Source organism: Roseivivax sediminis (assembly GCF_900112685.1).
GTDB lineage: Bacteria > Pseudomonadota > Alphaproteobacteria > Rhodobacterales > Rhodobacteraceae > Roseivivax > Roseivivax sediminis.
Genome location: NZ_FOMS01000001.1, coordinates 1 through 56017 on the forward strand (window position 1 = coordinate 1; position 56017 = coordinate 56017).

57 protein-coding genes, 1 tRNA gene and 3 pseudogenes (1 of these 61 cut by a window edge) are annotated in these 56017 nt (G+C 62.7%); 25 read left to right on the forward strand and 36 right to left on the reverse strand.

Features of this window, described 5'->3' with window-relative positions; translation table 11 throughout:
- Together F3H57_RS00005 and F3H57_RS00010 are read left to right on the forward strand one after the other, a co-directional pair.
- A pseudogene (locus F3H57_RS00005) lies at window positions 1-307 on the forward strand (hypothetical protein); the annotation flags it as partial.
- Window positions 308-751: a protein NO VEIN domain-containing protein gene (locus F3H57_RS00010; protein ID WP_149753776.1), complete on the forward strand. Its 444-nt coding sequence runs from the start codon at window positions 308-310 to the stop codon at window positions 749-751.
- A gap of 759 nt (window positions 752-1510) precedes the next feature.
- Here the strand turns inward: F3H57_RS00010 and F3H57_RS00015 are convergent.
- Entirely contained in the window at window positions 1511-3457 is a 1947-nt protein-coding gene (locus tag F3H57_RS00015; RefSeq protein ID WP_149753777.1) for a TonB-dependent receptor plug domain-containing protein, read from the reverse strand.
- A 203-nt stretch (window positions 3458-3660) separates the two neighbouring features.
- Between F3H57_RS00015 and F3H57_RS00020 the strand changes: the two are divergent.
- A pseudogene (locus F3H57_RS00020) lies at window positions 3661-3960 on the forward strand (transposase); the annotation flags it as partial.
- Between the two features lie 788 nt (window positions 3961-4748).
- Here the strand turns inward: F3H57_RS00020 and F3H57_RS00025 are convergent.
- Window positions 4749-5711 (reverse strand): ATP-binding protein, encoded by a 963-nt coding sequence (locus F3H57_RS00025; protein WP_149753778.1) that lies wholly within the window; start codon window positions 5709-5711, stop codon window positions 4749-4751.
- Window positions 5708-6514, reverse strand: a complete 807-nt coding sequence (locus F3H57_RS00030; RefSeq protein WP_149753779.1) for a hypothetical protein — start codon at window positions 6512-6514, stop codon at window positions 5708-5710. Before F3H57_RS00030 ends, F3H57_RS00025 begins: the two co-directional genes overlap by 4 nt.
- Window positions 6515-6545: 31 nt before the next feature.
- On the opposite strand from F3H57_RS00030, the gene F3H57_RS00035 reads away from it, so the two are divergent.
- The 5 genes from F3H57_RS00035 to F3H57_RS00050 are packed head-to-tail and all read left to right on the forward strand — an operon-like array spanning window position 6546 to window position 8962.
- Window positions 6546-6764, forward strand: a complete 219-nt coding sequence (locus tag F3H57_RS00035) for a hypothetical protein (RefSeq protein ID WP_149753781.1) — start codon at window positions 6546-6548, stop codon at window positions 6762-6764.
- Window positions 6761-7258: a DUF2924 domain-containing protein gene (locus tag F3H57_RS00040; protein WP_149753782.1), complete on the forward strand. Its 498-nt coding sequence runs from the start codon at window positions 6761-6763 to the stop codon at window positions 7256-7258. The genes F3H57_RS00035 and F3H57_RS00040 overlap by 4 nt, the downstream gene beginning before the upstream one ends.
- On the forward strand, window positions 7255-8136 hold the full coding sequence (locus F3H57_RS00045) for a recombinase family protein (RefSeq protein WP_316632233.1): 882 nt from the start codon (window positions 7255-7257) through the stop codon (window positions 8134-8136). The genes F3H57_RS00040 and F3H57_RS00045 overlap by 4 nt, the downstream gene beginning before the upstream one ends.
- Before the next feature lie 23 nt (window positions 8137-8159).
- The gene (locus tag F3H57_RS22870) at window positions 8160-8579 is read left to right on the forward strand and encodes a site-specific recombinase (protein ID WP_316632234.1); all 420 of its coding nucleotides are present in this window, start codon (window positions 8160-8162) and stop codon (window positions 8577-8579) included.
- Window positions 8579-8962 carry a hypothetical protein gene (locus F3H57_RS00050; protein ID WP_149753783.1) on the forward strand — a complete coding sequence of 128 codons (384 nt, stop codon included), beginning with the start codon at window positions 8579-8581 and terminating at the stop codon, window positions 8960-8962. The genes F3H57_RS22870 and F3H57_RS00050 overlap by 1 nt, the downstream gene beginning before the upstream one ends.
- Before the next feature lie 3 nt (window positions 8963-8965).
- Here F3H57_RS00050 and F3H57_RS00055 read toward each other — a convergent pair whose 3' ends face one another.
- The 9 genes from F3H57_RS00055 to F3H57_RS00095 all read right to left on the reverse strand — a co-directional run bounded on the left by F3H57_RS00055 (window position 8966) and on the right by F3H57_RS00095 (window position 15347).
- Entirely contained in the window at window positions 8966-9802 is an 837-nt protein-coding gene (locus F3H57_RS00055) for a DUF3883 domain-containing protein (protein ID WP_149753784.1), read from the reverse strand.
- A 492-nt stretch (window positions 9803-10294) separates the two neighbouring features.
- On the reverse strand, window positions 10295-11218 hold the full coding sequence (locus F3H57_RS00060) for a transglutaminase family protein (RefSeq protein WP_149753786.1): 924 nt from the start codon (window positions 11216-11218) through the stop codon (window positions 10295-10297).
- A 257-nt stretch (window positions 11219-11475) separates the two neighbouring features.
- Complete coding sequence (locus tag F3H57_RS00065; RefSeq protein WP_223162866.1) at window positions 11476-11850, reverse strand: hypothetical protein; 375 nt, start codon at window positions 11848-11850, stop codon at window positions 11476-11478.
- A gap of 235 nt (window positions 11851-12085) precedes the next feature.
- A complete protein-coding gene (locus tag F3H57_RS00070; protein ID WP_149753787.1) occupies window positions 12086-12265 on the reverse strand; it encodes a hypothetical protein in 180 nt (59 codons plus the stop codon).
- Window positions 12266-12355: 90 nt separating this feature from the next.
- On the reverse strand, window positions 12356-13162 hold the full coding sequence (locus tag F3H57_RS00075) for a transglutaminase-like domain-containing protein (RefSeq protein ID WP_149754388.1): 807 nt from the start codon (window positions 13160-13162) through the stop codon (window positions 12356-12358).
- A gap of 34 nt (window positions 13163-13196) precedes the next feature.
- Window positions 13197-13877, reverse strand: a complete 681-nt coding sequence (locus tag F3H57_RS00080; RefSeq protein ID WP_149753788.1) for a hypothetical protein — start codon at window positions 13875-13877, stop codon at window positions 13197-13199.
- A 302-nt stretch (window positions 13878-14179) separates the two neighbouring features.
- A complete protein-coding gene (locus F3H57_RS00085) occupies window positions 14180-14653 on the reverse strand; it encodes a hypothetical protein (RefSeq protein ID WP_223162868.1) in 474 nt (157 codons plus the stop codon).
- The gene (locus F3H57_RS00090) at window positions 14650-15036 is read right to left on the reverse strand and encodes a hypothetical protein (RefSeq protein WP_149753790.1); all 387 of its coding nucleotides are present in this window, start codon (window positions 15034-15036) and stop codon (window positions 14650-14652) included. The genes F3H57_RS00085 and F3H57_RS00090 overlap by 4 nt, the downstream gene beginning before the upstream one ends.
- A complete protein-coding gene (locus tag F3H57_RS00095) occupies window positions 15033-15347 on the reverse strand; it encodes a hypothetical protein (RefSeq protein ID WP_223162871.1) in 315 nt (104 codons plus the stop codon). Before F3H57_RS00095 ends, F3H57_RS00090 begins: the two co-directional genes overlap by 4 nt.
- Before the next feature lie 272 nt (window positions 15348-15619).
- Between F3H57_RS00095 and F3H57_RS00100 the strand changes: the two genes are divergently transcribed.
- From F3H57_RS00100 to F3H57_RS00110, 3 genes are all read left to right on the forward strand, one after another.
- A complete protein-coding gene (locus tag F3H57_RS00100; protein ID WP_149753792.1) occupies window positions 15620-16045 on the forward strand; it encodes a hypothetical protein in 426 nt (141 codons plus the stop codon).
- Complete coding sequence (locus tag F3H57_RS00105; protein ID WP_223162873.1) at window positions 16042-16455, forward strand: hypothetical protein; 414 nt, start codon at window positions 16042-16044, stop codon at window positions 16453-16455. Before F3H57_RS00100 ends, F3H57_RS00105 begins: the two co-directional genes overlap by 4 nt.
- 212 nt (window positions 16456-16667) lie before the next feature.
- Window positions 16668-16856, forward strand: a complete 189-nt coding sequence (locus tag F3H57_RS00110; RefSeq protein ID WP_149753793.1) for a hypothetical protein — start codon at window positions 16668-16670, stop codon at window positions 16854-16856.
- 57 nt (window positions 16857-16913) lie between these two features.
- On the opposite strand, the gene F3H57_RS00115 is transcribed toward F3H57_RS00110, so the two are convergent.
- On the reverse strand, window positions 16914-17648 hold the full coding sequence (locus F3H57_RS00115; RefSeq protein WP_149754392.1) for a Crp/Fnr family transcriptional regulator: 735 nt from the start codon (window positions 17646-17648) through the stop codon (window positions 16914-16916).
- A 149-nt stretch (window positions 17649-17797) separates the two neighbouring features.
- Between F3H57_RS00115 and F3H57_RS00120 the strand changes: the two genes are divergently transcribed.
- The 4 genes from F3H57_RS00120 (at window position 17798) to F3H57_RS22720 (ending at window position 20427) form a co-directional block, all read left to right on the forward strand.
- Window positions 17798-18034 (forward strand): hypothetical protein, encoded by a 237-nt coding sequence (locus F3H57_RS00120; protein WP_149753795.1) that lies wholly within the window; start codon window positions 17798-17800, stop codon window positions 18032-18034.
- A 192-nt stretch (window positions 18035-18226) separates the two neighbouring features.
- Complete coding sequence (locus tag F3H57_RS00125) at window positions 18227-18514, forward strand: co-chaperone GroES (protein ID WP_149753797.1); 288 nt, start codon at window positions 18227-18229, stop codon at window positions 18512-18514.
- Window positions 18515-18558: 44 nt separating this feature from the next.
- Window positions 18559-20187, forward strand: coding sequence for a chaperonin GroEL (gene groL, locus F3H57_RS00130; protein WP_149753798.1), 1629 nt, complete (start codon window positions 18559-18561; stop codon window positions 20185-20187).
- A 105-nt stretch (window positions 20188-20292) separates the two neighbouring features.
- A complete protein-coding gene (locus F3H57_RS22720; protein ID WP_262504478.1) occupies window positions 20293-20427 on the forward strand; it encodes a hypothetical protein in 135 nt (44 codons plus the stop codon).
- Window positions 20428-20751: 324 nt separating this feature from the next.
- On the opposite strand, the gene F3H57_RS00135 is transcribed toward F3H57_RS22720, so the two are convergent.
- From F3H57_RS00135 to F3H57_RS00175, 8 genes are all read right to left on the reverse strand, one after another.
- Entirely contained in the window at window positions 20752-20994 is a 243-nt protein-coding gene (locus tag F3H57_RS00135; RefSeq protein WP_223162875.1) for a hypothetical protein, read from the reverse strand.
- Between the two features lie 194 nt (window positions 20995-21188).
- Complete coding sequence (locus tag F3H57_RS00145) at window positions 21189-21887, reverse strand: recombinase family protein (RefSeq protein WP_149753800.1); 699 nt, start codon at window positions 21885-21887, stop codon at window positions 21189-21191.
- Window positions 21888-21982: 95 nt separating this feature from the next.
- Window positions 21983-22462 (reverse strand): phage terminase small subunit P27 family, encoded by a 480-nt coding sequence (locus F3H57_RS00150; RefSeq protein ID WP_149753802.1) that lies wholly within the window; start codon window positions 22460-22462, stop codon window positions 21983-21985.
- Window positions 22462-22953 carry a phage terminase small subunit P27 family gene (locus tag F3H57_RS00155; protein ID WP_223162877.1) on the reverse strand — a complete coding sequence of 164 codons (492 nt, stop codon included), beginning with the start codon at window positions 22951-22953 and terminating at the stop codon, window positions 22462-22464. Before F3H57_RS00155 ends, F3H57_RS00150 begins: the two co-directional genes overlap by 1 nt.
- 3 nt (window positions 22954-22956) lie before the next feature.
- Window positions 22957-23292: a DUF7220 family protein gene (locus F3H57_RS22045; RefSeq protein WP_188129563.1), complete on the reverse strand. Its 336-nt coding sequence runs from the start codon at window positions 23290-23292 to the stop codon at window positions 22957-22959.
- Window positions 23289-24572 (reverse strand): site-specific DNA-methyltransferase, encoded by a 1284-nt coding sequence (locus tag F3H57_RS00165; RefSeq protein WP_149753803.1) that lies wholly within the window; start codon window positions 24570-24572, stop codon window positions 23289-23291. Before F3H57_RS00165 ends, F3H57_RS22045 begins: the two co-directional genes overlap by 4 nt.
- Before the next feature lie 733 nt (window positions 24573-25305).
- Window positions 25306-26319, reverse strand: coding sequence for a hypothetical protein (locus F3H57_RS00170; protein ID WP_149753805.1), 1014 nt, complete (start codon window positions 26317-26319; stop codon window positions 25306-25308).
- Window positions 26319-26948 carry a hypothetical protein gene (locus tag F3H57_RS00175; protein WP_149753806.1) on the reverse strand — a complete coding sequence of 210 codons (630 nt, stop codon included), beginning with the start codon at window positions 26946-26948 and terminating at the stop codon, window positions 26319-26321. The genes F3H57_RS00170 and F3H57_RS00175 overlap by 1 nt, the downstream gene beginning before the upstream one ends.
- 114 nt (window positions 26949-27062) lie before the next feature.
- Between F3H57_RS00175 and F3H57_RS00180 the strand changes: the two genes are divergently transcribed.
- Window positions 27063-27374 (forward strand): hypothetical protein, encoded by a 312-nt coding sequence (locus F3H57_RS00180; RefSeq protein WP_149753807.1) that lies wholly within the window; start codon window positions 27063-27065, stop codon window positions 27372-27374.
- A gap of 71 nt (window positions 27375-27445) precedes the next feature.
- Here the strand turns inward: F3H57_RS00180 and F3H57_RS00185 are convergent, their stop codons facing one another.
- The 7 genes from F3H57_RS00185 to F3H57_RS00210 form a co-directional block, all read right to left on the reverse strand.
- Window positions 27446-28168 (reverse strand): hypothetical protein, encoded by a 723-nt coding sequence (locus F3H57_RS00185; protein WP_149754395.1) that lies wholly within the window; start codon window positions 28166-28168, stop codon window positions 27446-27448.
- Between the two features lie 38 nt (window positions 28169-28206).
- A complete protein-coding gene (locus F3H57_RS00190) occupies window positions 28207-31128 on the reverse strand; it encodes a bifunctional DNA primase/polymerase (protein WP_188129564.1) in 2922 nt (973 codons plus the stop codon).
- A 117-nt stretch (window positions 31129-31245) separates the two neighbouring features.
- Window positions 31246-31431 (reverse strand): helix-turn-helix transcriptional regulator, encoded by a 186-nt coding sequence (locus F3H57_RS00195; RefSeq protein WP_149753811.1) that lies wholly within the window; start codon window positions 31429-31431, stop codon window positions 31246-31248.
- The gene (locus tag F3H57_RS22050; protein ID WP_188129565.1) at window positions 31428-31601 is read right to left on the reverse strand and encodes a hypothetical protein; all 174 of its coding nucleotides are present in this window, start codon (window positions 31599-31601) and stop codon (window positions 31428-31430) included. Before F3H57_RS22050 ends, F3H57_RS00195 begins: the two co-directional genes overlap by 4 nt.
- A gap of 76 nt (window positions 31602-31677) precedes the next feature.
- Entirely contained in the window at window positions 31678-32316 is a 639-nt protein-coding gene (locus F3H57_RS00200; RefSeq protein WP_149753813.1) for a sigma-70 family RNA polymerase sigma factor, read from the reverse strand.
- A gap of 157 nt (window positions 32317-32473) precedes the next feature.
- Entirely contained in the window at window positions 32474-32713 is a 240-nt protein-coding gene (locus tag F3H57_RS00205; protein WP_149753815.1) for a hypothetical protein, read from the reverse strand.
- Between the two features lie 86 nt (window positions 32714-32799).
- The gene (locus F3H57_RS00210) at window positions 32800-34944 is read right to left on the reverse strand and encodes a hypothetical protein (RefSeq protein ID WP_149753817.1); all 2145 of its coding nucleotides are present in this window, start codon (window positions 34942-34944) and stop codon (window positions 32800-32802) included.
- Between the two features lie 285 nt (window positions 34945-35229).
- Here F3H57_RS00210 and F3H57_RS00215 point away from each other — a divergent pair.
- The 8 genes and pseudogenes from F3H57_RS00215 to F3H57_RS00250 form a co-directional block, all read left to right on the forward strand.
- Window positions 35230-35670, forward strand: a pseudogene (locus tag F3H57_RS00215) (DUF2924 domain-containing protein); the annotation flags it as partial.
- Between the two features lie 86 nt (window positions 35671-35756).
- Window positions 35757-37067 carry a recombinase family protein gene (locus F3H57_RS00220; protein WP_149753821.1) on the forward strand — a complete coding sequence of 437 codons (1311 nt, stop codon included), beginning with the start codon at window positions 35757-35759 and terminating at the stop codon, window positions 37065-37067.
- The gene (locus tag F3H57_RS00225; protein ID WP_149753822.1) at window positions 37064-37450 is read left to right on the forward strand and encodes a hypothetical protein; all 387 of its coding nucleotides are present in this window, start codon (window positions 37064-37066) and stop codon (window positions 37448-37450) included. The genes F3H57_RS00220 and F3H57_RS00225 overlap by 4 nt, the downstream gene beginning before the upstream one ends.
- A gap of 186 nt (window positions 37451-37636) precedes the next feature.
- Window positions 37637-38497, forward strand: coding sequence for a WYL domain-containing protein (locus F3H57_RS00230; RefSeq protein WP_149753824.1), 861 nt, complete (start codon window positions 37637-37639; stop codon window positions 38495-38497).
- 79 nt (window positions 38498-38576) lie between these two features.
- On the forward strand, window positions 38577-40058 hold the full coding sequence (locus tag F3H57_RS00235; protein ID WP_223162881.1) for an ATP-binding protein: 1482 nt from the start codon (window positions 38577-38579) through the stop codon (window positions 40056-40058).
- The gene (locus F3H57_RS00240) at window positions 40055-42817 is read left to right on the forward strand and encodes a Z1 domain-containing protein (RefSeq protein ID WP_149753828.1); all 2763 of its coding nucleotides are present in this window, start codon (window positions 40055-40057) and stop codon (window positions 42815-42817) included. The genes F3H57_RS00235 and F3H57_RS00240 overlap by 4 nt, the downstream gene beginning before the upstream one ends.
- Window positions 42810-43784: a PD-(D/E)XK motif protein gene (locus F3H57_RS00245; protein ID WP_149753830.1), complete on the forward strand. Its 975-nt coding sequence runs from the start codon at window positions 42810-42812 to the stop codon at window positions 43782-43784. The genes F3H57_RS00240 and F3H57_RS00245 overlap by 8 nt, the downstream gene beginning before the upstream one ends.
- Before the next feature lie 12 nt (window positions 43785-43796).
- Entirely contained in the window at window positions 43797-45899 is a 2103-nt protein-coding gene (locus F3H57_RS00250) for an AIPR family protein (protein WP_149753831.1), read from the forward strand.
- Here F3H57_RS00250 and F3H57_RS00255 read toward each other — a convergent pair whose 3' ends face one another.
- Complete coding sequence (locus tag F3H57_RS00255) at window positions 45900-47399, reverse strand: DNA cytosine methyltransferase (RefSeq protein WP_149753833.1); 1500 nt, start codon at window positions 47397-47399, stop codon at window positions 45900-45902.
- A gap of 67 nt (window positions 47400-47466) precedes the next feature.
- On the opposite strand from F3H57_RS00255, the gene F3H57_RS00260 reads away from it, so the two are divergent.
- On the forward strand, window positions 47467-47964 hold the full coding sequence (locus F3H57_RS00260) for a very short patch repair endonuclease (protein WP_149754396.1): 498 nt from the start codon (window positions 47467-47469) through the stop codon (window positions 47962-47964).
- Between the two features lie 299 nt (window positions 47965-48263).
- On the opposite strand, the gene F3H57_RS00265 is transcribed toward F3H57_RS00260, so the two are convergent.
- From F3H57_RS00265 to F3H57_RS00295, 7 genes are all read right to left on the reverse strand, one after another.
- A tRNA-Ser gene (locus tag F3H57_RS00265) sits at window positions 48264-48353 on the reverse strand.
- Between the two features lie 149 nt (window positions 48354-48502).
- A complete protein-coding gene (locus F3H57_RS00270; protein WP_149753835.1) occupies window positions 48503-50899 on the reverse strand; it encodes a DUF3772 domain-containing protein in 2397 nt (798 codons plus the stop codon).
- Window positions 50900-50908: 9 nt separating this feature from the next.
- On the reverse strand, window positions 50909-51937 hold the full coding sequence (locus F3H57_RS00275) for a cysteine synthase A (protein WP_149753837.1): 1029 nt from the start codon (window positions 51935-51937) through the stop codon (window positions 50909-50911).
- 54 nt (window positions 51938-51991) lie between these two features.
- Window positions 51992-53104 (reverse strand): gamma-glutamylcyclotransferase, encoded by a 1113-nt coding sequence (locus tag F3H57_RS00280; protein WP_149753839.1) that lies wholly within the window; start codon window positions 53102-53104, stop codon window positions 51992-51994.
- A 7-nt stretch (window positions 53105-53111) separates the two neighbouring features.
- Window positions 53112-53552, reverse strand: coding sequence for a TrgA family protein (locus F3H57_RS00285; protein ID WP_149753840.1), 441 nt, complete (start codon window positions 53550-53552; stop codon window positions 53112-53114).
- A gap of 10 nt (window positions 53553-53562) precedes the next feature.
- Window positions 53563-54771, reverse strand: coding sequence for an SAM-dependent methyltransferase (locus F3H57_RS00290; protein ID WP_149753842.1), 1209 nt, complete (start codon window positions 54769-54771; stop codon window positions 53563-53565).
- 137 nt (window positions 54772-54908) lie between these two features.
- Window positions 54909-56017, reverse strand: the 3' portion of a protein-coding gene (locus F3H57_RS00295; protein WP_149753844.1) for a cryptochrome/photolyase family protein. Its footprint extends 310 nt past the window's final position; 1109 of the gene's 1419 nt are visible here — the last part of the coding sequence; the start codon falls outside the window, past its right edge — the gene reads right to left on this strand; the stop codon is at window positions 54909-54911.

Here is a 56017-nt window from a genome sequence, read left to right on the forward strand (position 1 = left end):
AACCATGGAAGCCTACGACAGCTGGTGCGATCGCCAGGAACGAGGCGCTGCGCGCAACGAAATACCTCGGCCGCGCCATCTGGCGAAAGTGGAGCGGGTACCACCGCCGAAGCCGCGCCGAGACGAAACCTCTCGTGACATTGCTGCGCAATGCACTGCCGGTCAATGGATGCATTGCGTAAAGCTGCTGGGTCAGAGCCTGATGGCACGCGATTTCGATCGTCAGGTTGCAGAACTCCAGGTCCGCGCCGCCGTACTCAACGGCTACACCGCGCTCGGCATACCTGTCACAGAGCCCATGGGATAAGTGCGTCTGGGGAAAGGGGAGGTCCGCACTTCACGTTCTTTGCGCAACAAAGCCTATCAGTACCTCAAGCGACGCTTTCCCGAAGCTGTCGGCGAGAGTTCGTGGATATCGGAGAATAGAACGAAGTTCTTTGGCGGTAGCGAAGGTGACGATTCAGCTGGCTACGACTTTCTTGTGCAGACACCAACGGTCGACTGGATGTTTGAAGTCAAGTCTACCCTTGAGGATGGATGCGAATTCGAACTGACCTCGAACGAACTTCGCATCGCCAGTTCTGCCTCGCGCACCGGCCGCAGACGGTATCGCATTCTCTATGTTCCGCATGTCTTTTCACCTGAGAAGTGGTGTGTTTTTGAACTTCCCAACCCAATGGACAAAGAAACACAGGCGCAGTTCTCCGTCGTTGGACGCGGCTCGCTCAGGCTGCGCTTTGAGCGCCGGTAGACCCGATAGACCTGGAGAACGTTCGACCCCGGTCCCGTCCCCTCCGCCACTTGCCCCGGCTAAAGCGGTCTCCCGATCCGGCTATGGCCGGATTTTTCCGTTGTTTTCGAGGGTTATGCGGGAGGGGCTGAGCACCGGCCCCTACGCCGAAAGGCCTGGAAGCGGTCTCTCGGGGCCTATGTTCTCCAGACCTCATGCCTGCGCTGATTTGATGAATATCATCCAAGCTACTGGCTTTGTTATGTGTGCCGGTGTCTCTCTGAACGCTTTGACACCGTTGGCGCTCGGCGTGATTGAACCGATGAGGGCAGGAAAGCCAGGTGATCGCGCCGCCGTTCCTGACGATTAGGTCGTCGACGTCCGGCACTCGGGCTTTCTCCTTGCGCGTTTTCAGGTTGGCTCGATCAGGTCCTGTTTCGCCAACTCGCAAACCTGTTCCTTGATCTCTGTCGGAGACACCTGATGCTTTCGTGATGGTCGCAGCAAATCTCTTAACAGGGTGCTGAAGAAGTCGGCCGATTTGGACGCCGTCGCCGCGGCCGGTTGTTGAAGGCCCGTCGTTCGTAGGCGTGAGGTGAAGCTCTGAGTCCATCCATCTCCCGACAGGTTGCCAGGAGCTTCGGCAACCGTTCGAGGTTGCCGGCCGCCATGGTCGTCGTGAACTGCGCGGCGACCCTGTCCCGGCTGCTGATCGGACTCTATCCGTGACGGACGCCACCGGCATCTCGGGCCGGCGGCGTCCTCTGGTCCATCGCCGTGTCAGAACCGTGCCACGGCGGTGAGGGAAATCGTCCGCCCGGGTTCGTTCAGCGTGGTCAGGCCGGGAAACTCGCCGCCATAAGTCGCGCGGTCGGCATAGTCCGTGTCGAAAAGGTTATCGACTTCGGCGCGCAGCGTCAGGTTGTCGAATTGCGGCGGCACATATTCCGCGAAGACGTTGACCACGCCGTACCCGTCGAGATCGTTCGTCGGCTCGGACGGCTCGCTGGGCATCTCGTAGTCGAGGGCCGCGTCGATCCCGCCACCGACGCGCAGCCCGGCCAGGCCGGTATCCTGCTCGACCTCGAGCGCGATGACCGTGCCGAGCGGCGCGCCGAAGTCCTGGGTCTGGTAGCTGTTGCTGCGGTCGCCGTCGATCTCCACGTCGCTCTTGGACAGGGTCGCGCGCGCGAAGCCGGAGGCCCAGCCGTAGGTCGCGCCGAGGTTGAAGCCGCGGCTCTCGAAATCGAAGTTCTCGCCCGAGTCGCGCGCATTCTCGATCCGTGTCAGGAAGAGCTCACCGCCGAGCGAGACCGCGCCCACGTCGTAGTCGAACCCGAGTGTCGCGTTGCGCGCGCGGCTCGGTTCGATCTCGTCGTAGTCGAAGGGTGTGACGAAGCGTTCGTAGAGGTAATTGTCCTCGATATCGATGCCGCCGAAGACCGACGACACCCCGCCGCGCAGGGTGAGCGCGTCGGTCACTGCGTAGCTGGCCGAGATGTTGCCCGAGGCGCCGGAATGGGACACGTCCCGGCCGGTCACGCCCTCGAAATCCTGCCAGTCGTAGCGCGCGCCGAAGGACAGTTTCAGCCGCTCGGTGGGCGAGATTCGCGCCTGCGCGAAGATGCCGGTGTTGCGGCTTTCCTCGGTGAAATACTGCGAATAGAGCGGGCTTTCGTACTCGCCGAACCGCTTCTGGTAGTCGAAGCCCGCGACCACGTTGTCGTCTCCGCCAAGGTTGAAGGTGTTCTGCACCGTGGCGGATTTCGTCCAGGAGAGCCCGTTGCTGTCGTAGGGCTCCGACACGATCACGTCGCTTTCCGAATAGCCGAACTTGACCATCGGATCCACCAGGCCGGTAGCCTCCGTGTTCTCGTAGCTCAGCGAATACGTCGTGCGCGTGGTGTCGTAGACGCGCAGCCGATCCCTCGGGCCCGCCGGACCACCGAAGTTGGCGCGGAACTGGCGCAGCGACTCGTCGCGCAGCTGCAGGCCAGAGAACTCGATCCGGTGGCCGGCGTCGCTTTCGTAGGCGACCTTGCCGAGCACGCTGTCGAGGTCGGCCGCGGTGCCGCCGATCACGTCGCCGTCGCCGGTCTCGTAATCCTCGCCCGTGGCGCGCTTGGCGTAGCCGAGCCACGAGAAGCCGCCCGACCGTCCGGTCAGTGTCAGCGCCCGCTGGAACGTCTCGCCATTGTCGCCGTAGCTGAGCCGCACGTTGCCGCCGAAATTGTCGCCCTCGGCCAGAATGTCGGAGGGATCGAGCGTCTCGAAGACCACCGACCCGGCGAGCGCGTAGGGCCCCGCATCGGCCGGAGACACGGTGGCGTCGGCGCGAACCTCTTTCAGCAGGCCGGGATCGATGGCGTTGGCCGAGACGTGGTGGAAGGCGCGGTTGTTCTGCGGCGCGCCGTCGATCGTCACGCCGAGGTTCAGCATGTCGACGCCGTTGACGAAGATCTTCTGCGCCAGCGGGATGCCGCCCCCCACCGACACCGAGGCGATGCCCGCGAAGGCATCCTTCAGGTCGCCAGTCCGCGCCCGTTCGAGTTCAAGGTCCGACACGTACATCGAGGTGGCCCGGTCGGCGGCGCCGAAGAAACCGTCGCGGCTTTCCACGATGAGCGGATCGAGTTCGAATGTGAGGTCCTGAGCCTGGACTGCTCCGGCCGATAGAAGCGCGGCCAGGCTGACCGACGAAAGCCGGACGGCACGGGTGGTGGTCATGGACTTGTCCCCTGTTGCGTTGTCTGGCTGGGGGATGGCCCTGGCTCACCGACCTTGGTGTTACGGCTTCGCCTGTGAACATGCAACCGCATCAAAGGAATTTTGAGGTTCGGCGAACGGAATCCTGCCTGAATAGCGGAGTTGTCGCAGATCCTTGCGCATTGAGGATTCACGCCACGAATCCGTGAGGTTAGGAAGGGGCCATGCCTGAGCTTTCATGTGCCAGCTACCGCACGAAGCGAACTGGTCGGACTACGACGCCGCGCTGCGCAAGCTTGGCTCGATGCTGATCTGGCCGGATATGGACATGGTCTGGCTAGCGCCGCGTGAGGGGCGACCTGGTCGGCCACGCGTCCTCTGACTTGGCGATCCAGCTCTGCCTGTCGATCAAGGTGCTCTTCCGGCTCCCTCTACGGCAGACAGCGGGGATGGTGGCGAGCCTTCCGCGGCAGACCGGGCTCGACTGGCCCGTGCCGGATGCTTGCACGCTCTGTCGCCGGCAGTGTCGAAAGATCGATCCATCCTCGTGGACCGGGAAGAAATCGAGCGACACATCGTCCCGGGACGAGGCTCCCGGAATGACGATGGACGCGTTTGCCAAGGCGGGTTGGGACTGAAGCCGCCGGGAGCGCGACGGCTCATCCTTAAGGAGCAGATACCATCTACCATCGCGCAAATTTCTTAGCACAAGGCGAGATAGCGTTACATATCCGCGGAGGATCACGCCGAATTCGACGAGCGCTTCATCACGTTGAGGGGGCTGGAGTTGGTCCTCGGCGACAGCTGGCAATCGAGACTCTCACGGCTCGGCGCCGCCGAGGTCCGCCGCTTCACGCGCGATGCAAGGAATTATGGGCCAGTCTTTCTTTGGAAAGACCTTTAGAAGAAGCTGATATGCGTGTGGCCGTCGGAGCAACGTGTCCGCGAAATCCGCGCATCAATGCACAGGCGCCGACCCTACCACTGCCAAAGGTTCGTGGGCTTACAGTATTGACAGCCATTTCGCATGCTTTTGGTCAGATCTCGCACTCTCTTGGTTTGCTGAGTGCAAGCCAGACAAATCAAAACAATGCGCAAGAATGCCCGCTCGTGATTCGACGGCATAATTTCATATTTACTATCAATGCCTTACAGCACACCGCACCCCAGGCGACGCCAATAGCGTGCGCAAACAGTAAAAGCATGCGCAGGCCTAGTGCTGAACTTCTCCCCTGCCCTGCGCCATACGCAGACACGAAAAAACCCGCGCCAAAGCGCGGGTTCATACAGGGGTTTGAAACCGAAGGTGCAGTTAGCCGATCGCTGCCTGGAACGGCTTGTCCGGCCGGAACATCGTCTCGTAGCCGTCATGGGTGAACGGCGTGGCGATCTGGTTCATTTGCGTCTTTGCCACCCAGTTATCCGTGAAGTGCTGCCAACTCAGGGTTTCGCACCCAGCTTCGACGGCCCTCGCGGTCGTCTCGATGACCATGTTGATGAGCAGCCCCCACCGGAAGGCAGCGGCGGTGGCGAGCCGGTGATAGAACTCATGGCTGACGATCTCGTCATCAATGGCCAGTCCGTTCTTCAAGGCATAGCTTCCGACGATCTCGTGGACGACTTCGTAATCGTCCGGCAGGTCGATGTTTTCGAAATGCAGGTAGGTCACCTTGGAATAGACTTGGTCGAGCGACCTGACGTGGGGGCCGAGTTCAGGAACGCCCGACATGATGAGCATCAGAGGCCAATCATGCGACTTCAGCAGGGTCTTGAAGCTGTCTAGGATGGTCTCGCGGTCGTTGTCCGACTTACCCGCGAAGATGTGCTGCGCCTCGTCGTAGTAGATCCCGATGATGCCCTGGGCCCGGGCCTGGAACGCGACGCGCTCCCAGATCTCGCTCTGTGTCAGCCGCGCTCTCTCGGAGAGGGAGTAACCCATCGCCTTCAAGGTCTTGCGTCCGAGGTCCTTCCAGCCGCCCTTCCGGTCAAGAAGACAATGGACGACGCGTGCCGGCTTTCCGTCGGGCAGCGGAAGCGCGTTCCCATTGAACTCGTCGAGCATCTTGGTGATTTCCCGGGTTTTGCCGGTCCCGCTCAGCCCCGTGACGACGAGGATTTCGGCCTCGAACCGGGCGGAACCCCGCAGCCTACCGACGTGCCGACTGAGGAGATCACTGAACGATTTGCGGAGCGTGCTCCCGCGGTCGAACGGATAATGAAGGCCGTTGTTGGCGTTCGCGGCCTGCGCGACGGTTTCGTTAAGGAACGAACTCACAGCTTGCTCTCCTTGATTGGCTTGAAACTTGCATGCCCCGACTTGGAGGGCTTCTTGTCCCTGATGCCCTGATCAGGCGCACCAGATTTCTTAACCTTGAAGACATGATTTCCCGAGGACCGATCCGTCACCCGGCCGGGCGGCGCGGTCGGCCCCGTGATACCGGTCGGACGCATCTCCACCTGCGCGAGCCGGTCAGCCCGCCACCTCAGCTGATCAATGGTTTGGTAGTTCGAGGGATCGCGCGAGTCCGGGAAGAAACCCGACTCCTCTGCGAAGCGCTTGCGCGCTTCATGCAGGTGCCGATCATGGAGTTCCTGGGCCTTCGGATCACGCCGACAGGCTGCTTCCATGACTTCGATGGCTTTCTCGAGTGTCAGATCCTGCAGAGCGGTCATCCTGAGGTCGACCTCGATGACCTCGTCATGCCCTTCGGCGGTGACGTAGGCCTTCCGAAGATCGTCCGGATCCATGTGGATCGTGACACGCTTTGAGGTGCCGTCGGCATAGAGTTGGAGATCGCGGGAGCTGAACGGAAGATTGAACGCCAGCACGCCTTCGGACGTTGTGCTGGCCTGCGTCTTCACGCCAAGGTGCAGACAGCGTTGCTTCTGCGAAGGCGCTTTGATTCCCCTATAGGTGGACACGACTTCTTCGAGCTTTTCCCAGGGCGTGGCATTGAACATGCCTGTGCCACGGTGCTCGCTATGCGAGTAGTCGTCGACGAGAAAGCGGGTGATGATCCCGTAGAGCGCCTTTGCGCAACAAAGCCCTTGATATCTATCGTCACGCGCGGCGAACACGGAGCAAACCGCCTCAGGAGGTTCGCTCTACGTGCCATACGACATCACCTTCGCACCGCCCGCCGACACGCTCACGACTGATGATCGGCTGGTGGAACTGTCCGCAATCCTCGCCGGCGCCATCGCGCGCACCAACCCACCGGAAACGAACGAGAATTCTCCGTTCGACGGAGAAAGTTCGCTGGACATTCTCGTCCTCAGACGCCGTCGTCGGAGACAGGTTCAAAACCGAGTTGGAGACGACGCATGAGGAAAAACACAAGGAAATCAGGCGCTAAGGCATGGCCCACACGCCAGGCGGAGGGGCTCGACGTCCTTGCCGAACTGGCGGCGTTGAAGGCTATGACGGTGCCTGAGCTGCAGGAGAAGTGGCAGGCCATCTTCGGGGAGCGCGCACCCAACGCCAGCCGCGGCAACCTCGAGCTTCGGCTCGGCTACCGCATGCAGGAGCTGGCCCATGTCGGGCTACGCCGGGAGACGCGCCGAACGCTCGATGCACTTGCCGACGAGGTCATGAACGGCAAGCTGGGCGGGATGGTGGCGGACCCGCGCAAGCCAGCGTCTGGTACGAAGCTGGTCCGCGAGTGGGGTGAGGAAGAACACATGGTCACCGTTCTGGCCGACGGCTTCGAATGGCAAGGCCGGCGCTTCAAGTCGCTCTCCGCCGCGGTCCGCGCGATCACCGGGGCGCATTGGAATGGCTGGTGGTTCTTCGGGCTCGACCAGACCGGAGGCGCGCGATGACCAGAAAGACCCAGACCGAACCGGGGCGTCGCCTTCGCTGCGCTATCTACACCCGCAAGTCGAGCGAGGAAGGGCTCGACATGGAGTTCAACAGCCTCGATGCGCAGCGCGAAGCCTGCGAGGCGTACATCGCCAGCCAGCGTGCCGAGGGCTGGGCCTGTCTGCGCGAGCGTTACGACGACGGCGGCGTCTCGGGCGGCACACTGGACCGCCCTGCGCTCAAGCAGCTGATCGCCGATGTCGAGGACGGGCTGATCGACGTGGTCGTGGTCTACAAGATCGACCGCCTCAGCCGCGCGCTCATGGACTTCTCGAAGCTGGTCGAGATCTTCGACCGCCACGGCGTCACCTTCGTGTCCGTCACTCAGTCCTTCAACACGACCACATCGATGGGGCGGCTGACGCTGAACATCCTGCTCAGCTTCGCCCAGTTCGAGCGGGAGGTCATCGGCGAGCGGATCCGCGACAAGGTCGCCGCCTCGAAGAAGAAAGGAATGTGGATGGGCGGCTACGTCCCGCTCGGCTACGACGTGGTCGACCGCAAGCTGATCGTGAACGAAGCCGAGGCGGCGCAGGTCCGCACCATGTTCGAGCTCTTCGCGCGGTCCGATTCCACAGCCGCCGTGATCCGGGAGCTGAATGCCCGCGGAATCCGGTCCAAGCGGGGCCGGCCCATCGATCGCGGGGCGCTCTACAAGCTGCTGCACAACCGCATCTACCGTGGCGAGATCACCCACAAGGGCGAGACCTATCCCGGCATGCACGAGCCCATCGTCGATGCAGAGCTGTGGGACGCCGCCCACGCTGTGCTGTCCGGCAACCGCAACCAGCGCGCCGGGCCAGCCGCAGCACCGAGCCGGCCTTACTGCGTGGCCTGATCTTCACCGAGACCGGCGCCGCGATGACCCCGCACCACACGAAGAAGGGGAACCGGCGGTACTGCTACTACGTGTCGATGGACGTGATTCAGAAACGGCCGACAGCCGAGCTGCGCGGCCCCCAGCGGCTGCCCGCGGCCATGGTGGAGGAAGCGGTGATCGGCGAGATCCGGCGGCTGCTGCGCACGTCGGAGGTCATCGCGCGCACCGCGCGGGCCCTGAAGAAAGAGCGCCCCGACCTCGACGAGGGCACCGTGACCGCAGCGCTGACGCAGTTCGACAATCTCTGGAAGGCGCTGATCCCGGCCGAGCAGGCCCGCGTCATCCAGCTCCTCGTGGCGCGCGTGACTGTGGGCGAAGACGGGCTCGACATCGACCTGCGCCATGACGGTCTCGGCGCGCTGGCGAGCCTGATGACGCCGGCGCATGAGGACGCCGCCTGATGCCGGCGAACGATACGATCCGCGTCCACATCCCGCTCACGGTCCGCAAGCGCGGCGGTCGCCCGCGTATCCTGCCGCCGCGGGATATCGAGACTTCGGACCCGCCGCCGGGGCAGGATCCGCGCGTGCTGCGCGCCATCGGCCGGGCATGGGCGTGGCGGCAGCGGATGGAGCGCGGCGAGGTCACCACCATCGCCGATCTCGCTGCCGAGGAAGGCCTCTCCGACCGCTATGTCAGCCGCCTGCTGCGCCTCGCATGGCTGTCGCCGGAGGTTCTCGAGCGACTGGTCGTGCGCCGCGAGCCCTGCGCGATCAGCCTCTACGACCTGTGCTTCGTGGCCTCTCTGCCGTGGGACGAGCAGCAGGCGCGGGTGTTCGACTGACGGTCAGTGAAAGCTGGCCTGAAACGACGTCGGCGTCAGAGAGACATGCGCATCGAGCGGCGGGTACAGTTCGAACGCCCTCGGCTCGCGCGAGAAATTCCACATCCGGAACAGACACCACTCCGCGCGCCGTTCGTCGGCGACGGCCAGCTCGTTCCGCGTGATGTGGAAAGGCGTCCGCTCCCAACCGTTCGTCGTCTTCACCTCGATAAGCCGCGGCCGGCCATCGGGCGCATAGCTGGCGACGTCGTAGCCCGCCCCGTCGCCGTCCTCCTCCGAGACCCAGCGGACCTTGCGCGCCAGATCATCCCGCCCCGCGGCCTTCAGCTTGGCATGCTCATGGGCGAGGACGCGCTCCTCGCCCGCGCGGCCGAGGGCGCGATTGCGTTCGTCGCGCCCCGCCACGTCGAACTTCCGGGCGATGTGCAGCATCTGGTCCAGCTCTTGCGGAGGAGGTTGGTTGGAGAGCGTCGGCGGAGGACCAATCCAGATCTGAGCGGCCTCGCGCATGCCGGTCGCGGCATGATGGTTTGGAACACAAAGCGTCCACTCGGGATGGGAATTCAGCCACTCAACGACTGCGTACTCGAGTGAGCCCTGGAAATTGAAGGCGGGCTTGTAGCCGGCGATCCAGTCCTCGCCGAGTCCCTTCAGCACCGCGCTGATGTTCTGGTGCTTGAACTCGACCGATCCCTCCGACCGGTCGTTCAGAAGCGGCAGGAGCGCCCGGCGATGCTCCGCCTTGCTGTAGCGGCGCCCCGCAATGTCGTCGGCCAGCATCGCGAAGTAATCCGCGACGATCAGGTCGTTTTCTTCATCGGTCCAGGGGCCACTCGCCATGCCGCCAGGCTAGAGGCGCGATGTGCGTTTGTCATCAATGGCTCTCACTGAGCCCGTCGCCGATTGCTCCGCCACCGCTACGCGCCGTTCTGCCAGCGCACCCATCGGCTACGCCTCCTGCGTGTTCGGTCTCCGTTCCGGTCGATAGCGATGGAAACAGGGCGCGCAGTTTTGGCGGCGTTGCCAGTCAGGCCGTTGGAAAAGCGAGGAAAATTCCGACCGAACCGGAATCGGCGCGGTTCGCCCGACCAGAGACGAGAGGCCATTCAGAGACGGAAAACGCTTCGCACCCGCGTCTCAGCAGTTCGCACCCGCTTGGCAAACCCCTTTGAAAACAGGAGAAATTCTGCCTCGGACGGGCGGCCTGAACGGGTTCGAAAGGGTGATAGTGGCGGAGAGAATGGGCCTGATATCCAACCTTCTCCAGCCGTTAAGATATTGTTATTTAGAAGTTTAAACCAGCAGCCGCAAGCCAGTCCCACTGAAACGCCATCAGACAAGCGCGAGGTCCGCCCCGCCTTTTGGGGCCAGGAGCGAGTTGTCTTGTGCCGAAGCACTCTCCACTCTTACAAGCACCTCCATTGAGATCAAATCGACGTTAGTTCCGACAAAGTTGCCTGCCACCGGGGTGACCTGTTCGATGTTTCGGGCCACGGCGAGTGGTACCAAGTTGAGGGACCCGAAGCTCCGGTTCGTGGGATCGAAGGCAATCCATCCGGCACCGGGTACAAATATCTCGACCCAGGCATGGGTGGACCCGGACCCCGCAGACCCAAAAAGGCATTCTTCCGCATCTGACAGATAGCCGGATACGATGCGGGAACCGAGTCCAAGCGTGCGCGCGGCTTCGGCGAGCAGGACCGCAAGATCACGGCACGAGCCCCATCGCCGGTCAAGAGTCTCGATCGGTGACTGGGTGCCTTCCGTTTCACGGCTCTGGTAGGAAATCTGGGTGAACACACCGTTGCTGATGTCCTTCAGCAAGGACAGCGTGTCGGTCGGGCGCGCCATGACAAAGCCCTCGACCCATAGGGAAAGCCGACCGTCCGGGTCGGGATATTGCGGAACCGTCAACGCGCCCAGATCCGTCCATTCGTCGGCGGTGTAGACAAAGGGGTACTGGGCCGCCGAGGCGGCGATGGTAAAGACCGGCCAGGCCGGCGCGGTGAGTTCCACGGAAGCGCGGCTCTCGATCACCAGATGATCCGTCACGCCGTCAAAGACCGCGGTGGCGACAGCGTTGCCGGCCACGTCATGCGCCCAGGTCACCGTCGCCGTTGGAGAAATGGAGAGGGCATGCGCAAGTAGTCGCAGTTCCCTTGTTTCTCGGGGACGTAGCATCAACCGATGGGGCCCAAGAGGGACCTTTTGACGGTATCTGTAGGTCGTGGTGTGAACGATCTCGAGGCAAGCCAAAATGATGTTCCAGTTAGGATTGAGGAAGACGGCGCGCGGCTGCGGGGATCAGCGGCGGCGAGATGCGCCCGCGCTGACCGGCGCGGCGTTACGCCAGGCATTTAACCCCTTGCAGCGTTGGCAAATCCGTTCTCCGAAGCCTTCGCTCAAAAACGAGGTTTCGCATCGCAGGCATCGGCGTTCTTGCGGGACATCACCCACGGCCCTTGGCGTCGCGGTGTCCGGTACGTCACCCTCGGCGATTGCCTCGTCCGCCATCACGTTTTCCCCGCTGCCAGATGGGTGCGTAAGGCCGGCGGCGAGTCCGGTCGTGAAGGCATGCCTTCGTTTTCGGCGGTCCGGATCGACTCTTCGTCCCGCGCCCCTCGGAAGATCGTCTTCGAAGGCGGCGCAGCCAGGGTCGGATCGGATGTCCCAGACCCGGAATAGAGATGTCGCAGGTGCGCCTCGGAGACCCCGTCGGCCTTCATCACGAGCTGTACCATCGGATCAGCCAGCATTTCTTCAAGGAAAAAGTCGGACAACTCCCTGCCGGTCAGCTTGTCCTTGGCACGTGCTTGGTCGAGGTCGGCAAGGGAAACGGTCAGAGTCCGCGCAAGTCCCGGATGAGATATCCGGGGATGAAGCTTCACAAGGACGGAGGCTTTCCAGGCTGCGGGTTCCCGTTCATCAGGGGGGAAGCCAGCTCCGTTTCGATCTCGTACTCTCCCGCCGGGAGCGTCTCGTCAAAGCCCGGAACGGTGAAGGGTCGGGAAAAAACCGCAACGGTCTTGCTCCTCCGATCTTCCATTGGCGCGTTCCTTTCCCATGGTGCTGTGGGCGGTCCGCGCCCCTCACGGGAATGAGGCGCGCAACCGGTGTACACCCTCAAGATGTCTTGGACTTGGCGGGTGCATCCTTGCCAGAAGCCTTGGGCTCGGTCTCCTTGACAGGGGTCGTTGCTGTTTTCGCAGGCTTCGGCTTTAACGCAGCCGCAGCCCTGGCGGTCAGGTCCTTGAAGGACATTTCATCGATCCTTTGATTATCCGAGGCCAACTCCTCGTCCATGTCGGACCGGGATACTTCGCTTCGGCACTTTACATATGGGGGCTGGCGACCCGAATTGCGATGGTGCATCGAAAAAGAAGCCGAGGTCAGTCAGGCCAATTCATCCGTCCAGACCTTAAATTCCATCAACGTGTTCTGGCCGAATGTCTGGGTCAGAGGGACATCGGCAGCATCGCGACCGCGCGCGATCAGAATTCTCGCAAACCTCGGCTTGTTGTTCCTCGGGTCGAACATGTGCCATTCCCCAGCGAGAAAGACCTCCATCCACGCGGCAAAATCCCCAGGCGGATGAGGCAGAGGCTCCCCGATGTCGCTCAGGTATCCGGTGCAGTAGCGGGCCGGAATGTTCATGCATCGGCACAGGGCGATGGCGAGATGGGCAAAGTCGCGGCAGACACCCTGCCCCTCTGCGAGGGTCTGCGACGCTGTGCGCGTCGCCTTTGCCTGCATATAGTCGAAGCGGACATGTCCATGCACGAAATCGCAGATCGCCTGGACGCGTGACCATCCGGCGTCCGTGGTCTCGAATAGGCGCCACGCCTCCTCCGACAGAAGGTCGGTGTCGCAATACCGGCTGCCCTGCAGAAACACGAGCGTCTCGAAAGGAAGATCCTGAACCTCGTGCTGCCGCGCGCCGGGCGTGGAGGGATCAGGCAGGCCCGTGTCGCGGAAGACGCCATCCGTCGACAGGCAGAAGTCGCCCGCCGGAGCCAGGACGCGCGTACACCAGTTGCCGAAGCCATCCCGGTAGCTTTCGAGGGGCACGCTCGGCGAGGTCACGAGATAATCGGCACGCTCCAGATCGCCGAACCGCGAGTAGTGCACGTTCAGAAGCGCAATCAGCGGCGTCGGTTGAGGGAAGCTGTATCGGAGACGACACCCTATGCTGACGCGCATGCCGGACACGCGGCTGCGCATCGTTCTGTCACCCTCATCTTCCAAGGACGCATGCCCCGTCCGAAAGCTGGAAACCTCGATTGCAGCTCCACCGGTTGCCGGATCGGTCGAGATAGGCGTTCTCCGGCAGATCGATGGCGACGCAGGCGCCATTCAGCAGTTCGTATCCGCGCTCGCAGCTCCAGCCTGGTCCATAGGATGCCTCGTCCAGATAGGCGTTCGCTGGCACGACAACCGCATCGCATCGGTCGTCGATCTTGACGAAGCCTCTCTCGCAAACCCAAGCCTCGCCGTAGTCTGCGTTGGTCAGATACGCGTTCGCTGGCACGGCAATCGGCGAACATATCCCTGCAACAGCCTCATAGCCACGATCACAGGTCCATCCCCTCCCCGAGGCATCGTCCGTCAAATAGGCACGCTCGGGCAGAACGATGGGCACGCATGCCTCGTCCTCCTGCCGGAAGCCGCGTTCGCATTGCCAATCGTAACCGGAAGAGCGGAGGAAGGCATTTGCGGGCACCGGGATGGGATTACAGGACGTCCCGTCCACCTCCTCGTACCCTCGGTTGCACTCCCAACCCTTCCCATAGGAGCGCCCGGTTGGATAAGCATGCTCGGGGACATCGATAGCCAGGCATTCAGCGGCCTCTACCCGGTAACCGAGATCGCAGACCCATCCGCCACCATAGCTGCGCGGCTGGGCGTTCTCCGGCATTGGGCCGGTTCCATCCTGCGCAAGCACGGGAAAGGCGAAAGAGGCGATCACACCGGCTACGGCTGCCGTCCTCGCGATTAGCCTCGCCAAGGGATGTCTCATCGCCGCCTGCTCCCTGGCGGACCAGAGTCCGCCGTTTTTCGCGCGAGTCTTCGATGGCCCAAGCGTAAGCGTTCCGGTCAGCCGTCGAGTCCGAACGTGCGCTTGCGGGGAGCCACTGGAATTCGATCTCGATGGCATGCCTTCGTTCTCGGCCACTTGGATCGAGAAGTCTGTCGGGACTGTGGGGTGGGTGCTGCTGGTCATCGGGGCGACAATTTTTGCAAGGCCGCAGCTGCAAGAGCATGTTCCTTCTGGTGGTAGTCGCCGCGAAACTTGCCATCGACCTGCACCTCCCAGATGCCGTTTCTTTCGCGAACCTGAACCCCACCGCGCTGTGCCGGCCGGTCCATGGAAGAATCCTTTGCTCCTCTGCTTTTCGGCGGCACGGGTCTCATGTCGGTCATTTCCGGCTCCTTCGCCTTTGGCACGCGCACTTCTCCGAGGAGCATCACAGCGCGAATGAATTCTGCCGCATAATCGTCGGTTTCGCGGTGGTCGTGCTCGCGCTGGGTCACTTTCATCGGCTCCACGAACCGTTCTCGCAGGTGGTCCACGAAACGCGGTTCGGTACGGGCCATGTAGGCGATCAGAGCTTGCAAGATCCGTTCATGCGCCAGCACACGCCGTTCGAGCTCGGTGGTCTCGGGTGAAGCTATCGGCATGGCGCGGTTCATCCTTCATCGACCGCGCTTCCCGGGCGCTCCGGCAATGCGTCAACATCAAGGGCTGCCAGGCAGGCCTGCGCGATATCGCGGTTCGGAGCATCTGTTCCGGGCACCGTCGCCCAGCCCGCCTCCATCAGGGCATCGCGCCGCTGATAGGTCGACGCGGCCCGGATCGTTTCAAGCTTTTCGGCCCGTGCTGGGTCGGACTGTGCCATCTCAAGGCAAACCGGCACCATGGAGGCGACGACATCGACCTGGGACATCGCCATTGCCCTGTCATTCGCGGTTCCGCCGGTCACCCAGCCGCCCCAGGTAAAACCGACCACGCCGACAAAAACCGCACTGATCACGGCACCATAAACGCCGGGCTTGAGCCATTCGGGAGCATTCATTTCAAGTCCTCCTGCGGGGAAAGCGCCGCATCGCCGTGATTGTTTTTCTCAGTCGCGCCTCGATCCCGGCTTAGCGCCTCTTTCAGGTCGCTGTCGGAAATCGCCCGCAACTCTGTCCGTCCCGCATGACCGCCCCTTCCGCGCACCGTCAGGTAGGTCGCCATCCGGCGATACGCCTCGAAGCTCAGCCCCTGAAGAAGCTCCTCTTCGACAAGAACCTCGTAATCGCCCGCGGGCAAATCGCCCGGGTATCCAGGCAAGGTGAACGGGTTCGCAAACGTCACCGTCGATCTGGTCGACCGCATGGTCATCTCTGGTCTCCGCGATGTTGGCAGATCCGTCGCTCACCACTGTTGGCGGCCCCTTGGAGTGCGGGACGGACCAGTCGAACGATTGAGTGTCTTGTACCTCGGGATCGTTCGACCGGCGCTGACGCATGTTAGTCTCGAGCACCGAACCGGCTGCGACCTTCCTTGAGGCAGTGGCCCGTACTGACCTGTGTAAGGGCGGCGAGACCGGCCTGCGCGTATTCTTTGGGAAACAGGGATGATCTGCATTCCTGCAACCCTTGAAAGGATTGGCGATGGTCGCCCCCAATGTTCTCAACCCGCACCCGCCCGAGTTCGATCGGTTTCTCTATGCGTCGGTCGGCGAGGACCGGAACGGCTATGCCGTGACGGTGCTCTCCACGCTTGCGCGGCTTGGACTCGATCCATGGAAGGAAACCGCTGAACTGGTCACGCTCGGGCGCGACGCCGCGCGGGCACGCTTGGGAACGCTTCTTGCCCGATTTCGGGACGTTCCTGCGCTCGCCAGCGATCACGGCAGGATCGCGCGAGACCTGAGCCAGCTGCTTCCCGAAGGACCGACATCAGGTGCCCTGCAGCGCGCTGCCTCGACGGTGGCCGATGGCCGCCCGGGAACAAGCGGAGCGATCTGGGCGGTGCTCGCGATCATCTTTTTGCTGGTTCAGATGTTCATGGTTGGCGGGTCGGGATCAGGCGAATGACCGTCTCAGTCGAGACCGGGAAGGGACCGGCCCATGCGGCACACAAGACCGGAACGATGTCGCCGCGCGAACAGGGCGTTCTCTGGGAGATGGAGAAGCACTTCTGGACCAGTGGCGCCGACAACGCGCAGGCAACGACTGCGACCAACGCCGTCATGGTCTTCCCCTATCCGCCCGGCATCCTCCAGGGCGACCAGATCTGGACCCACCTTCGTGAAAGGACCGGCTGGCGCACCGTCGTCATGGCCGAACGTCGTGTCACGCGGTATCGTGACATCGCCATTCTCACCTACCGTGTCTCGGCAGAGAAACCCGATGTGCCGATCTACAAGACCCTCTGTGCCTCGACCTACCTCAACGATGACGACAGATGGCTGAGGGTTTCCCACCAGCAAACTGCGGTGAATTGAGATGCACATGGGCAACCGACCTGCCACAGGCGCCGGGACTAGCCTGCGTCAGTGCGGCGTGGCTCCGACGCTGATTAGGTGAGACGTGCCCGCCGAACATTCGGTGGTGCATTTTTCCGAGTACCCGAGAAGCGTGTGGACGTGTCGATCCCCAAAGGTCGGCATGTCGACACGCTTCTTATTCTCGGAGCGTCCAGGAAAGGACAATCCCAATGGTTCCCGAACAGACCAAGACTGCCGAAAAGATGACCTCCGTCAAGGCCGCGTGGGACAAGGCGCCCTCCGGCCCGAAGAAGGACGCGGCGCTGAAGCACTACCAGGCAGCCGAGAAGGCAAACACCGCGGAGAACGACGCCGAGACCAACAAGGAACTCGATGCGACAGCCCACGCCCTCGCGTGACCTCCAGCGTTTGACGTGATCACCGGGCCCACCTACCGAGCAGGGAGGGCGGCCCTCTCATTTCAGGAGCGGCCCGGTCTGATCCAGATAGGCCGGATCGAATTCGGCAAGGTCCACCAGACGGTCATGATCATGAATCGTGACATGACCGTCCCGGAAGGTCACCACTCCGCCCTCGCGTAGCTGCCGCAACACGCGGTTGACATGGATGGCGCTCAGACCGAGCGCATCGGCCAGGTGATACTGCGTCAGCGGGCAGTCGTATCCATCCTTGCTGCCGATGCCCACCAACGCCAGCCGCGAACCCAGCTCCAGCAGGAAATGCGCCATTCGGGCATCTGCGTCGCGCCGGCCGATCCCCACGAGATGCTCGACCACCATCGCCTCGTCCCGCGATGCCGCCCAGAGTATGGCCGTGGCGAGCCGCGGAGTCTGCGCGAAGGCCGCCAGAAGATCGGACTTGAGAACCTCGGCGGCCTCGATCGTCACGATCGGTTCGAAACTGTGGTCCGAGGTGCGCAACAGCACGCTGCGCAAACCGAGGAAGTCACCCGGCACCTGGAAATCGACGATCTGGCGGGTTCCATCGGGCTGGATCTTGTAGGAGCAGACCCATCCGCTTGAAAGGATGTACGCAGCCTGATCCGATTGCCCCTGGTGCACCATGTCCCGACCTGCGGCGAAGGTCCGTCGTCGCTGGTGGAGCCGCTCGAGCACGGCAAGTTCGGCTTCCGACAAGGCGACGAAGGCCGAGAGTTTGCGGGTCAGTGGGCTGTGCTCTGCTGATGTCATGGGCCCTCCGGGCGTATCGCCATCCAGCAGCAAGAAATCGGCCCGAACACTGCTCTGGATCAGTCCAGCATAAGGCACTTCCTGCGAGAAGTACGGATGCATTCGAACCTCACCTTTCCCGGTTCACGATGCCAAGAAAGGAACCCCGGATGTCCATTGCGAGCGAACATGCGGGCCAGGCCGCCCTCTCGATCTGCGAGGCGCTCCTGCTTGCCATGAATGATCGAGGGCTGCTCCCGGAGCATGAGATCTTGGGGGTTCTTCGCGACGCCGCGGCGACACATGAGAACGCCGTCGGCACCGAACTCGAGACGGAACGTCACCGTGCCGTCGCGGACTTGATCAACGCAATCATCGCTGGCGGCAACTCCGTTCGGCGCTTGTGAAGTCGAGCGTCAACGATGTGCGGGAGCATCAAAGGATACAATTGAATGGAAGCAGGAAGATCTTTTTGAGACGCTATTGTGGAATTCCTGCCGAGACATCATCTAGCAGATATTGGCACTCCTGTATGGCGAGTGCCAAACACTTCCCAACATCGCCATGCTCCCTTGGATATCCGAAGAAGGAGCACTTACGTGTCGTTCACTCCACTCCACGACCGGGTTCTCGTCCGCCGCATCGAAGGCGACGCGAAGACCTCAGGCGGGCTCATCATCCCTGACACCGCAAAAGAGAAGCCGCAGGAGGGTGAGATCGTCGCGGTCGGCGCCGGCGCCAGGGACGAGGACGGCGAGCGCATCACCATGGATGTCAAGGCGGGCGACCGGATCCTGTTCGGAAAATGGTCCGGGACGGAAATCAAACTCGTTGGCGAAGATCTCTTGATCATGAAGGAGGGCGACATTCTCGGCGTGATGGCCTGAGCACGAAAGCCACACCGACATTTCATACTCAGGAGCACCCGACCATGTCCGCCAAAGACGTCAGATTCAGTACTGATGCCCGCGACCGTATGCTGAAAGGCATCGACACGCTGGCCAACGCCGTGAAGATCACCCTAGGCCCCAAGGGCCGGAACGTCATTCTCGACAAATCCTGGGGAGCACCGCGCATCACCAAGGACGGTGTGACGGTCGCCAAGGAAATCGAGCTGTCGGATCATTTCGAAAACATGGGCGCGCAGATGGTCAAGGAGGTCGCGCAGCGTACCAACGACGAGGCGGGAGACGGCACCACAACCGCAACCGTCCTCGCCCATGCGATTGTTCGGGAGGGCATGAAATCGGTCGCGGCCGGCATGAACCCGATGGATCTCAAGCGCGGGATCGACAAGGCCGTCGCTTCGGTTGTGGCCGAGATCAAGACCATGTCTCGCCCCGTCGGCGACAGTGACGAGATCGCGAAGGTCGGCGCCATTTCAGCCAACGGAGAGGTCACGATCGGCCGTCAGATCGCCGATGCGATGGCCAAGGTCGGCAATGAAGGCGTGATCACCGTCGAGGAAAACAAGGGACTGGAGACCGAGACCGAAGTGGTTGAGGGCATGCAGTTCGACCGCGGCTATCTGAGCCCCTATTTCATCACGAACGCTCAGAAGATGGTCGTCGAGCTGGATGACTGCGTCTTCCTGCTGCACGAGAAGAAGTTGACCTCCCTCGCCTCAATGGTGCCGCTGCTCGAAGCCGTGATCGACGCCGGCAAGCAATTGCTGATCGTGGCTGAGGACATCGAGGGCGAGGCGCTGGCGACGCTGGTCGTCAACAAGCTGCGCGGCGGTTTGAAGGTCGCGGCCGTCAAGGCGCCTGGCTTCGGAGACCGCCGCAAGGCGATGATGGAAGACATTGCCGTGCTGACGGGCGGTCAGGTGATTTCCGTGGAAATGGGCACCAAGCTGGAGAACATCACCATGGACATGCTCGGCACGGCGAAGAAGGTCGCGATCACCAAGGATGACACGACGATCATCGAAGGTGCTGGCGACAAGGGCGCGATCGCGGCGCGCGTCACCCAGATACGGGCGCAGATCGAGGACACTACCTCGGACTACGACAAGGAGAAGCTGCAGGAACGGCTGGCCAAGCTTGCCGGCGGCATTGCCGTGATCCGGGTCGGAGGGGCAACCGAGATCGAAGTGAAGGAGCGCAAGGACCGCGTCGACGATGCGCTCAATGCCACCCGTGCCGCAGTTCAGGAAGGCGTCGTGCCCGGCGGCGGCGTGGCCCTCGTTCATGCCGGCAAGGTCCTGGCGACACTGAAGGGCGAAAACGGCGATCAGGATGCCGGGATCAAGATCGTCCGCCGTGCGATCCAGGCACCGCTGCGCCAGATTGCCGACAATGCCGGGGTCGACGGTTCTGTCGTTGTCGGCAAGGTGATCGAGAACGACAGCCCGAGCTTCGGTTTCGACGCGCAGGCCGAGGAATACGGCGACATGCTGAAGGCCGGTGTCATCGATCCGACGAAAGTCGTCCGGATCGCGCTCGAAAACGCCGCGTCCATTGCCGGGCTCTTGATCACGACCGAAGCCATGGTTGCGCAGAAGCCAGAGAAGGCTGGCGCAGGAAGCGAAATGTCCGACATGGGCGGGATGATGTGAACGGCAGCGTCCCGCGGGCTGAAATCTCGGGACACGAAATCACCCGGTTGATGGCAAGAGCACCGATCAACAGAAGAATAGAATCCGCAATCAGGAGAGACCGAAATGTCCAAAGGTGACAAGCAACGCGGCAACCGCGAAGCGAAGAAGCCCAAGAAGGTCAAGGAAAAGGTCGTTGCGACAGCAGACTTCACGAAGGGCAAGGGCCTGACCAATCCGGGCGAGCACAAGAAGAAATAGGTAACGGTCCGAGTGATTACCTATCACTGAAGACGGAGCCTGATGGCAGAGGGATACGCGGCGACTTGCTGCGTCGGAAAGCTTCTGGCTCGCCAGAAAACGACGATGAAGAGTTGCCGGAGAGAATGCGCGACATGCGTATTTGATTGAGAAGCCGCGAGTTAGCGAATGTAACCTCGCGCCTGGTCTGGCATCACTGCATAGTCGTTCCACAACTCCGAGATCGCAGAGCCGTCTGGCAGCAAGGCCAACTCCTCCGCCGCCCGAGCCTGGACCTCCCGGCTGTACTCCACGACGGGTGAACTCGCCCCGCGCCCAACTCGTTCAGAAGCGCGCGTCGCGGAGCCACTCAGCCAAATCGTCCCGAGAATGAGGGCGACGCGCCTCAGCCTCGAGCATCCGTCGTTGGGCATCATTGACCTTCTCCATGGTTTCAAGGCGTTCGGCGAGGCGTCCCGCTCGCTCGCCGCACCGCCGAAGCGAAAGTGCGAAAATGAGCTTGGCGAGGACGATGGCGCCGTAGCGCAGTGCCGCCTGCGACCGCGGGCTGGCGTAGATCGTGACCACGATGCCCCTGAGAGCTACGGCGATGAACACTCAGCGCAGGGTGTCGAGGTACGGGACCAGCGGCAGCACGGCGCTGTGCGTCTCCGCCAGCAACTGTTGGTTGATCTGCCCACTGATAACTGGACAGTGCGAAGCTGGAGTTTCCCGCTTAGATTTCCTGGCTGGGAGAGGAGCACGGAGCACGCCGAAGCACTTCAGCGTTGGATCCGCTCCAGCAGGTTTCGCACGTTCGATACGTGCCACCGCCCACCTCGCCGGGTCTGGATTCCGCGGGCGTTCAACTCGGCCGCCATTCTCCGCAGGGAGGTGTGCCCGGTGGCCCTGATATCCGCCACAACCGGAGCCAACGTTTCGGCGAAGGCGTTCGCGTTGCACCGAACCAACTCCCGCAGATCCTCCCCACCCTTCCCGGCCCGCCTGAGCGCTGCGGCACCATTCGGATTGCCGAGCTTCACGCCGCGCGCCTTCGCTGCCGCCAGCGCCTCCCTAGTGCGCCTGCTGATCGCTTCGCGCTCCTGCTCAGCGACCAAGGCCATGATGCCGACGGTGAGGTCGTTGGCCTCGGGCATGTCGCACGCAAGGAAGCGCACACCGCTGTCGCGGAGGGTCAGCAGGAACGCGGCGTTGCGGCTCAGGCGATCGAGCTTGGCGATGATGAGCGTGGCGCCGGTGAGCCGGGCGAGATCGAGGGCGCGGGCGAGTTCGGGGCGGTCGGACTTACCGCCGCTTTCCACCTCGGTGAAGCGGGCGAGGATGTCGGCGCCGCGCTCCCGGGCGAAGCGGTCAATCTCGGCGCGCTGTGCCTCGAGGCCGAGCCCAGAGCGGCCCTGCCGGGCGGTGGAGACGCGCTCGTAGGCGACGAGGCGGGCGGATGGGACAGTCTCTCTGACCATGTACAGACCTGCGCAACGTTGGTTTGGCAGGTGTGTACGCTACCTCCGCCAGGCGCCGGAGTGTACGCCACTTCGCTGATCGGGATGGACTTTCTTCAGTGCCGGGTGTCGTCACGGGTCACTTCGATCGGCTCATCGGCGAAGTCGTCCGGCGGGCCAATGATCACGCGCGTGATGGTCATTGCGCTTTCCGCACGCTCTGTCTCGTCCGGCGGAGCGATCCGGCTGCGCGCCGAGGGCGTAAGGCCAAGCTCGGCCATGTAGCGGCCCATCAGTTCCAGCTGCTTGTTGGCAATACCGATCAGTGGCGACTGCTGGACGTGACCCGAGGGCGTCTTGATCAGCTTCGGCGTCTCGCGCAACTTCTCCACTGCGTCGACCCACTGGCTGTAGGCTTGGCAATAGGCAGCAAGGGCGGCGCGGTCCGCGATCGTCAGGATACCAGCATCGAAGAGCGGCCGCGCGAGGCGGCGCCATTCGTTCCGCGCCACCCGATCGAGGTGATCCGGGCAACGCGGCAGCCCACCCTCTCGCAGCTTCGGCGATGTCGTCGGCTTCGGTTTGCGACCACGCATCAGCCACCTGTCTCGAATTCGGCGAACGGATCGTCCGGGTCGTCCAGAGCCGCTGCCGACACCCTGCTTCTTGCAGAGGGCGTGAGACCGAACTCGGCGGCGTAGCGCACAAGGTCGGCCATGGCCTTGTTGGCCGCGCCGACGAGCGGGTTCTGGATCGCATTGCCGGCCTTCGTTCGGATGATCAGTCCGTCCGTTGCGGCGTCGCGTTCGGCCATCCGTGACAGGGCTGCCTCCGCCGACACCCACCGACCATAGGCCTGGCAATACGCGGCCAGCGCTGCGCGATCGAGCTCGGTCACGATCCCGAGCTGACCGATCGCATCGAGCACCCTGCCCCACTCCTGGCGCGCCGCATCGGAAAGGTGCTCCGGAGCCTCGGGCCTGGACGCGTCCGGCTGCGGCTCCTGCGGATTGAGACGGTGCCTGCGCGTCGTACCGGCCAGAACCTTCAGATGCGTCGGTGTTGGTTTGGGTCCACGCAGCGGCATCGTTCACCTCGCCCCGTCAGGCGTTCCGACCGACCCCCGGTCGGAAATGTGGCCGCACGTGCATTTGCCCAGCCGACCGGTTTCCAGGGAGTGAGTGCCAGACTTTGACCCACCCCCCGGGGGATGCCGGCGCCCAAGCCGCTCGAAGACCCGCCGGATGACGTAGCCGCGCAGGAGCGAGAGGGCGGTGAAGCCCACTGCCAGCTTCAGGTTCTGCATCAGTGTCGCTTGCAGACCGACCGCCGGGAACAGGAATGCCTGCATGCCGAGCGACAAAAGAAAGCCTGCGCCAACGCTGGTGGCAGCCTCGACGGCCGACAGGGTGCGCGTCTGACTCATGCCGGCACCCCGTCTTCTTGCCGCGCCCCGGCCACGTCGGAAAAGCTGGGACCGTCTCCCTCGAGAACCGCGACCTGCCCGGTAAACGCCTCCCAGCGCCGGACGGCGACGTCGACATAGGCCGGGTCAAGCTCCAGCGCGTAGCAAATCCGCCCGGCGGTCTCCGCTGCGATCAGCGTGGTCCCCGATCCGGAGAAAGGCTCGTAGACCCCCTGCCCCGGGCTCGAGTTGTTCAGCATCGGACGGCGCATGCACTCCACCGGCTTCTGCGTGCCGTGGAGCGTGGTGGCGTCCTGATCGCGGCTGGGGATCGACCACAGCGTCGATTGCTTGCGATCGCCCGACCAGTGGCCCTTGCCGCGCACTGCATACCAGGCCGGCTCGTGCTGCCAGTGGTAATGCCCGCGGCTGAGCACGTGGCGCTCCTTGGCCCAGATGATCTGACTGCGGATCTCGAAGGCCGAGGCGACGAGGCTCTCGGCCACCGTCCCGGCATGCAGGGCGCCGTGCCAGACATAGGCCACGTCCCCGGGAAAGAGCGCCCACGCTTCCCGCCAGTCGGCCCGGTCGTCGTTCGTCACCTTGCCGGTGCGCTTCGTGGCGGAGGCATTCGCCTCGTTGCGCCAGGCCGGGTCGTAGTTCACGCCGTAGGGCGGATCGGTGACCATCAGGTGCGGTTGCACCCCGTCTAGCAGCCGCGCCACATCCGAGGCGGAGGTCGCATCGCCGCAGAGAAGCCTGTGCACCCCGAGCACCCAGAGATCGCCTGGCCGGGAGACGGGCGTTTCGGGCGGTTCGGGTGTGTCTTCCTCCCGCGGATCAGCCGTCTCATGTCCCAGAAGCGCATCCAGCTCCGCGCCCTCGAATCCGAGTGTACCAAGATCGATGCCAAGCTCATCGAGATCCGCGAGTTCCAGCGACAGCAGGTCCCGGTCCCAGCCCGCCTGCTCGGCGAGCCGGTTGTCGGCAAGAATATATGCCCGCTTCTGCGCCTCGCTCAGATGGGTCAGTTCGATCACCGGAACGGCCTTTAGCCCGAGCTTCAGTGCCGCCAGCACCCGGCCGTGCCCGGCGATGATGCCGCATTCGCCGTCAACAAGCACTGGATTGTTGAAGCCGAACTCCCGGATCGACCCGGCGATCTGCGCCACCTGCGCCTCGCTATGGGTCCGGGCATTGTTGGCATAGGGGATCAGCTCGGATACGGCCCTCTGAGCGATAGTTTGTGCGCCGTGGCCGGTCGCCAACTCATTGAACTGATCGGCTGCGCGTTTCGCCATGAGCCCGCCTCGAAATAACCCATTGTCTTAGGGCAAGGATATCACGGCACCTAACTCATTGTAATAATGACAATAAAAGACACATACCGAAGAGCGCCGACACTTCGGCCTGGCCCACCGGTTCAGTCTACCGTCCAGATCCCGGGGCCTGTCGTCGTCTTGCTCACGGATGCGACAGGGCTGCAAAATCAAGTGCGGCTTTACTGCATACTGCCGACCTCCGCTGACATTGCTTCGTTCGGCAGGTGTGCGGACCTTCCTGCCGTTCGTCGCATGTGCTCGGTTCTCGCCGCGTCCGCGAAGCCCTTCGGTAGACAGGGCGGGCAGCCGACATTCGCCGCAGTCGCGAGCGCGGCCAGCGCCAGCCAAAGAACTGGACATTCAGTTGGGCTGTGCCGAGCGGTACGGGGATGATCGACACGAACGGCGGTAGGCGGTCATTCGCTGCATGATGCAAAATATCTTCGGCTGGACACAAAAACGGACTTTCAACCTCTTTCGCCTCGCCCCATGTCGAAGCGAACTTCTGTCTTCCGTAACAACCGATCTAACGAGTAGGCTGGCACCTGGCCTCTCGAGTTTGAAATGCCGAGGTTAGCCGATTGAATTGGGCCTGCGCTACGTTGACCCTTTGGAGAGTTCCGCGTCGCGCTGGTTCGTGGTTTCGTAGTCGAACAACCGGCGTCTGTTCCGATGTCCCGCGGCTGCATGCAAATGCGACGGGGCCCGCCAGCTACTGCTCCGGTGTGACAATGAGGAAGGGGCTTTTTGTTTCCCGCGACGCGGCCAGGATGAAGTCACGTCCGCCTACTCCGCCATCGATGAGGGCTCGCGACAGTGCTTGCTGCTGACCGAGGCTGGCCACGGCGCTGGCGAAGCCTTCGGCGATACGGCTAAGGCGCCCAGCGGCCTCACGACGAACGGTGATCGACGTCGCCAAATCCTCTTCGGCAGCGGCGATCAGTCGGGCCAGCGCATCCGGGTTCATCTGGTCCAAGCACCTGAGGTTGTCGTCACGGTATTGCGCCGCGTAATCGCCCGCATGGGCCAGATCTTCGGAAATGAATAGCGCCCGCAATTCTGCTTCCTCGCAGAGCCACTTTGCCGAGCCCAAGGTCCAGATCAGATCCAGTCGCTCCATAGGGAGAGCGGTCGCCTTGCCGGGGTCCATGGCTTCCCGTAGCAAGTCGGAAATTGTGCTCACGTGTGTGGAAAGCTGTCTTTGCAGAGCGCTTGCAATCGCGAGGTGGTCAGTCCGCGTCGCGACGCCATCAAGGTCTTTAAGCGCCGCGCGGATGTCGCTGAAGAGGCGGCGGATCTCGGCCTCCTGTATTAACCTGCCAATATCGCGAACTTCCTCGCGCAACGCCCCGAGATTTTTCTCGATGGCGTTCAGGCGCATGTTCATGATCGCAAAGCCGGCGATGGACACGCCGAGCCCGATCCCGGTGAGAGCGATGTTGGCAATCTGCAAATTTTGCAGAAGGGCCATGCCCTGATGCAGTTGTTCGAGCGATGATTTGATCTGCTCGTTCTGCACCATCCCGACAATCCCGAGGGGCGAGAAACCGGTTTGTGCCGCTGCGCCTCCGGCCTGAGCAAAAGCTTGGACGAAACCTTGCGTCTGCTGAACGTGCCCCAGGATTTGGCCAGAGGAGACATCCTTGATGATCGCGCCCATCAACTGAGCCTGACCGGACGAAACAAGCGCATCGAGGCCAGGAGGGATGGCGTAGAGGAGAGGCATCAAGCGGCCCGCAGTTCAGCTTCGAGACTGCGTAGCGTGATCGCTTGGAGATCAGTCACGAAACAGCGCTCGCCCAGCGCAAGTCCGTGACCCAAGGCCGCGATTCGGGCGCGGCCCTGGAGGCGCACTATGAGATGTCTGCGATTTCGTTCGCTGAGTTGATCGACGGCGCGGCTGCCGGTCAGCGTAGCCAAGGCGATACCGGCGCCTCCCAATGCGAGCATGGGCCAGGAAATCGCCGCGGTGGTGAAGATGATGAAGGAGGTCGTGGTCACCGTCGCGAGCGAAACAACAGTGGGGATGGCTACAAGAGAAGCGGCAAGCACGCCAGCTCCTGCAAGAGCGGGCAGCGCGACGCGCAAGGCGTCTTGGCGGGTGCCTTTCTCGGAGAGCGCTGAGACCAGCGCTTCAATTTCGTTATCCATCTCTGCCTCGACGCGGTTGGCGGTTCGCTTCGCCCAAGGTTCGAAAAGTTCCTTCCAAAGCCTGTCGGGCGAAACTTGCGCCTTGCTCGCGGCAATCGAGGAAATCGATGCGACGGTTCTTTCAATTTCCGCCATGAGATCGGGCAGAGTGTTCTCCACTTGTTCAGTTATTCGCTCGAAGCGCGCCTGTTTCCACTGGATCATCTCGAGCTCTACTGCTGGGTCGAGCGGATGCGCAGGGGCTGTTAAAGTCATCACGGTTATCGGTTGCCTGGCTGCGGGCAGGCCATATCGCGAGGCCACTATTGGAATTTCATAGTGAGCGGTGCGGCAGCCTACAATCAAGCTTTTTCCCGAAAGAGCTTTCAACGCTCATGGTGCAGCGGCACGCCGGACGAAAGTAACTTCCTTTCGATCAATCGATCCGCAGTGGCAGAAAACGGCGGTTTACGAACGGCTGGTTTGGTGAAGCTGCACTGCGGCGCTGACTTCGATCCCGAAGGTCAGGTCTGGGCCGGTCGCGAAGGGGGCGCCCATGCTGCAACTGCGAACTCACCCAAGATCGACGCGGTCAATTTTGGCTCGATGCCGAAGTTCGCCGCGCGCTCGACGAGCGTCCGGTTCAGATGAGGAGCTCACTGACAACGGCGGCGGTCGACGAGCCTGCAAATCCGCCGAGCGCACTATCCCCATTACTTCTCTCAGTGCCGTACCGCCGGACAAACCAGATCATCCGTGTCCAGCTTGAGCGCTGCCGGCCACAGCGGCGTCTTGAAGCATATCCTGACGCTTCGCCCGTCCTCCTCGGCGTCCTGGACGGTGATGAGACCAGCCCACTCCAGCGGCCTGATGAGACACGAGGAGAACGCGGCCATCTCCCGCCAGCCGGCGTTGTCCCAGTCGGGTCCTTCTCCGTAGAACACTCCGAACAGCCGCTTCTCGGTCGCACCCTTCTCCATCTCGACGTTCAGCACATTCAGCCAGACATCCCAGTTTCCAAAGGGGCCTTCATCGAACCGGGAGTAGGAGGAATGGTCGGTTTCGAGAATGAAGAACGGGATCAGCTTCATGAACAATTCTCCGGGGGACGCAGCCAGCAAGCGACCCTTTTTCGTCGGCACGAAGCTGCCCTTGTGATGGCGACCGAGGCGCGTCTTGAGCAGGAGGAAGTGGACGAGCTGCAGCGGGACGAACTCGTGCTCATTCAGAACCCTGTTGAACCTGAACGCCTCTTCCACGCCGAACCCGGGCCATTCGATGGCTTCGACCGCCCAATGCACGAAGTCGCGCTTGAACGCCTTCGTCGCCGTCAGACCGATCGCGCCATGATCCACCGCGTAGGACAACGTCTTGCAGGCGGCCCTGAGGAGGGGTGAGAACTCCAGGGCCGGATCATCATCTGTCAGGGGTGTGAACGCGATCATGAGCAGATATTCGCAACGCGCAGCGACGATCGCCAGCCTCATTCTTCGCACCGCCATTCCGCCAGTGGCCCAAGGATTCCCTCGAGGCGCGTCCTGACCACCTCATCGGCGCCTTCGATCCAGTATGCGCGCAGCCAGGAGCGGCCTCGTCCGGCACGTTTGTAGGCCGCCGATTTAAGGGTCATTTCCCTATAAGAGATACTCATAGGGTTTTGACCCTTAAATCCTGCTCGCCCGAATGCGAGCTTGGCCTCGTTTGCGCTGCCGAATAGGTGTGGATGAAGCGCGGCCGCATCGGCCGGGCTATCGACCGCCACCCCGCTCAGCAGCATCTGCTGGACAATGTCCGGGCGCTCCAGATCCCAAGTCGTGAGACGCTCGTAGACCAGCGGCAATGCCACATCCGCCAGAACGTGCACCTCCAGAGGATCATCTGCGGATCGGTTCACACCGCGCCCACGGCCGATCACCTGGGTCAGCTCGTCATCGCAGATCGCGGCGCGAAGCGTCTCGGCAAAGCTGTCTTCGTGTCGAAGCACGTCGATCCCGCGCGGTGGCCCCTCTCGCATCATGAGACCGGCTCGATCCCGGCGGTAGCGACCCTCGGCTATGCGATCGAAATACGCGCCCGCCATGGCCTCCAGATCGTTGCTGGCGGGCAGCGGGCGGCCTATGCTGACCAGGAGCGAGACGTCCTTGTATCCGTCGAGCCCGGCCACCGCGTTGAAGTGGGCGGTCTCGACGTTCGGAATGCCGTCGAAGGCAGCCTCGATCGCCTTGTAGGTCACCACGAGCACGCGCCCCGGAGCGACCCGGCGGGCGTGCCAGCGCACGTATCCGACGCATTCGCGAAGGCGGTTCTCCCGGCGCCTGCGTTCCTCGGCCGCCAGCCCCTGCCCCGGACACAGCATCGATTTGCCGAAGCTGCCCTGAACTTGGCGGACTTGCATGTGGGGGGCGGCCACGTCGACGGTCTCGATGGACAGGCCCGAGAGGATTGTTCGGGCGAGATCCGGCCGCAGGGTCGCATCAAGATGAAGAACGGGTTTGCCGCGCAGGCTGTCGTGCAGGCGGCGGATACGCCGCAGCTGGAACGGATGCCGCCCGGACGCGTCCGGATCTGACACCCGCAGGCGACCTGACACGCCCGACGGGGAACCAAAGGCATCGCCGAGCGCCTCCCACAGATCCGCAAGACGATTGATGCGTGAGGTTTCCTCCGCAACGCGCAGAGCGTGGCTGCGGGCCTTGCCTGATAGGCCGGGATGCAGGTGCGTGTCCTGCATCCGCCATCGCTCGAGCCGTGCCGCCCGGCGACAGTCTTCTTCGGTGATGCCGGCGTCTCTCAGGGTCTGGCGCAGTACATGACCCGGCCCCTGCGCCATCAGAGCCGCTAAGACCTGCCTTCTGAAGGCAAGGAGGTCCGCCATCGCGCCGGTCGGGCCATGCCCGATCCCGTCGCCCATGCCGCGGATCGGCTCAGCCGCGAAGTCCTCGAGATAGATGTCGGAGCGATTGTCCTCTGCGCGGGCCCAGCAGCCCTCGTCGACCAGCAGAAGCGCGATGTCGTCGTGCTCAAACGCGAGGCCGGTGAATAGCGCATCGTAGGGTGAAACGACCACATCCGCTGTGGCCACGTCTCGAAGGTTCTGCTGCTTCAGGCAGGTGTCGTAGAAAAGGCATTGCCGCCCGTCCCCGCCCGAGCAGGCATGATCGGGGACGGTCAGGCCAGCCGAGAGCGCTGCCTTGACGACCTCGACATCCCGGCACATCGGCTCACCGGACACCGGGTCCGTGCGCTCGTAGCCGCGCATCACCGCGACGGTCGCTCCGGCGTCTGTCCAAGCCGCTGCGGTCTCTTCTGCGAGAGCGTGCGAAGGGGTAAAAACAAGGATGCGATGCGGGAGTTTGTCGGTGCGCAGGCCCGCAGCCAGCCGCGACAGGTGGGTCCGGGACGCGCGGGATTTTCCGAGCCCGACGGTGGCCCGGATGCCGAGCATCGGCAGATCCTGCGTCTGCTCATCCTGCTGATGCCATGCGACGACCTGCGCGCAGAACGCTCTCAGGAGGTCATCAAGGCGCTCCCGGCCCTCTGCAATGGACAGGCTCGGGAGCTCGTAGGTCGGGACCGGTTCCGCGCAGTGCCGATCCGGCAGACGACCGCCCCACGCGAGCCGCAACTTGTCGTGGACCTTTCGGAGCGCGTCCGACAGCGCGTAGCCGCGACCACCGTCCCTCTTCGGCCGGCCCAGATCCGCGGTTTCGACGAACCGCGCCCAGACCGTGTCGGCGATGAGCTGTAGATCGAGATCGGCTCCGGCCTCGATCGCGTCATGGACGGCGTGGAAGGCGATCCGGCTCAGCCAGGCATCGCGGCCATCGATGACCCGGCCGGTGTCGTCACGGAGGGGCGCGTCGCTCGGCGCGGAGGTCTGCCTGCCTTGGCCGAGCGCTCGGCCGCCACTGGCCCACTCGCCCGGTCCGACCTCGGCCAGAAAGGCCGAGGCGCTCTCCTGGTCGATGGACGGCAGGTCTTCGAGGCAGACATCGAGCGGCGTGTCGTCCGTCCAGTAATACCGGCGGCCCGTTGCTGCGTGCAGACCGAACGCCACGAACTGCTGCCCGACACCGAGGATCTCGACCTTGCCCACCTTCATCTTCGCAAATGGCGCCTCGGTCCTGTAGAGCAGGAGGCGCTTCGGCCATTGCCCGATCCGCAAGAGGGACTCGCCGAACCTCCGCTCTGCCAGCCGCTGCACCTCGTGCGCACGATCGGCGTCCAGCTCGTCAATATCGAGCCCGACGAGCTGGCCGGCCCGCAGACCGATGCCGTGATCCGGAAACCGCGCACACCAGTCTCGGATGCGGGTCTCGTCGAGCGTCACGGCAGACCAGCGCGACGGAGCCGGTCGCTTTGTGCCCGGCACGATCGGCAGCGGTGCGAAACCGTTGTCGAGCAAGGTCTCGGCTGCTGCGGCGAAAGTCTCGTGCCCAGCACGTGCGGGGCGGCCTCGGGCCACCCTCATGTCTGTCTGGTTGTCTCGCGGGGCCCCGATATGGCGTCCCGCGTCCATGCCTTACGGCTGGGTCAGATGCGCGGCTTCCCAGGCCAGCACATCCTCGCGCCTGTAGCGGATCGCCCCGCCGATGGTGACCCAGCCGGGGCCGTAGGGCTCGGCCCGCCAGCGCTCGAGCGTCCGACAGGTCACGCGCCACCGTTCGGCCAGCTCGCGCGTCGTGAGATACGGGGGCAATTCGCTCATCGCACGGCCCCGCTCTCCTGACGCCGGAACACCATGAACAGCGCCTGGCCGTCATCGGTGCGCCCGCCATCCTCGATGCGGTAACGGCGGCCCGCCTCGAGCAGCATTCCAACGTCCCAGGCGCCGTAGAGCCCGGGCACACGCGTGTAGTCCTCGTCCATCTCGATCATCGACCTCTCTCCGGTCCTCGCGCGCCAATCTGCGCACTCAACCGGGGAAAGCCGCCGCCGGGACGGGATCGGGACATCAGGCATCGGCACTCTCCCGAAGCTGCGCCATGATCCGTTGGCAGCGCTTTCGGGCGGCTTCGTGCCCGAGTCCGAGGATCTCCCCCGCCTCCTTCTGGCTGAAGCCAGCGATGTGGACCGCGGTCACCAATACGCCGTCTGCGCCGAGAGCCGAGTGCGCAAGCGCAATGATTGCCTCCGGCGCGCCGGCCGCATTACTACCCTCACGATGCAGCTCTCCAGCGCAGTCGGGATCGGGCCAAGACGCGTTGGCATCACGCTGCCACGCCCGCCGCAGATCGCGCTCCGCATTCCGAAGCAATGTCGCCGCGACGCGGCTCACGCGGTCCGGTCGGGCGGCCCGGATGCCGATTGTGATCTGGCCGAGAAGATCGGCGTCGAGCGTGTCTCGCTGAGCAAAAGCTCGCAGTCGCTGACGCACGACGCAGAGACCCGGCCAGAGGACCAGGATCAGCAATTCAACGGCCAGATCCCTGCCCCGCCCCTCGCCGTGGGCTGCGCGCAAGAGCTTCTGCAGGACACCGTTGCGGGCGTCGGGATCACCTTCGGACCCGTGCAGCCAACCGAGTAGATGTGCGGGATCATGAAAGCCGTACGGAGGGTGTTCGCTGGGAAAGATGTCAGAGAACGGGGTCATGCTGGAATGCCGGTTGACCGAGCGCACGAGGCGCGCGTGAAGCGCGAACCAGTTTGAGAACACGAGATGCCTGGGCTGGGGCCGGGCATCTCGCGCCTCTCATCGGGCCGTGGTTCGGGCGTCGCGCGCCTCTGCAGAGAATCGTTGGAAGTGGCGGTCAGGCCGCGATTGCGGTGCGCGCCTTGTTCAGCGTTCCGCACCGCTTGCATGTCGCCGAGGCCGGCAGGCTCGCCACGTATTCGTGCCGCCGCTCGAAGCGGATGTGGACGTCATGTCCATGAATCCGACCCAGCAGCTTGCCACAGCAGCTGCAGAGCCAATCCTCTCCGCGCGGGCGCTGCCGGTGGCGCAGGACCGGAACGCCCTGCTCGGTGGATGTGAGGTCGTGTCGTGCCATGTCGGCCTCCTTCGGTGGATGGAGGCTTGATGGCTGATCAATGTCTGGAGCGTCCCACGCCGGAGTCTGGAGGAAAGTCTGGAGGGCTATTCCTTGAGCCGCCACATGCCCCTATCAATCCCCTTTTCAACGTAGGCATCGAAAATGCGTTCGCGCATCTTCCCAGTGAAAATCTCTCGCGGTGTCCGTGAACTCGTACCCTCAATAAGAACACTGGAATGGACCTCCGGCGCGCCGGCATTGTAGGCGCGCGCAAGCTTTTCGAAGAACGCAAGCTGGATGGCGCTCGAAAGAGGGAGCGGGGCCTTTCGAGGCATCAGAAAGCTGCCGGAGTGGTTACCCGATCTCACGACCTGCGCCATTGTGGTCTGAGCAATCAGGCGGCGCTCAGAGGTTAGGCGATCTAGCAATTTCTCTATCGACAAACCGGGGCTCTCGGCATCCGCGTTCCAGATTTCATCCACCGGTACAGCGACGTTGTTCGCGATAAACCGTGGCGCTTCCGAACCTGCGCAAACAACGACACCTGCCCCTGCGGTCTCTCGTGAGCGGAGCTCTTCTTCGACTGAAAAGATCGTTTTGGCTTCGAAGAGCCCTCGGGCCAGATAAACTGGCGCGGAGCCGTCGACGGTGGCAAGATCACCCACGCGTACAAGGTCTTCGCTGATCTGGTGAAATGTCTTTGTTGCAAGATTGCTTGCCAGCGAATTGACCAACGTCTCGCACAGCCAGCCCCAGGCTACATTGAACTCCGTGTAGTCCCGAGCCGAATAGCCCGAAGACGTCGTGACGGAAAATGTCTCGGTCTCAACAACATTGTCGTTGTCATCCTCAACCAACGTGAGGCTCTGGCGTTTCTTCTGGGAGACGAGGCGCGCGTCGAGCAATGTGTCAACCGACAGGCCCAATTCCGCCAGCCTAAGCCCGGTCAAGACCGTCTCACCAAGGTCGAACAGCCGCATGAGCGATGGCAGCATATCGGCAATCTCTTCCTGCTCCAGCGGCCGAAGCTTGCGTGTGACGCCCCAGGCCTCTAGTAAACGCGCCCCGAGTTCACGCGTCGCTCGGTCCTTGTGGCTCTGGACATTCGATCCGTTGGTGCCACGCACGGTAATATTCATGGAGCGGGTCCGCCTGACGTCCTCTCGGCGATATTCGACTGAAATCACCACGCGATGAATGCCAGTCGCCCCCCTGAACCGAGCAGCGCCGGCAAGATACTTATTGAGAGTAAGATCAATGTCATCTTGGCGCGTGACCTTCAGCGACGCGCGCCGGCCGTAGCTACCAAGAAGCAGCTCGCACTCCGTAACCACCGCGGATTGCACTTCGACGCCCTCGATATCGGGGATCTCCAGCTCGAAAGAGGTCACGAACCGACCGAGGTCATAGACCTTTTCGGTCAGCGGTTTTTCCGATATGTTATGACCAAGAACGACCTCCGCGAATGCGTTCGATACGTCGTGCCTCTGGCCGAAGCTGCGTCCGAGGACCTCGATCAGCTGATCTCGCGCGGTGTAGATCAGTATGATCTCGTCCTGCGGTCGAAAGTAATACGGGCGACGGCTGCCATCGTCGCGGTGCTCATAGACGGAAGAAAGGTCTGCACCGTGGCGCACAATCACCATGACCGATGACGGGTACTTCTCCGTTTCGGGCAGGTCGATGGCTGACAATTTCGGCGCTTTGCCAAGGCCGAGAACTCGATTGAGCTTGTCGGTCAAGGCCGGGACATCGACCGAAGCGGCTGAGGCAGGGATGCTTTCGTTCAGGTCCAAGCCAAACGCGGAGTGGATACGTCCTCGTTCACGATCCTTGCGAGCGTGGTGGAAGCTCTCGGCGTTCTGGAACGTAAAAGGCAACTCGATAAAGGCCCAGCAGCTCTTGCTTATATCATCGGGCTGCTCATCGAATTTTTGCCATTCTTCATCGGATACCGCTTCGGGTACGACTGTTTTCAGTGACTGGGCCCCCATAACGTCGCCCATTTCGGTGACACGTAGGCTTTGAGCCTCGATTTCAGAAAGAATCTCCGGATCTAAGGACGACACCTGCCCCAGCGCCAAGCGCGCATCCGGAGCCGCATCAGTAGCGTCACTGAACGCACTGGTTGCGTCATCCCCTTGAACACCCTGAATAACCTTGTCCAAAAATCTGGCCGCCAAACCGGCTGGTATGTCTTCCAGGATCTCCCGTGTATTGGTTCCGATCACAGTATATCTTCTTGCCATGCAATCCTCCAGTGAATTGGCAGGCTATTAATGATGTGCTGGCGGTGTAAATGCGGATGTCCCAAACGACTGCAGCGCTTGGCTTTACCGGGGTATGAATGCTCTTGATCCCAACCGAATGACCCCGATCGAACGCCGGGCTGCTCTTTGCAAGATCCTGGCCCTAGGCCTGGTTCGTCTCAACGCGCGCCAGTCAAGCGAACTATCTGACGTTACTGGAGAAAGTTCGCTTCCCTCTGCGCCCGGCCGGAGCGGTCATGCAACTCCAGACCATGAGGAGACCGCATGACGACCCACGATCCGATCCCCGCGCGCCTGGCCGCGCTGAAAACCGCGACGACGCCGGAGCTGAAAGCGCAGTGGCGGGACCTGTTCGACAGCGAACCGCCGCCCTTCAATCGTCGCTACCTGGAGAGCCGGCTGGCCTACCGCATCCAAGAGCTGGTCTACGGCGGGCTCAATCCCGAGACGGTCCGGCGGCTGGAGAAGCTGGGCCAGGAACTCGACGGCGGTAACCGGAAGAAGAGCCGCGTCCGCGCCGATCTGCAGCCGATCGCCGGTACGCGGCTCATTCGCGAGTGGCAGGGCGTGGAGCATGTCGTCACCGTCACCTCGGACGGCTTCGACTGGCAGGGGCGGCCCTACAAGTCGCTGTCGGCCATCGCGCGGGCGATCACCGGCACGCGCTGGAACGGCTGGGTCTTCTTCGGGCTGAAGAACCGGAGGGTGAGCGGCGGTGGCCGCAAGCCAGCGGAGGCTCCGGTGGAACGTCCGCAGACGCGAACGTCCGAAGCGAAAGCGGAGGGCCAGACATGACAAAGCCCATCGTGCACAAACAGCGCTGCGCCATCTACACGCGCAAATCATCCGAGGAAGGGCTGGAGCAGGAGTTCAACTCGCTCCACGCCCAGCGTGAGGCCTGCGAGGCGTTCATCGCCAGTCAGCGTTCCGAGGGCTGGGTGCTCGTCCGCGATCAGTACGACGACGGCGGCCTCTCGGGCGGCACGCTGGAACGGCCCGGCCTGCAGCGGCTGCTGGAGGACATCGAGGACGGGCTGGTCGACGTGGTCGTGGTCTACAAGATCGACCGCCTCAGCCGCTCGCTGGCGGATTTCGCCAAGCTGGTCGAGGTATTCGACCGGAACGGCGTGACGTTCGTCTCGGTCACGCAGTCGTTCAACACCACCACGTCGATGGGGCGGCTGACGCTGAACATCCTGCTCTCGTTCGCCCAGTTCGAGCGGGAGGTCACCGCCGAGCGCATCCGCGACAAGGTCGCCGCCAGCCGAAAGAAGGGGATGTGGATGGGAGGGGTGCCGCCCTACGGCTATCGCGTCGAGAACCGCAAGCTGGTGATAGACGAGGAGCGCGCCGAGCACGTCCGCTGGATCTTCGCCCGCTTCCTCGAGATCGGCTCGGGGACCGAACTGGCGCGCGAGGTCGCGAAGCGCGGCATCCGCACGCCGCGCGGCAACCGGATCGACAAGAAGTACCTGTACCGGATGCTCAACAACCGCGCCTATATCGGCGAGGCGGTCCACAAGGGCGACAGCTACCCCGGCGAACACGACGCGATCATCGACCGCGAGACGTGGGACCGTGTCCACGCCATCCTGCAGGAGAGCCCCCGTAAGCGGGCGATGCGCACCCGCGCCGAGACGCCCGCGCTGCTGAAGGGACTGCTGTTCGGACCGGACAGCGCGGCATTCTCGCCGACGCACACGCGCAAAGGCGAACGGCTCTACCGCTACTATGTCAGTCAAACCGTGCTGAAGCATGGTGCTGGTTCGTGTCCGGTCGGCCGCGTGTCTGCGGGCGAGATCGAGGCCGCCGTGATCGACCAGCTGCGGGCGGTGTTCCGCCAGCCGGAGATCGTGGCGGGGACTTGGAAGGCGGCGCGCGACCACGCCGACGACATCACCGAGGCTGATGCCCGCGCGGCGCTGCAACAGCTCGACCCGCTGTGGGACGAACTGTTCCCCGCCGAGCAGGCGCGCATCGTGGCGCTGCTGGTTGAACGAGTCGACATCAGTTCGGACGGGCTGAACGTCCGGCTCCGCGTCGACGGGCTCGGCAGCCTCGCCCGCGAGATTCTGGCCGGTGGCATCGAGGCTGCCGCATGACCCGCGGGGCTCTGATCCCGGAGACCGTGACGCTGCACGTGCCCTTCCGCGTAGTGACGCGCGGTGGGCGGAAGGAGATGCAGCTGCCGGACGGCGCGACGCAACCGCGGCGGACCGACAACACGCTCGTCAAGGCGCTGGCCCGCGCGTTCCGTTGGAAGCGCATGCTGGAGTTGGGAGAGTTCGCTACCATCGGCGAACTGGCCGAGCGTGAGGGGATCGCGCCCTCCTATATGACTCGCGTCCTGCGCCTGACGCTGCTTTCGCCCGATATCGTCGAGGCGATCCTGGACGGAAGGCAGGGCCCGGAGGTGACGCTGCTAAAGGTGCTGGAGCCGTTGCCTTCAGAATGGGGCCAGCAACTGTCAGTCTTGCGGCAGTGAGCTGCATCGAGCCAGGGCCGGTAGCTGACGCGGCCATATAGAACCGCGGAAACTCCGCGGAGTCATGTTCGCCAGAGTGCGCTTTTTCGCGATTGATCGCAATGTCCCTCGCGGCTACGATCCGAGAAAGCCCAGAAATTGGGCGCGCACAGTTCGCGTGCGCGCAGGGCCGGGCGGGAGCTGAGCGTGGAAAGGGACAAGAACGAATTACGCTGGGGGATCGAGCAGCGCCTCGAGTTCATCGAGTTCCGCCTGTTCTGGGAGGGGCACGTCAATCGCATCGATGTGATGCAGCAGTTCGGCGTCTCGGTGAACCAGGCATCCTCGGACCTGAACCGCTACATCGCGCTGGCGCCGGACAACATGGTCTACGACAAGAGCGCGCGCACCTATGTCCGCGGGTCCGACTTCGACTGCAAGTTCCGCCCGCCAGACGCCGCGCACTACCTCTCGCAGCTCCGCCTCGTTGCCGACGACGTGCTGGAGCGCGAGGACTGCTGGATCCCTGACCTGCCACCCTACGCCTCCGCACCGACGCCTTTACGGGGCGTCGATCCTGTGACGCTCCGTTCGGTCGTCGGCGCAATTCGCCGATCCGAGGCGATCGAGGTGAAGTACCAGTCCCTGTCCAGCCCGGAGCCGCGCTGGCGCTGGATCGCACCTCACGCGATCGCGTTCGACGGCTTCCGCTGGCACACGCGGGCGTTCTGCCTGACCGACGAATGCTTCAAGGACTTCCTGCTCTCCCGGATCCTCGACATCCGCGGTTCGCGCGAGAGCAAAGCCTCGGCCGACGACGACCGCGAGTGGCGCGCCGAAGTCACGCTGGAAGTGGGGCCCCACCCCGATCTCTCGGAAACGCAGGCAAAGGTCATCGCGCTCGACTACGGCATGCGGGGTGGCAAAGCGAAGATCAGGGTGCGGCGCGCGCTGCTCTATTACACGCTGAGACGGCTTGGACTCGATACTGACCCGGCCGCCCGCCGCCCGCAGGATCAGCAGATTGTGCTTCTCAACCCTGAAAATGCGTTGCGTTCCAGCTCATGACTATTCCCCCGCTCATTCAATTCTGCCGATTAGACAATGTGCCATTTTGGGAAGCATGATTTCATTGAGGGATAATTACTTGGCGACTGCAGACGCGACACCACGCGCTTCGGCGCTGATTGAGAGCCTCAGGGACATAGGGTATTCCCTTCCCACTGCACTTGCTGATGTCATTGACAATTCAATAACAGCTGGCGCATCGTCTGTTCGCATATTTGCAGATACTATTGGTGATGACCCCTCGATTGCCATCCTCGACAATGGTTGCGGCATGGATCAGGCCGAGCTGATTGAGGCCCTCCGCCCCGGTAGCAAGAATCCACGCGAGACAAGAGCACCATCCGATCTTGGAAGATTCGGCTTGGGCTTGAAGAGCGCCAGCTTTTCTCAGTGCCGCAGACTAACCGTATTGTCGTGCAAAAACGGAAGAATTGCCGGAGCCCGATGGGATCTTGATGAGGTTGCCGCAACGGATCGCTGGGAGATCTCGCTGATTGACCATCACGAGGGCATCCCTCAAGCGGGTTTATTGCGCGAAAGCGGGACTCTTGTTCTTTGGGAAAAGCTTGATCGGGTCGATGGCGGGTATCGGCACGATACCCAAAAGCGAGCGCAGTACATCAATAGCGCGCTGGCGGGAGCAGAGAGACATCTGAGAATCGTCTTTCACAGATTCATGGAGCGTACCGGCAAAGGCAGGCTTTCAATTTCAATCAATGATCGCGTGCTGGAGCCGATAGATCCTTTCGCCTCAAAGCATCCAAAGACGCAACCTGATCAGCCTGAAGAACTCCGGCTTGCGCATGGTGTAGTTCACTTCCAGAGCTTTACCATTCCCCATCACAAGGCGATGAAGCGGGACGAGTGGGAGGAACTTGGTGGACCCGAGGGTCATCTCAGGTCGCAAGGGTTTTATATCTATCGAGGCGATAGACTTATCATAAGCGGCAGTTGGCTCGGGTTAGCGCGGCAGACCGAGCTCACCAAGCTCTGCAGGATTCGTGTCGATATCCCAAACACGATGGATGCCGACTGGAAAATTGACGTCAAGAAGGCCTCCGCGCAGCTGCCACCCGCCGTGAAAGAGCGGCTCAAGAAGATCGTCGAACGCTTTGTCCAGACGTCCAAGCGGACATATCGCAAGCGCGGCCAGAAACTGACCGATGAAACTCGTGCGCCCATGTGGCAACGGCTGATCAAGGATGGGGCGATCGTCTATCAGCCGAATTCCGACCACCCGACGCTGCTCGAGTTCGAGGAGCGTCTTCCTGAAGACCTCCGGCGTGATTTCAGAAATTGCATCGCGCTTGTCGGTGCGGGCCTGCCCGTGGACTCGTTGCATGCCGACCTGTTTGGACAGGCCGAGACGGTCAAGGCTGCGGATGCCGAGCTTGATGCACTTGAGCAAGCCTTGCATTCGATGGTCCCGCATCTTCTCGAACAGGGGATCTCCGAGGCCGGTGTGCGCTCGATGCTGAAGAGTACCGAAATGTTTCGCAAAGAGTGGGAGCGGGTTGAACCCGTACTCGCCAGACTTCTCGAGCAGGAGGAACACGAATGAGCAACCAGCTCGACATGCTCGACAACATGGTGTCGCACGGGCTTGCCGATAGCGCGAGACGGACACCAGAGGGCATCCGCGAACTGATCGCCTCTGTGAGACAGGCTCCGATCTTCCCGGATGTCACCGATGACGATGCCGAGATGCTCGCCCGCGAGATCGAGGAACGGATCGGCGTTAGCATGGGATTGGGATCCCTTGTGGTGGCGGCCGATGATTTCGAACCTTGGCTCGAGAATGTACGGGCCGAGATCGAGGGTGGATCCGACCCTTGGTATTACTGGTCCCGCTACAAGAAATTGCTTTTCAAGAACAAGCTGCCGCAGGATGTCATCTATGGGACGGACCAGGTGACGGATACTATACTCGGTCGTCTGGGAAACCCGCGAGACAATCGATCCTGGGACCGCAAAGGCATGGTCGTCGGACACGTCCAGAGCGGCAAGACCGCCAACTATACTGGTCTTGTCTGCAAGGCGGCCGACGCCGGATACCGCTTGATCATCGTAATCGCGGGTATCCACAATAACCTGCGCAACCAAACCCAAGGGCGGATTGATGAGGGCTTCATCGGGCGCGACACCGGCCGGCTCGCCCAAGTAGGAACCCGCGAAAAGCCCAAGTTGATTGGCGTTGCCGAGTTTGATGACAGGTTCACGCCAGTCAGCCTCACCAACACGATCAGGGATTTCAACAAGTCCACTGCGACCTCCAACACGAGCCAGATCGCCTCCTATGCGGTTCCGGTGGTGCTGGTCATAAAGAAGAACACGCACACTCTGCGCAACCTCACTGAATGGCTGCGCGAGCACAGCGCCAACCACTCATCCGAGATGGTTGATCAGCCGATGTTGCTGATCGATGACGAGGCTGACAACGCTTCGATCAATGTCAAATACGGCAAGAGTGAGGTGTCGAGGATTAATGGCCAAATCCGGGAACTGCTGGGCCTCTTCCGACGCAGTTGCTATGTCGGCTACACTGCAACTCCTTTCGCGAACATTTTCATCGATCCCGAACAAGATGAGGCCATGGAGGAGGAAGACCTCTTTCCGCGCGACTTCATTATTGGACTCGATGCACCCAACAACTACTTTGGACCGCGTAAGGTATTCCTCGATGGCATGCCGGATGACGAGGAGCCGTATTATCTGCGCAACATCACTGACAACGAGGATGTGCTACCGATCAAGCACGGGAAGGATGATGAACTCGTAGCCATACCCGAGAGCATGATCGAAGCCCTCCGCACATTCCTTGTCGCGCGTACGATCCGCGACTTGCGCGGCCAGGCAGATCAGCACGCATCGATGCTCGTGAATGCCAGCCGTTTCACCCGCATGCAGGGCCTCATTCGCAACCGGCTCCAGGAAGTTTTGGACACGATCCGGGACTCCATCCGCATCAATGCCTCTCTTGGGGAGCGCGGCCTTCTTGATCCGGAGATCGCGGCATTGCGGAAGACATGGGCCGACGAATTCCACGACGAATGGCCAGACTGGAACGAGATCCAGAGTAGACTTCTCCAGTCGACCGGAGGTGCCAAGGTCGTCGAGGTCAACAGCCGCGTCAACGACCTCGATTATTCCGCAGCAGGCGATCGCGGATTGACAGTGATAGCCGTCGGTGGCTTCTCACTGTCGCGCGGCCTTACCCTCGAGGGGCTCACCGTCTCCTACTTCCTGCGAAACTCCATGATGTATGACACGCTCATGCAGATGGGTCGATGGTTCGGCTATCGCGGCGGATACGAAAAGCTCTGTCGCATTTGGATGCCGCCTCAGGCCATTGGCTGGTATGCCCACATCGCCGAAGCGACCGAGGAACTGCACGAGGAGCTCCGGCGCATGCAGCGGGACCGGGCAACGCCCCTGCAGTTCGGGCTTGCGGTGCGCAGTCACCCCTCGTCGCTTCTGGTCACCGCTCGAAACAAGCTGGGATCCGGCGAGAAGCATGTAAAGATCGGTCTGTCGAACGGCTATGTCGAGACGCACAAGCTAAACAATGACGAGGAAGTTCTGGAGAGCAACCGAAATGCTGCGCGGAACTTTCTGATCGCCTTGCACGAAGAGGGGTATGAACCAAGCAAGACCAAGTGCCAGGGTGGTTATCTGTTAGAAGATGTCGGGGTCGCCCACATCGACGAATTCCTGATCCGATTCCGGAATGCTCGCGAAAGCGTAGGAACCACGATTCCACCACTCCGTGATTACATTGGCCAACGTGCCCATGATGAACTTGACAAGTGGGACGTCTTCATTGCCAGCGTGAGCGAGAAACAGGAAACCAGCGATTTACTCGGTTGGCCCATTGGTCCGGCCAAACGCAGCATCGGGGTCGAGCGTCTCGAGGACGGTATTTTGTCGATCAGTGGGCGCCGTGCGCGGGTCGCATCTCGCGGGGTCGAGAAGATCGGCGTCGCTGCAGAGGACGCAGCACGCGCTGAGGCAGAATTCACTGCTTCGCACAATCTCGAGGGCAGCCGAGACGTAAACTTTCCGGACCACATATACAGGAGGGCGCGCAGGAAGCCGCTTCTTGTACTCTTCCTTATTTCAGTGCGGCTGCCTGAAAAGGTCGAGACGCCCGGAAAATACGTTGGTCTACTTCCGAATGAGCCTGTTGTCGCATTCGGGATTAGCTTCCCAGTCTCGTCACGCCCGGATGACAAAGTCGAGTATGTCATGAATACCACGATGCTGCGCGAACTCTTTGGAGATGAAGACCTCGACGAGGACGCGGAGATGGAAGATGTCTGAAACGAACCCTTGGAGTGGTCTGGCTTTTGACGAGGCGCGTCGGGTCGACAAGCGAGGTCGCCATGACTTCTTCTGGGCCGTTGTGGAGAACGACAGTGTTGCGCTGGCCCTCGCTCTTCCAGAAAAGACGGAGCGGGTTCTGCCACTACCAAAGATCCGGAGCCTTGATATCGGCTATCGGAAACTCGGGGCACGGGACGCTCTGATCGTGGCACTCCGCGATCCGGAGCAGAGGGACCTGTTCGCCAACCTTTGCCTCGATATCGTCTCGGCCGGCGAGCAGGGCAAGACTGCCGACGAAGCCCTTGACCGAGCGGTGAGACGGACACTTCGTTGGCACCATCTCTTGAGGGGCGGGTCATCAGACCGTTTTAGCCTCGAAGAACAGAGGGGTCTTATAGGCGAGCTACAATTTCTTCAGCTGTTGTGCGCCCAGATTGGTGCAGATGCGGCGATTGAGGCATGGCGCGGGCCCGAGGAAGGCGCGAAGGATTTCGAACTTCACGGAATGTGCGTCGAGGTCAAGGCGCGTAGAGGCGCGGCACGACCGCAAGTGCAGATTTCATCGGAGGATCAGCTGGCCGACGTGTCCGGGTCGGAGCTCTTCCTGCTGGTCCACGATGTCGACGCTGCGGTGAAGCCCGAGGGCATGACACTGACGGATCATGTTCAAGTGGTCGAAGACATCTACCGATACGCGACCATGTCGGCCTATGGCGCATGGGAGCGTCTTCTGGCGGCCACAGGCTTCGACTGGGACCATGACTACAGCGACCGGCGGTGGACGGTCGGCCAAAGGTCGGCATTCCGGGTGGTTGACGGATTTCCGCGCATATCCGCACCCGTCGCGACCGGTGTCCTGAACGTCAGGTATTCCGTGGCTCTGGACGCATGCGCAGATTTTATAATCGAGGATGAGACACTCCTGCTCGAATTGAAGAAAACGCAGTCTTCGGTCGACACGTAGGGGGGCTGATCGATGTCTGAATTGGATGAATTTCACCGGGAGCTTATCGCCGACATTCAAGGTGAAGCGGATGTAGGTGGAACCTATACGACAGAGGCATTCTTTGAGAAAATGGGTGACATTCTGACCGAAGCCGGTGAGCTGGATGGTGCGGACTACGCCTACTTCGAAGGGACCGGTCGGCGAGGGACGGCGATACAGATCCACGGATATGGCGGCGACCCACGCGAAGCACAGGGAATACTTAGCCTGATCCTCTGTGACTTTTCCGCGAGTGAAGAGGTGCGGGTATTCAGGGCGGACGATCTGAAGTCCCGCTTCAACCGGCTCGTCGGCTTCCTGCGGCATGCCCGGGACGACGAGTTTCGTGAGCAGCTCGAGGAGACAAGCCCAGGCTTCATGCTTGCTGATCTTATCGCGACAACTTGGTCGAGCATCTCAAAGATCAAATTGATCGTCGTAACCAATGCAGAAAAGCGTGCCAAGGCCGATGGCCTGCCCGCAGGTTCGATCGGTGAGAAGCCCGTAACCTATACTGTGTGGGATCTCGCAAGGATCGAGAAGTACGTACGTTCGGGGCAAACGCGGGAAGACCTTCTGATCGATTTCGAGAAGGATTTCGGCGGCGCGATACCAGTCCTACGAGCATCGATGGGCGATGCGGCTCTTGAAAGCTATATTGCCGTCATCCGCGGAAGCCAACTGGGCGAAATCTACGAGAAATGGGGAACCCGACTCTTGGAAGCGAATGTGCGCAGCTTCCTCCAGGCGCGTGGCAAGGTGAACCGGGGCATCCGCGATACGCTCGAAGACCAGCCCGAGATGTTCTTCGCCTACAATAACGGCATAACGGCCACTGCAGATAGTGTGCAAATCAGGCAGACTGAGAGTGGGCCAGTCGTCGTCTCCGCCGACAATCTTCAGATAGTGAATGGCGGGCAGACCACTGCCTCCATTCACGCGTCTCGCAGGCAGCGTCCCAAACGCCCCAAAGCGCGCCTGGATGAGGTTTATGTCCAGATGAAGCTCAATGTCGTCCCACCAGAGACGGCCGAAGAGGTGATCCCAAACATATCGCTCTACGCAAACAGCCAGAACAAGGTGAACGACGCCGACCTCGCATCCAATCATCCATTTCAGATGCGATTGCAGGAGTTTTCCCGACGCATTCTCGCCCCCAAGGGCGAAAGCGCCTACCAAGAGACCAAGTGGTTCTACGAACGGGCGCGCGGGCAATATCCGGATGAACGCGGGCGTCGTACCGAGTCGGAGCGCAAGAAATTCGATCTCGAATATCCCCGCTCGCAGTACTTTACCAAGACGGACCTTGCCAAGTTTGAGAATTCGTGGGCGGGGCTTCCACATCTGGTCAGCCAAGGGGCGCAGAAAAACTTCGTGGCCTTCCAGAGGGAGGTTGCCAAGGAGTGGAAGAAATCCGACGCACAATTTGACGAGACATGGTTCAAGCGAATGATCGCAAAGGCGATCATCTTCCGCCGTCTTGAGAAAGTGGTGCCACAGCAGCCTTGGTATGAAGGTGGTTACAGGGCAAACATCGTCACCTATTCCATGGCCAAGCTGGCCTACGATATGGATTGCCGGGAGAGGCTTGTCGACCTAGACCGGATCTGGCGGCAGCAATCCGTGCCAGAGCCGGTGGAGGCAGCCCTTCTCCTCGCAGCCGCGGAAGCCCACCATGTCATCACTAACCCGCCCGAAGGCGTCCGTAACATGAGTGAATGGGCGAAGAAACAGGCCTGCTGGGCGCAACTGCAACACCGGGAACTCGATTACCCATTCGACTTGCGGGACTATCTGCTCACATCTGCCGAGGCCACCGCTGCTGTTGACGAAGAGAGGAAGAATAAGGCGGTCACGTCCGGAATCGAGGCTCAATCAACCGTGGTAAGCCTCGGCGCGGGATTTTGGAAAGGTGCGCTCGAATGGGGCAAGGATCGTAGGCTGGTGACGCCTAAGGAGGCCGGGATACTGGAGACATGCACTCGGATTCCCGATCGGCTTCCATCCGAAAAACAATGCTTAATCGCTATCGAAGTTCTCGAAAAATTGGAAGCGGACGGTTTCGATGCCAGTGTTGCTGCTGCCGGGGAATAATCAGTTGCCCATCAGAAGGCCACGGATCACGCGTGCAATCTGAAGCGCTAGGAACGGTGGGACTGCATTGCCGACCTGATGATACTGGGCCGTGCGCGGGCCGCAGAATAAGTAGTTGTCTGGGAAGGTCTGCAGCCGCGCCGCTTCGCGTACCGTCAGAGAACGGACTTGTCGCGGATCAGGGTGAATGAAGTAATGTCCATCCTTGGAAATATGGCTGGTAACGGTGCTGGATGGGCGATGGCCGAGCTGGACGCGGAATCGATCCGCGAAGTCGCCTGATGCGCGATTCCGATGGTCGGGCTGAAGGAATTCGGGAAAACTCGAGAGCTTCGGGGATGCCCTCATCACCTCGGCATATGATGCCGCGTAGAGATAGCGCCCCAAGTCTTCCGGTATATGCCCCCGGGTCTCATGATGCAGGAGACGGTCAAGTCTGTCGTCGACCAACCAATCAGCCAGCTCCGGTTCTACGCTGGGCCCATTGCCCTTTCGCCTGTGATCGCATCGCAGTTCATCGCGCGCGAGCCCATCGGTCAGCAAGTTGCCCAGGCGGTCACGAACCGACTGCGGCACCTTTCGCGACCTGAGGATTGCGCTGGCCTGACGCAGCACCGCATCGCGCCACGCCGCAACATCATCGCCCCGGCTCAGGCCGCTTCTGAGGCTCGGCAAGTCCCCGATCGCGTCAAGTACAGAGACCGCTGTCTCAGAGCGCCGGAGCAGCGACCTTCCATCAGTGGGCGGAGTGATGTCGCGCCGCAGGCCGACCACGAAAACACGATGGCGCGCTTGGGGGATGCCGTGGTCTTCGGCACGGACAAGAAAATCCGTGCCCTTGAAGGGCTCAGGGCCGCAGGGTTGCGCGAGAGGTAGAAGGTGATAGCCATCACCGGCACCGGCGAGGTCCTCGAGGACGCGCTGGAAGATGCCGCCGCCGTCAACCCGGCTGGAGATCATGCCCTTCACGTTTTCCATTACGAAGGCCGCCGGGCGCAGGCGGTCGAGTATGCGAACGTACTCTCGGTAGAGATAATGCCGCTCATCCTTTTCCGGTACGTAATCCTGCTTGCCTCGGTTTCGCGACCGTCCGGCGAGAGAATAGGCTTGGCAGGGTGGCCCACCGATAAGGATCGTATTCCCGTTGAATCCCTCACGCGTCCGGTCGAGGGTTTCCGAAATCAGTTCGAAGCTTTCCGCGGCACCCAGTTCGAGCTGCCACGCTTCGGCCTCTGCTGCTTTCCACTCGACGGGATGGAGATCAGACCAATCCGGCATCGGAGAACCGGCGTTCTGGGCATCATGGTAGGCTTTGGGAAACCCGTTTTCAAAGCGGCGCAGGAAAGCGCGCAACCTGAGAGTCCGGACCTCAATGGGCTGCCGTTCGACGGACAGGCGGATTTCCATGTCGCCGTCACCCTCGCGACCTGCCGTAGCGAACCCTTCGCCGAGTCCACCAGGACCAGCGAACAGATCAACGATGCCGAAAGTGGAAGGCAAATCAGGCTCCTGACGATCTTCAGTCCGTCGGTGTATACTAGGTTCAGGGACGAAGACCAGGATGCAAGTGACAGATATTGTGGATCGACAGACCCGATCCCGCATGATGGCAGGGATCAAGGGAAAGAACACGAAGCCTGAGCTGGCGCTTCGGCGGGCTCTGCACGCACGCGGGTTCCGCTACCGGCTTCACTCAAAGAACGTCAACGGCAGGCCTGACCTCGTCCTCCCGAAGCACCTCGCGGTCATCTTTGTGCACGGGTGTTTCTGGCATCGGCATGAGGGGTGCCGCTACGCTACCACGCCCGCGACGCGCGTAGCGTTCTGGCAGGCAAAGTTCGACGCGAACGTTGCGCGGGACAGCGCCGTTCGGGGCGCGCTGCTTGCGGCGGGCTGGCGCGTAGCGACGATCTGGGAGTGTGCCCTTCGAAAACCGGAACAGATCGCGGCAGCTACCGACCAGCTTTCAACTTGGTTGTTCTCCGAAACGGAGACGCTCGAGCTCGGCGAACGCGAGGTCTCGCCACCTACAGAAGAAGGCGAAGATGTCAGCTCGTCCAACTGATTGGTTCAGCCCTCAGGGTATAATGCGCCTGTTGAAAGTTCGATCTGAGTGTCTTCTTGCGCACGCCACTGGCGTCCAAGTGTTTAGCCGGGAGCTCCGAAAAGCCATTTTATTTCCAAGGCTTGCAACCTATTCACCAAATCTGCGCAGTCATGAGGTCTGGAGAATACGGGCCCTGAGAGACCGCTTTCGGGCATCTCAGCGCCGGAGCCAGTGTTCAGCCCCACCCGCATAACCCTCGAAAACAACGGAAAAATCCGGCCGCAGCCGGATCGGGAGAACGCTTTCGCCGGGGCAAGTGGCGGAGAGGAAGGGATTCGAACCCTCGAGACGGTTTCCCGCCTACACACTTTCCAGGCGTGCGCCTTCGACCACTCGGCCACCTCTCCACCGGTTCGTCTACCGGAAGCCCGAGGCGAGATGCAAGCGGGTTTTCCCAGCTTTCGGAAGGTGGTGAAGATCGGGCCGGTGCCGCCTTCTGCCTGGGACAGTGACCGGCCGACGGTCGCAAATTCGCCCCGCTGCGACGGACCTAGGCTCAGCCGTCGACGTCGCCGTAGGATCCGGCGCGGCGCCGGCGGCCGGCCTGCGGTTCTCGGACGCCCTGCCCCTCCCCCGCGAAGGAGCGATGGGCGCTTTCGCCCTCTCCCACCAGGGTCTCGGGATTGCGCAGCCATATGTCGCGCTGCGGGAACGGGATCTCGATCCCCGCCTCGGCGAAGCGCTCGGCGATCTGGTGGTTCATCTCCGTTCGGACCACGAGGATCTCGAGGATGTCGACCAGGAACACCCGGATCTCGAAGTTCAGCGCCGAATTCTCGTAACCGACAAAATAAATGAACGGCTCGGGGTTCATCAGGACCTGCGGGTGCGCGCGGGCGATGGAGGTCAGGATGCGCTCCACCTGCCGCGTGTCGGTGCCGTAGGCGACCGAGATCGGCACGATCAGCCGGCCGATTGTCTTGCCGCGGGTGTAGTTCGTTACCGTGCCCGAGATGAAATCGCCGTTCGGCACGATCACGTCGAACATGTCGAAGGTCTCGATCCGGGTGGAGCGGACCGAGATCGCCTTGACGAAACCATGGGTGCCGTTGACCTCGATCCAGTCGCCCTCGCCGATCGGCCGCTCGATCAGGAGGATGATGCCCGAAACGAAGTTCTGCACGATGTTCTGCAGGCCGAAACCGATGCCGACGGACAGCGCACCGGCGACGATGGCCAGGGACGACAGGTTGATGCCGGCCACCGCGAAGGCGGCGAGCGCGGCGAGCAGGATGCCCATGTAGCCGATGCCCGAGACGATCGCGTTGCGCCCGCCGAGGTCGATCTTCGTCTTCGGCAGGACGGCGCTGCGCAGGCCGCCCTGCAGAAGCCGCGTCAGGCCGAAGCCGATGACGAAGACCATCAGGAAGGTCAGGATGTTCGAGGGCGAGATGCGCGTATCGCCGAGGGTGAACCCGGCGGTGAAGGCGGCCCAGAGCTCGGTCAGGTCGGTGACGCGCGCGCCCCAGATCAGCGCGACGATCGGCAGCGCCAGCAGCGCCATCGCGAAACCGGCGACCACGGGGATCAGGCTGTTGGTCTCCTGGACGCTCTTGTTGGTGAAGAGCGTGTAGAGATCGCTGACAAAACGCAGGACGACGAGGATCGTGCCGAACAGGATCAGCGTGCGGATCATCGGGTAGATCAGCGCTTCGGAGAGGTTGGCGTAGCCGGCGGCCGCCAGCACCGGCGCAGCGATCCCGATCGCCACCATAAGCCGGCCGAGCACCCGCGCGATGCGGATTCGGAAGAGAATCCCGTCCGGCTGCGGGGTGCCGTCGTCGGCCTCTGCCGGGTCCGCGCGGGTGAAGATCTGGCCTAGGCGGAAGAGCAGGATCCCCGACAGGACGACCAATGGGAAATCGACGATCGCGACTGTCTCGGGCGCGTAATCGTCAAGTTCGGCCAGCGACAGTGCGATTCGGCGCAGCACCAGCAGGATGGCGATCCCGAAGAAGTAATAGCGCGCCATGCGGCGGTGCCGGATCGGCAGGGTCGCCGTGTCCTCCTCCGACGAGAACGTCTGCTGCGCCAGCCACCGCACGTAGAAGAATACCGCCAGCGACGCCGGGATCGCGTAGAGCAGCTGCAGCGTGCGTTCTGCCAGAAGACCCGTGGTCTCGGCCGCGGCGACGATGGCGACGATGCCCAGGAGCGGCAGGAAGATCTCGCCCAGGGACAGCAGGAAGCGCCAGACGCCGGAGCCCCGGCGGGTGCGCTTGCGCAGCCACGCCACCGCAAGTTCCGCCCAGCGGGCGCCGCGCAGGAACAGTAGAAGGCCCAGCGACGCCAGGCCGATCACCGCCGGCATCGTCTCGAGTAGCTGGTCGCGCTCCTCGGGGGTGATCCAGCCGTTCTCCGGCAGCGTCAGGGTGAGCCTGAGCGAGCCAAGAAGTTCCTCGAACGCCGCAGGCCAGTGCACCGGGTTAACAGGCGGCGGCCCGCGCGACAGGAGCCGCTCGGCCTGCCTTTCGCGGATGGTCTGGTCGATCTCGCGGATCAGGCCGTCGGCGCGGGTGAACGCCTCCTCGGCCGCCACGACGGGCGCGCGCGCCTCGGCGAGCTGCGCCTCGAGCTGGGCGCGCCTCTCGGCGATCTCGGATTCCTCGCCGCCCTGTTCGGGCGGCCGGCCGAGCGCGTTGATCTGGGCGCGCAGCGTCTCGGTCCGGGCGGTCTCCGTGTCGCGCAGCGTCGCGAAATCGGCGCGGAACTCCGCCAGCCGCCCGCGCAGCGTCTCGAGCGTGGCGTCGGCGGCGTCCTCTTCGGCGAGCGCCTCTTCCGCGCTCCGAGCGGCTTCCTCGAACGGGCCGTAATCGTAGCTCTCCTGCGCGAGACTCGCGCAGGCCACCGCCCACAATGCGAACGCAGCGAGGAAGGTGCGCAGCGCGCGCATGGAACCGGCCTACACGTCCTCGAAGACGCCGGGGATCGACGCCGGCGCCTTGTCGAGCCAGGGCGGCAGCGGCAGCCCCTTCTGGCGCAGGAAATCGGGGTTGAAGAGTTTGGACTGGTAACGGTTGCCGAAGTCGCAGAGCACCGTGACGATGGTGTGCCCCGGCCCCATCTGTTGCGCCATGCGGATCGCGCCGGCGACGTTGACGCCGGTCGACCCGCCCATCACCAGCCCCTCTTCCTGAAGCAGCTCGTAGACGATTGGCAGCGCCTCGGAATCGGCGATGCGGCAGACGAAATCGGGCGTGTAGCCTTCGAGGTTGCCGGTGATGCGCCCCTGCCCGATGCCCTCGGTGATCGAGTCGCCGGGGTTCTCCTCCCCGGTATAGAGCTTGAAGAGCCCCGCGCCCTCGGGGTCGGCAAGGCCGACCTTCACGCCCTTGGGCTGCAGCGCCTCGGCGACGCCAGCGACGGTGCCGCCCGACCCGGCCGCGCAGATGAACGCGTCGACCTTGCCGCCGGTCTGCTCCCAGATCTCGGGGCCCGTCGTCTCCACGTGGGCGCGGCGGTTGGCGACGTTGTCGAACTGGTTGGCCCAGATCGCGCCGTGCGGTTCGGACTTGGCCAGCTCCTCGGCCAGCCGCCCGGAATAGCGCACGTAGTTGTTGGGGTTCTTGTAGGGCGCCGCCGGCACTTGGACGAGTTCCGCCCCGGCGAGCCGGATCATGTCCTTCTTTTCCTGGCTCTGCGTCTCGGGGATGACGATGACGGTCTTGAACCCCATCGACGCGCCGACAAGCGCGAGTCCGATGCCGGTATTGCCCGCCGTGCCCTCGACGATGGTGCCGCCGGGCTCCAGCAGCCCCTTCTCCATCGCGTCGCGGATGATGTAGAGCGCGGCACGGTCCTTCACGGACTGGCCGGGATTCATGAATTCCGCCTTGCCGTAGATCTCGCAGCCGGTCAGCTCGGACGCGCGGCGCAGCCGGATCAGGGGCGTGTGGCCGACGGCGTCGGCAAGATCGGTCGCGATGCGCATTTGGGCCTCCGGTAAAGCTCTCTCAGACGGGTGTAGGACGGCCCCCCGGATTCCTCAAGCCGCCGCGCGCAGCCGGTCGCGGTTGCCCGCCAGCCAGAGCAGCATCGTGATCAGCGGACCGACGTTGATCTCGCCGCTTTCGATCAGCGCCATCGCCCGGTCGAAGGGGATGACGTGGCTGCGGATATCCTCGTTCTCCGCGTCGAGCCCGGCGAGTGTGCCGTCATGCGCCGAGAGGTCCGCAAGGCCCAGAAAACAGTGGAAATATTCGCTCGTGTAGCCCGGCGAGGCGTAGAAGCGCAGCATCGGCTCCAGCCCCTTGAGCGTGAGCCGGGCTTCCTCGGCCGCCTCCCGCCGGGCGGTGTCGGCCGGGTCCTCGCCCGCATCGACAAGGCCCGCCACCGGCTCCAGCATCCACGGCGTCGGATCATCGCGCAAAAGCGGGCCATAGCGAAGCTGCTCGATCAGCAGCACCCGGTCGGTCGCGGGATCGTATGGCAGGACCAGCGCCGCGTCGAAGGCGGCGAAGCCTTCGCGCGACACCTCGGGGCTGCGGCCCCCGGCAAAGGTCTTGTGCGACAGCGTGAAGCGGCGCAGGCGGAAGAAGCCGTCGAAACCGGGTTTCCAGTTGATCGGTCCGACATCGGCGCGTGTGAGCGCCGAGCGCAGGGTCTGCGGCGCGCCCTCCCGCCCGTTCAGCCGGGCCCAGGCGCGCGACATGCGTGCAAAGCGCGGCGCGCCCGGCTGTCCGGCGGCGAGATTGTCCATCGCTTCCTCTGCGGCAAGGATCGCGATTTCGCCCCAGCGCGCGCGCCATGCCTCGAAGTCCCATGGCCCGGTCGCCTCCGGCAGGTCGGCCTGCGGGACATAGACCTGCGCCGGAACGAGGCCCTCGACGGCCTCTACGCGGACCGGCGCCAGCGCGTAGCCGTAGCTGCCCTCGTAATGATCCATCCGCTCAAGCTCCGCCGCCGACAGACCGCGCAGCAGGAGGCCCGGCGCCTCCGCCTCCGGATCGGGGGCGAGCACCGGAAAGTCCTCTCCCTTTACCGCCAGCGCCCGGTGGCCCGGCAGCACCGCGGGCTCCGCCGCCCCGGGCGCGCGGCCCAGCACGCAGGTCAGAAGCGGGACATGCCGCAGCGTCCCGAAAACGAACAGGTCGGTCACGCGGGAATTACCTCCAGTGGCGGGAGACGACCTCGGTCAGGTACCCGACGATGACGGCGCCCGCTACCAGGGTCAGGATGAAATTGGCGTCCACCAGCAAGGCGGCATTCTCCACGATCAGCTCGAAGACAGCGGCAACTGCCTCCAGCATGGAGTCGTAGCGCCGGTCGAAGGCGCGATCGACCATCATGTTGGCCGAATGCACCGCCAGGCACCAGAAGAGCGCCGCGACCACGCCGGTCACGCCGTTCGATATCGCCGCGCTCGCGCCCCGCCCTGCCCGCGTGCCGATGGTGATCCAGCCGACGAGAAAGCAGATCGCGGTGTTCCAAAGGGTGAAATTCCCGAAGGCCCCGCGCTCCGGCATCAGGCCCTTGACCAGTTCGGAGGCATACCAACCCAATACGGCCAGCATCAGACCGGCAAGGAATTTGGCGGCGGTGGGCATCGGCTGCGGTCTAGCTCGGCCTTGTCACGGTGATCTGGGTGACGTCGCAATTGCCGCTCGCGAAGGTCGCGGCGCAGGACGTCAGGTAGAAGTTCCACATCCTGCGGAAGCGTTCGTCAAAGCCCAGTTGCGCGACCTCTTCCCATTTGTCGTTGAATGTGTCGTGCCAGCGACGCAGCGTCTGGCTGTAGCTCTGTCCGAATTCCACCGATCGCGCGACCTCGAGGCCGGCGCGCGAGATCTCTTCGCGCAGCACGACGGGCGACGGCAGCATGCCGCCCGGGAAGATGTACTTCTGGATGAAGTCGACGCTGCGCCGGTAGATCTCCCACCGCTTGTGCTGCACCGTGATGACCTGCAGCGTCGCGCTTGCGCCGGGTTTAAGCCGCGCGCGCAGCGCCTCGAAATAGGTGGGCCAGTACCGCTCCCCCACCGCCTCGAACATCTCGATGGAGGCGACGGCGTCGTAGGTGCCCCGCTCGTCGCGGTAATCCATCAGCTTGACGTCGACCTGCCCCTCCAGCCCCTCACGGGCGATGCGGGCGCGGGCATAATCGAACTGTTCGCGGCTGATCGTCAGGCCGGTGACCCTCAGCCCCCGCGCCTTCGCGGCGTATTCGGCAAAGCCGCCCCAGCCGCAGCCGATCTCAAGCACATGATCGCCCGCCTTCGCGCCCATCTGGTCGACCATGGAGGCGTACTTGGCCTCCTGCGCCTTCTCCAGGCTCTCCTGGCCGGTCTCGAAGAGCGCCGAGGAATAGGTCATCGTGTCGTCGAGCCAGAGCGCGTAGAAATCGTTCCCGAGGTCGTAGTGGTGCGCGATGTTGCGCCGCGCCTGCCGCCGGGAATTCGATTGCAGCCAGAAGCGCACGCGTTCGAACGCGCGCACCAGCCCCATGCCGGCGAAGCCGTCGTAAAGCTCGTCGTTGTCGGCGTGCATGAGGTCCATGAAGGCCAGAAGATCCGGCGTCGACCACCAGCCGTCGAGATAGGCGTCCGAGAACCCCAGATATCCCTCGCGGATCAGCCGCGCAAAGAGATCAGGGTTGTGGATGTGCAGCTCTGCCACGGGGCCGGGATCACGGCCCTCGGCCCGGAAGACGCGTCCGTCGTCGAGCACGAAATCGACGCGCCCGCGGTTCATCTTGTTCGCGGCGGCAAAGACCTGCGCGAAATAGCGCGGCAGGTTCGCCGCGCCGGCGGTATCGGTCAGGATCATGTCCCGGTCTACTCCCGTTCTGTCCGTAAGCCACGCGGCTGCCCGGCCTTCGGTTTCGTTAACGCTATAGAGGCCACACGAAATTCGGCAAGCGCACCGGGCCGACCCTGCGCCATCGGGTCACGCCGCGCGCAATCTCAGAAGTCGCGATTCTCATAAGCCTCGAGGGCACGCTTGCGGCCCTCCCGCGCGTCCACGATCGGGTCGGGATAGGCATCGTCAGGCGCCATCGCCCAGCGTTCCGGGATCGCGTGGAAGTAGCTCCGCGCCTCTTGCGGCGGGCTGTCCTGCCCCTCCGCGATCCAGCGGTTCACATAGGTGCGATCCTTGTCGAACCGGTCCAGTTGCGTCTCGGGGTTGAAGACCCGGAAATACGGCGTCGCATCGGGACCGGAACCGGCCGACCATTGCCAGCCCAGCGAATTGGACGCCGGGTCCCAGTCGATCAGGTGATCCTCGAACCATTCCATGCCGATCTTCCAGTGACACATCAGGTGCTTGCAGAGATAGGACGCGACGATCATCCGGCCGCGATTGTGCATCCGCCCGGTGACGTACATCTCGCGCATCGCGGCGTCGACGAAGGGGATGCCGGTGCGCCCGCGCGTCCAGGCGATCACCTCCTTGCGGCGGCGGTCCTCGTTCCAGGGAAACGCATCCCATTCCTCCCGCCAGTTGTCATAGAGAAGTCGCGGCGTGTGCCACATCAGGTGATAGCCGAACTCGCGCCAGACGAGTTCCTGCAGGAAGGTCTGCGCCCCCGCCTTACCCTCGTCCAGCGCGCGCAGGCCCGCGTGCCAGCATTGCCGCGGTGTGATCTCCCCGAGGCTGAGGTTCTCCGACAGGTTCGAGGTACCGTCGACGGAGGGGATGTCGCGCGCGTCGCCGTACTCCTCCACCTTGGAGGCCATGAACGCGCCGAGTCGGCTTTGTGCCGCGCTCTCGCCCAGCGTCACGTAGGGGCGCACGACCTCTGCGCCGCGCCGCATGCCGGCGCCGAGGGCCCAGTCCTCCAGCGCCTCGCTTTCAGGCCACCTTCCCGGCGGCGCAAGGTCCCCCGGCGTGCCAAGCGGCGTGTCGACCTCGCGATCCTTCACCGCGCGCCAGAACGGCGTGAAAACCTTGTAGAACCCGCCGGTCTTGGTCTCCACGCTCCAGGGTTCGAACATCAGGTGTCCGGCGAAGCTCTGCGCGTCGAGCCCGCGCGCCTTCAACGCTTCCTTGACCCCGCGGTCGCGCTCCACGC

What these genes read in the sequence shown, in the direction of transcription:
- F3H57_RS00015 (WP_149753777.1), bottom strand. Translation starts at nt 3,457, where the DNA reads ATGACCACCACCCGTGCCGTCCGGCTTTCGTCGGTCAGCCTGGCCGCG.
- F3H57_RS00040 (WP_149753782.1), top strand. Translation starts at nt 6,761, where the DNA reads ATGAGGAAAAACACAAGGAAATCAGGCGCTAAGGCATGGCCCACACGC.
- F3H57_RS00045 (WP_316632233.1), top strand. Translation starts at nt 7,255, where the DNA reads ATGACCAGAAAGACCCAGACCGAACCGGGGCGTCGCCTTCGCTGCGCT.
- F3H57_RS22870 (WP_316632234.1), top strand. Translation starts at nt 8,160, where the DNA reads ATGACCCCGCACCACACGAAGAAGGGGAACCGGCGGTACTGCTACTAC.
- F3H57_RS00050 (WP_149753783.1), top strand. Translation starts at nt 8,579, where the DNA reads ATGCCGGCGAACGATACGATCCGCGTCCACATCCCGCTCACGGTCCGC.
- F3H57_RS00055 (WP_149753784.1), bottom strand. Translation starts at nt 9,802, where the DNA reads ATGGCGAGTGGCCCCTGGACCGATGAAGAAAACGACCTGATCGTCGCG.
- F3H57_RS00070 (WP_149753787.1), bottom strand. Translation starts at nt 12,265, where the DNA reads ATGGACGAGGAGTTGGCCTCGGATAATCAAAGGATCGATGAAATGTCC.
- F3H57_RS00075 (WP_149754388.1), bottom strand. Translation starts at nt 13,162, where the DNA reads ATGCGCGTCAGCATAGGGTGTCGTCTCCGATACAGCTTCCCTCAACCG.
- F3H57_RS00080 (WP_149753788.1), bottom strand. Translation starts at nt 13,877, where the DNA reads ATGCCGGAGAACGCCCAGCCGCGCAGCTATGGTGGCGGATGGGTCTGC.
- F3H57_RS00085 (WP_223162868.1), bottom strand. Translation starts at nt 14,653, where the DNA reads ATGAACCGCGCCATGCCGATAGCTTCACCCGAGACCACCGAGCTCGAA.
- F3H57_RS00090 (WP_149753790.1), bottom strand. Translation starts at nt 15,036, where the DNA reads ATGAATGCTCCCGAATGGCTCAAGCCCGGCGTTTATGGTGCCGTGATC.
- F3H57_RS00095 (WP_223162871.1), bottom strand. Translation starts at nt 15,347, where the DNA reads ATGACCATGCGGTCGACCAGATCGACGGTGACGTTTGCGAACCCGTTC.
- F3H57_RS00100 (WP_149753792.1), top strand. Translation starts at nt 15,620, where the DNA reads ATGGTCGCCCCCAATGTTCTCAACCCGCACCCGCCCGAGTTCGATCGG.
- F3H57_RS00105 (WP_223162873.1), top strand. Translation starts at nt 16,042, where the DNA reads ATGACCGTCTCAGTCGAGACCGGGAAGGGACCGGCCCATGCGGCACAC.
- F3H57_RS00110 (WP_149753793.1), top strand. Translation starts at nt 16,668, where the DNA reads ATGGTTCCCGAACAGACCAAGACTGCCGAAAAGATGACCTCCGTCAAG.
- F3H57_RS00115 (WP_149754392.1), bottom strand. Translation starts at nt 17,648, where the DNA reads ATGACATCAGCAGAGCACAGCCCACTGACCCGCAAACTCTCGGCCTTC.
- F3H57_RS00120 (WP_149753795.1), top strand. Translation starts at nt 17,798, where the DNA reads ATGTCCATTGCGAGCGAACATGCGGGCCAGGCCGCCCTCTCGATCTGC.
- groL (WP_149753798.1), top strand. Translation starts at nt 18,559, where the DNA reads ATGTCCGCCAAAGACGTCAGATTCAGTACTGATGCCCGCGACCGTATG.
- F3H57_RS22720 (WP_262504478.1), top strand. Translation starts at nt 20,293, where the DNA reads ATGTCCAAAGGTGACAAGCAACGCGGCAACCGCGAAGCGAAGAAGCCC.
- F3H57_RS00145 (WP_149753800.1), bottom strand. Translation starts at nt 21,887, where the DNA reads ATGGTCAGAGAGACTGTCCCATCCGCCCGCCTCGTCGCCTACGAGCGC.
- F3H57_RS00150 (WP_149753802.1), bottom strand. Translation starts at nt 22,462, where the DNA reads ATGCGTGGTCGCAAACCGAAGCCGACGACATCGCCGAAGCTGCGAGAG.
- F3H57_RS00155 (WP_223162877.1), bottom strand. Translation starts at nt 22,953, where the DNA reads ATGCCGCTGCGTGGACCCAAACCAACACCGACGCATCTGAAGGTTCTG.
- F3H57_RS22045 (WP_188129563.1), bottom strand. Translation starts at nt 23,292, where the DNA reads ATGAGTCAGACGCGCACCCTGTCGGCCGTCGAGGCTGCCACCAGCGTT.
- F3H57_RS00165 (WP_149753803.1), bottom strand. Translation starts at nt 24,572, where the DNA reads ATGGCGAAACGCGCAGCCGATCAGTTCAATGAGTTGGCGACCGGCCAC.
- F3H57_RS00170 (WP_149753805.1), bottom strand. Translation starts at nt 26,319, where the DNA reads ATGCCTCTCCTCTACGCCATCCCTCCTGGCCTCGATGCGCTTGTTTCG.
- F3H57_RS00175 (WP_149753806.1), bottom strand. Translation starts at nt 26,948, where the DNA reads ATGATCCAGTGGAAACAGGCGCGCTTCGAGCGAATAACTGAACAAGTG.
- F3H57_RS00185 (WP_149754395.1), bottom strand. Translation starts at nt 28,168, where the DNA reads ATGATCGCGTTCACACCCCTGACAGATGATGATCCGGCCCTGGAGTTC.
- F3H57_RS00195 (WP_149753811.1), bottom strand. Translation starts at nt 31,431, where the DNA reads ATGAGCGAATTGCCCCCGTATCTCACGACGCGCGAGCTGGCCGAACGG.
- F3H57_RS22050 (WP_188129565.1), bottom strand. Translation starts at nt 31,601, where the DNA reads ATGATCGAGATGGACGAGGACTACACGCGTGTGCCCGGGCTCTACGGC.
- F3H57_RS00200 (WP_149753813.1), bottom strand. Translation starts at nt 32,316, where the DNA reads ATGACCCCGTTCTCTGACATCTTTCCCAGCGAACACCCTCCGTACGGC.
- F3H57_RS00205 (WP_149753815.1), bottom strand. Translation starts at nt 32,713, where the DNA reads ATGGCACGACACGACCTCACATCCACCGAGCAGGGCGTTCCGGTCCTG.
- F3H57_RS00210 (WP_149753817.1), bottom strand. Translation starts at nt 34,944, where the DNA reads ATGGCAAGAAGATATACTGTGATCGGAACCAATACACGGGAGATCCTG.
- F3H57_RS00220 (WP_149753821.1), top strand. Translation starts at nt 35,757, where the DNA reads ATGACAAAGCCCATCGTGCACAAACAGCGCTGCGCCATCTACACGCGC.
- F3H57_RS00225 (WP_149753822.1), top strand. Translation starts at nt 37,064, where the DNA reads ATGACCCGCGGGGCTCTGATCCCGGAGACCGTGACGCTGCACGTGCCC.
- F3H57_RS00240 (WP_149753828.1), top strand. Translation starts at nt 40,055, where the DNA reads ATGAGCAACCAGCTCGACATGCTCGACAACATGGTGTCGCACGGGCTT.
- F3H57_RS00245 (WP_149753830.1), top strand. Translation starts at nt 42,810, where the DNA reads ATGTCTGAAACGAACCCTTGGAGTGGTCTGGCTTTTGACGAGGCGCGT.
- F3H57_RS00250 (WP_149753831.1), top strand. Translation starts at nt 43,797, where the DNA reads ATGTCTGAATTGGATGAATTTCACCGGGAGCTTATCGCCGACATTCAA.
- F3H57_RS00270 (WP_149753835.1), bottom strand. Translation starts at nt 50,899, where the DNA reads ATGCGCGCGCTGCGCACCTTCCTCGCTGCGTTCGCATTGTGGGCGGTG.
- F3H57_RS00275 (WP_149753837.1), bottom strand. Translation starts at nt 51,937, where the DNA reads ATGCGCATCGCGACCGATCTTGCCGACGCCGTCGGCCACACGCCCCTG.
- F3H57_RS00285 (WP_149753840.1), bottom strand. Translation starts at nt 53,552, where the DNA reads ATGCCCACCGCCGCCAAATTCCTTGCCGGTCTGATGCTGGCCGTATTG.
- F3H57_RS00290 (WP_149753842.1), bottom strand. Translation starts at nt 54,771, where the DNA reads ATGATCCTGACCGATACCGCCGGCGCGGCGAACCTGCCGCGCTATTTC.